This window comes from Thermoanaerobacterium sp. PSU-2 (assembly GCF_002102475.1).
Classification (GTDB): Bacteria; Bacillota; Thermoanaerobacteria; order Thermoanaerobacterales; family Thermoanaerobacteraceae; genus Thermoanaerobacterium.
In genome coordinates, this window is the sequence record NZ_MSQD01000013.1 from 1 (window position 1) to 57,671 (window position 57,671).

Genomic DNA, 57,671 nt, shown 5'->3' on the forward strand with positions numbered 1-57,671 from the left:
AACTTAATTAATCTCAATTTTTCAGGATGTGATATCTTGCTGTTTAACAAGTATAATAGATCTTCTAATAATAACAATAGATGCCAGAATAAAAATCATTAACAAATATCTTATTGTTATATCTACCTCATCTCAATAAGTTAACTGAACATCCCTTATTTTTTTGTATGTATTATGTAAAATGAGTTGATGCAGTAATGCCAGAAAAGTAACTAGTATCCAAACCAATATTACTGATAATATTCTGCTTTTATGAATCCATATATGGCCCATTATTTTAGCTGAAGTAAACCCTAATATAAACAAAGATATTATTACGACTACTCCCAATAAATATTGCCGTAAAAAACTCAACCGCCACCTGCTAAAGCAGGTGGGTTGGATATGCCGCTTAAGCAGCTTAAAACTCGCCTAAAGTAAAATTATCATTCTTTTGGTTTTCTTCTATGTCTTGATTTTGTATATACTCTATTATCACTTCATCTGTTACATTACCACTACTTGCTGCAAAATATCCTCGTGCCCATAAATGTTGTCCCCAGAATTGTTTGTTAAGCTCCTTATTTTCCATTAGTAACTTTCTTGAACTATATCCTTTTATATATTGCACTAACTTACTTACTGACATATGTGGTGGTGCTGACACTAGTATATGTATATGGTCTTTTGATACATGCCCTGATAATATTTCTACTTCGTTATTTTTACATACCATTCTTATTAGTTCTCTTGTTCTTTCTGCTATTTTCCCAACCAATACCGGTTTTCTGTATTTCGTTATCCATACTATATGATATTTTAGGTCATATGTAGCATGCGACGACTTTCTATAATTTTGCATATTTATCACCTCTAGTTTTATTTTTTACTAGAAGTGATTATTTATTTTGTTGACCTAAAGGTTTCAGCTTAAGCTGAGGGATTTAACCCCATTATACAGACATTAAACTTATAAAGCACATATTCTCGTGACATTTTTTTATTATAATATATATTTTGTATTTTTTGTTTATTAATATAGAAATTGTTATATTCAGTAAAATTACAGCACATATTAACAGTATATATATAACCATTATGTAGCTCCTTATCATCTTTGTTTTATCTATCTCAATCATAAAAAATATAGCATATGGCGGAATAACGTAATTCCGCCATATTTCATTATTTTTTACCACTAGCCAAAAAGTGCATATGATGCAGCTCCACCAAGTCCTCCAAGAATTCCTCCTCCTACTGCACCAGGTACAGTTCCAACAACCGGGAGAGTTATACTCCCTCCAGCAGCACCTGCTATTGCACTTGAAACTGCACCTGTACCAATAGATTTAAGCTTTAAAATTATATGTTATATTCACTTGCTATTTTTCATAAAAAAAGGAATCCCTAAAATAACAAAAATTACCGAAGGAAATATAGCAATTGCTATATTATTATTAAAAAATTTAAAAGCCAATATAAGAGATACTATTTGAACAACTATCCAACCACTTATAAAAAAATCACTTTCTGCCTATTCTTGGGCATTTTCTTTCCTCCTAAAAGAATTTTGTACAACTATTCTGTAGTATTACAGAATAGTTGTACTTATTAAAATTACCACCATCCAAATACACAATATGCAATTCCACCAATTAGAGCACCACCAACAAACCCTGCAGCTCCTCCAATACCTACCCCTGCTAAAGTTCCAGCATATGGAACCACAGAACCTGCTGCGCACCTAAAGTAGCTCTATGTTTTTAAAATGCCATGGTAAATTTTTACAAAATAGTAACTAAAAATTATTAACAACACTTGATGACTTAGAAATTATGCTTATTTTTTGTATAATTTATTCAACTTATAATCCTCTTCTATGTATACGATTATCTCTGTTAATAATCCTTGTTCAACCTCTTCTTTATAATAATACAAAGCAACTGATTTTTTCAATATCCGAAAGTATACTCTTTTCAGCTATTTTGAATAAAATTATCTATAAAAAGTATACTTTCGTATACAAAATTTATAGCAGAAAAAGGATTTTTTATCTTTTTGTAGAATTATATCATAATATTATGATTTTAGTGTGAGGGATTGTAATGAATAAAATTATTCGCTTTACAACAGATAGCTGTGTTTTTCTTGAATCATATAAAAGATGCAATAATTTAAACGTTAATAAAAATTTAAATTCCTTGTCATATTACAACATTGTATACGAAGAAGATTTAAAGAAAAAAATTAATTTATTGATTAATGCCTTCAAACGTTCTTTAGAAAACTTATACGTTTTTCAAGAAAATAATCATTATATTTATATTTTGTGTGATGCTAATGGCATTGTTCTTGATATTTCATGTCCAAGAAATTTGCTTAAATATTGCCATGAAATAAATCTTAAGCCAGGTTGTAGTTTAAATGAGAAAGATTGCGGTACTAATGCAGTATCATTAGCTTTAACAGAAAAATGTGAAGTATACATAAACGGAAAAGAACACTATTGTTTTTTATTTCACAATCTTCATTGTATTGCATTGCCTATATATGACGAAAATAATAATATTATAGGAATATGCGATATTTCATCAATCACAGAAAAAGAATATACATATGCACCTTCATTTATTTATTTGCTTGTAAAATATATAAGAGACGAGTATTTAAAATTAATATATGAGGAATATCTAACTACGCTTAATCCCGTTGAAATTAATATATTATCAAGTGTATCAAGAGGTAAATCTGAATTTGAAATAGCTAATTCATTAAAAATTTCTGTCCCATATGTGAAGAAGATAAAAAATAGCATAAAAAATAAGCTTCATTGCAAAGATATAGAAGAATGCATATTTATTGCTGGTAAGCTTGATTTATTAGGATATTTTCATATGTATCATAAATTAATATAACAATAGATTTTATATAACTAAAAATACCAATTTTTCAAAAGGCTTCTACACGTTCTCTCGTGTAGAAGCCTTGGTAATTTCACTAAATCTTTATATTGCTTTTTCTCCGCGCTCACCGGTTCTTATCCTTATGGCGTCTTGTATGTCGTATATGAATATCTTTCCATCGCCTACATTGCCTGTTCTTGCTACTTTCGTAACAGCATCTACGATGCTTTCAACGCTTCCATCATCTGTCACTATTTCTACCTTAACTTTAGGAAGGAGGCTTATCTCAATTTCCGCTCCTCTGTAAATCTCTTTTTTACCTTTCTGATGTCCACATCCAAAAACCTGTGACACCGTCATCCCGTGTATTTTCAGCTTATTAAGCTCTGATTTTACATCTTCCAAAACATCCGGTCTTATTATGCATTCAACTTTCTTCATAACTTTACCCCCTTGCTTAGTACAACATCATCTAAAACTTGTGGACTTTTTATATTTTTTTCAATCACACCATCCGAGTACACAACAGGCGTCAATTGGAAATCAGGATATGCTAAAACGCCCATTTCCGGCAAATCAAGCCCTGCGATTTCATCTTCCGGTTTGACTCTTATACCCATTATAGCATCAAGAGCTTTATAGAACAAGTAGCTTAATCCAAATCCATATACGACTATAACCGCCATATCTATAAGCTGTGCCCAAAGTTGACCTGTACTGCCATAAAGTATTCCTGTTACAGCACCTTGTACTCCGTTGAGTCCTGCACCATATGTGCCATCTGCAAATATGCCGACGCTTAAAATACCCCACAAGCCATTCACACCGTGTACAGAAAATGCTCCTACCGGATCATCTATCTTAAGTTTATTTTCAACAAAAGCAACAGACACGCAGACCAAAATGCCAGCCACAGCACCGATTATAAAAGCTGATATTCCATTTACAAATGCACATGGAGCTGTTATCGCCACAAGTCCGGCAAGAGCACCATTACACATCATCGACGGATCAGGTTTTCCATATTTAACCCACATATAAAGCATTGCAACAAGTCCTCCTACAGCCCCGGCGATCATGGTATTTGTTGCAACAACCGCCAACCTTAGATCCGTTCCATTAAGTGTTGAACCTGCATTGAATGCAAACCATCCAAAGAAAAGTATGATCGTACCGAGAATGGCCATTGGTATATCATGGCCTGGTATTGCTACAGGTGTACCATCCTTCTTGAATTTCCCTATCCTCGGTCCTATGACCATCGCTCCTGCAAGTGCCATCATGCCCCCCATTGCATGAACGACACCAGATCCTGCAAAATCAATTACACCATTCCCCAGGCCGAGTTTGGCTCCAAGCTGTGAAAGCCATCCTCCTCCCCAGACCCATCCACCATAGATGGGATAATAAACCATTGAGACAAAAAACGATCCAATGACAACCGCTAAAAATTTAACTCTTTCTGCCATCGCACCAGTAGGTATTGTAACCGTCGTATCCATAAATACCATCTCAAAGAAGAACAACGCATACACACCTACATCATACGTTCCACCGCTTGATAGGAAAAATCCATTAAGCCCCAGTAAATTCCATCCTCCTATGCTTAGTGCGTGGTTTAAAGGTGCTGTACCACCAAGGCTTGAAAATGAACCAGAGCCGCCCATCATAAATGCAAAACCTGTCAAGAAAAATCCAACAGTACCTACTAAAAATACCATAAGATTCATGGCCATAGTGTGCATTGCATTTTTAGCCTGTGTAAAGCCAGTTTCAACAAGTGCAAACCCAGCCTGAAAGAAGAATATCAAAAATGCAGTTAGCATTACCCATACAAAATTAATGCCAAGCTTATTCTTTGCAACCTGTGTAGCTACCTCTTCTAATGTAGGCTTGCCTGCAACTGCGCTTGCAATGTCCTTCGCAGTGCCAAGATTTGCTCCCGTTGGATCGCCACCAGCAGCATATACCACCCCCACTGTCATTGCCAAAAGTAATGCCAATACAATACCTATTACAATTTTCTTTTTCATGAAAAGCACCTCCATATTATTTAACTTTTATATTCTCTTAAAATTTCTAATTGAAAACTTTTTGTCTTTTATGTTTTTTGAAAGATTGTAAATCCTTACAAAATAGATTATTACAAGGTAGACAATTGGCAAAGCCATTATAAATGCTGGCACGCTATTGGAAAAGATTATTATTGTATTATGCATAGATATGCTGTATAATATAAACGCTAAAGCTAAAATAAAAATTATTGTATTTATAGTGTATAGTGTGATGATAGGGATTTTTTTCATCTATGTCATCACCTCCTTTCAAAAAATGAAGGTGCTTAGATCTCTAAGATTTAAGCACCCTTGCTTTTTTATCGAATGACTATTGTTTTATTATTGATTAAAGTCAAAAGCTTTAAAGCCAATGTTGTACGCTTCTTCACCATGTTCAACTATATCAAGTCCTAATTCCTCTTCTTCTTTAGTAACTCTAAGCTCCATAAATAAGCTTATAAATTTCAATATTATAAATGACATAAGCCCTGCAAAGATGTAAGTTGTAACAACACCCGTAAGCTGAATAAGCAATTGATTCGGATTGCCGTAAAATAAACCATTAGCACCTGCAGGATTTATAGCTTTTGTTGCAAAAAGTCCTGTAGCCAGTGCACCCCATGTACCGCCAACACCGTGTATACCAAACGCATCAAGTGAATCGTCATATCCAAATTTATGCTTGATGTAATTGACAGATATGAAACATATTATACCTGATATGACTCCTATTGCAATCGCAGAAACTGCTGTCACATATCCTGCTGCTGGTGTAATAGCTACAAGCCCTGCTACAGCGCCACTTACAGCACCAAGTAATGTAGGCTTACCGCTTACTTTCCATTCTGTTAACACCCAACCCATGGAGGCGGCAGCGGCAGCAGTATTTGTCACGACAAATGCATTAACCGCCAGACCATTTACGGATAAAGCACTTCCTGCATTAAATCCAAACCAGCCAAACCATAAGAATGCTGCTCCCATCAAAACCATAGGCATGTGATGTGGTACCATCTTTGTATTTTTTCTCTTGCCCAGTATTAAAGCTGCTACAAGTCCTGAAACTCCAGAGCTTATGTGAACGACTGTACCACCTGCAAAGTCCAATGCGCCTAAGTTTTTAAGCCATCCACCATTTCCCCATACCCAATGTGCAAGTGGATCATATACTAATGTAGTCCAAATAAGCGTAAATACGATGAATGCTGAAAATCTCATTCTTTCCGCAAATGCACCCGTTATTAAAGCAGGTGTTATTATGGCAAACATCAATTGATATACCATAAACGCCAAAAGGGGTATCGTCGATGAATAAGTACCATCAGGTCCAAGACCAATATTGCTAAGACCAGCCCAATGTAGATTTCCTATCAAGTGGTATGTATCACCACTGAAGGATAATGAAAATCCAAATAATACCCATTGTACAGAAATAAGTGCAATAATAGTGAAACTTTGCATCATTATGCTTATGACATTTTTCCCATTAACCATACCGCCGTAGAAAAATGCCAATCCCGGCGTCATGATCATGACTAATGCCGATGAAAATAGTATAAATGCTGTATCACCTGTGTCTATCTTGCCTGTCGATGCAAAAGCCATATTTGGTATTAAAACTGCCAATAAGAACATCAATGTAATGAATATCTTTTTCTTCACATTTATTCCTCCTTTAAAAATAATAAAAGAAGACGCCCTAATACATAGGTTACCTATGAATTAGAGCGCCTTTGCTCTGTCGATTTAAAGTAATAATATTTATCTTTAGTCAAGATTATACTACTATTTTATAATATGTCAATACCTATACTAAAATTATTCATATTATATATTTGATGACATTGTCAGCGAATGTTGATCTTATTTCATTTGTAAAAAATTCTTTCATTTCATATATCTCATCATTTTTATACATGAATTTTTTGTAGCCAAATTGGCCAAATCTACAAACCCTTTCTTCATCATTCATAGACAGTGTATTTTCGGGGAAAATCTCTGATATGGTACTTTTGGCTTTTGCTGTGTATCTGTGCGAGATGATTTCAAATGTTATTGGATATGCAGTTTTTTCAGGTATGCTTTCCTTTATCTTAAATAACAGCTCTTTATAATCTTTTTGCCAATTGTCATACAAAAAAACAGGCGCTATCAAAAAACCCATAGGATAGCCTGATTCAATTATTTTCCTGCTGGCTTCCAATCGTTTATCTAATGATGGAGTCCTCTTTTCATATTCGTTTATTACTTTCTCTGTATTTAAACTAAATCTCACTTCTGTATGGCCATTATGTTCAATATCAAGAAGTGTATCTATGTCTGTAAACTTAGTGACAAATCTAAATCTTCCACTTTCGCTTTTGCTAAAAAATTCTATCGCGGATTTTAGAATGTTTGTATACGGTTCTACTGGCACTGGGTCTGATGTTGCCGAACCTTCAAAAATTGTCTTTTCAGGTTTCCTTTCTTCAATATAATCGTTAGCCCACATAAATATATCATCTATGTTTACATTAACCTTTATGTATGGCCTTTCGCTTAAATTTGTATTAAGATAACAATACTGACATTGACCTGCACAACCCGATAGCAAAGGTAACTGATAATTGGCTGATGGCTTACACGATTGAAAGTCAAGTTTTTTCTTTATACCCACAACTAAAGTATTTTTCCCTTCTTTATAATAATCTCGCAAATTGTCTCCTGGTATATGTTCTTTTATCCTATTTCCTTTCATCTCTATAATCTCAACTTCTTTTTTGCCTTTGAAAAAATTGTATATATTGTATCCAATTTCATAGTCTATAGAATTCTTTTCAAAAATAATACGCCTAGGAATAAACATTTTTGTACTCCTTTTTCAGTTATTTATTCATTTTTATTCTTAGCGCATTTCAAATATTATATGCAAAAAGCACATCCTATCTAAAAGAATGTGCTTTTCATACTACTTTGATATAGCATCTCTTAAGCGCCTTGTGGCAAAACCTATATCATCTGATGCCATGATCTCTGATACAACAGAAATACCATCAACACCTGTCCTCATTACATCTGGTGCATTGCTGTATTTTATGCCCCCAATTGCCACAACAGGAATCTTTACTGCATCTTTTATTTCTTTTAAATTCAAAAGCCCTATTGCTTCACCGATGTCTTTCTTTGTGCCTGTATAGAATACTGCTCCTGCTCCTATGTAGTCAGCACCATCTCTTTCTGCCTCTACGGCTTCATCTACGCATCCAGCAGATATGCCGATTATCTTATTATCGCCCATGATCTTTCTCGCAATGCTGCATGGCAGATCTTCTTGACCTAGGTGAACTCCATCTGCATCAATGGACAGTGCTATATCGATTCTGTCATTTATTATAAATGGAATGCGGTATTTCGCCGCAATATCTTTCAATCTCTTAGCAATCTCATAAAACTCTCTTGATGAAATATCCTTTTCCCTAAGCTGTAGCATAGTAACGCCGTTTTGCAATGATTCTTCTACAGCATCGTAAAAATCTCTACCAGCCTTCAAAAGATTTCTGTCAGTGACCAAATAAAGAGATACATCAAAATCTTTCATGCTTACGCCTCCAATACTTCAATATCAGCGTATTTCCTTATCATGTCAGAATCTATAAGATACAGATAATCTATGAATTTTGTCCTAAATGTCCCAGGCAAATTGCACTCTTTTTCCGCCAATTCCCCTGCTATATTCATGATAAGAAGGGCAGCCAATGACGATACCACTTTGTCATGGCTGCATGCAGACGTAGCCGCCATTATTGCGCCTAAAGTACATCCTGCACCTGTTATCTTTGTAAATAAATGTGTACCATTTTTAACTTTTACTACTCTTTTCCCATCGCTTATATAGTCTTCTTTTCCTGTCGACACGACAACCGTATTTGTTAACTTTGCAAGTTTTACACAAGAATCAACATTTCCACTGTCATCTAAAGAATCTACACCTTTCACATTTGCACTTTCACCTGATAAAGCATTTATCTCACCGCCGTTTCCCTTGATAATGCTTATATCACCTATCTTTAAAAGCATGTTTACAAAGTCAACCCTGCTTTTTATGGCAGCGCATCCTACAGGGTCTAAAACGACTGGTTTTTTGTGGTCTTTCGCCGACACTACAGAATTGATTATTGTCTCTTTAGTTTCATTATTGATAGTACCTATATTTACGTATAAAGCATTTGAAATTGCTGTAAAGTCGTACGCTTCGTCCGGTGACATTACCATCGCAGGAGATGCCCCTATACTTAGTAGTGCATTGGCATTATCGTTTATTACGACGTAGTTTGTTATAGCGTGGACAAGCGGCACTTCTTCTTTTAATCTTTCTAAAACTTTTATTGCTTCTTCAACCATAAATTTTCTCCTCTCTCTTATTTAAAGATTTCATAATTGGATAGATTACAGCAGTCAAAATAATCGTACCTATTGTGGGCGTTATAAACCATTTTGATAGATTTGTACCAAAATACGTAAGATAATTGTAGAATATCGTACCTACCGCAAAAGAAATCGTGGCAGGCACGTTTAAGAAGCTATGGCTTTTGCTTCTCATCAAAAAGAAATCTTCAAATACAACCGTATATGCTGGAATAAATACACTTCCTATGGCGTACAAAAAGTTTTGGTAATTATCCATTGGGAACAAATATGCGGCAATAAGCCCCACAATGGAATATATAATAAGCAGACTTTTTCTGCTTAATTTAGCTTTTACAATAGAAAGTGTTGAAATGGCAGCGGAATACACATCCATAAAAGTCGTTGTAACCGTCGACAAAAGTATAATAAGAAGCGGTACAATTCCCGTTTTTATTGATGCAAAATATGAGATTATGTCTTTCCCGCCTGTTTTCAAAGCCACATAAAGCCCTATAAAATACATGAAGCAGCTTGCTATGAAATATCCTGCGAATGTATATATAAAACTGGACTTTCCATCCTTAGCATTTATAGTGTAATCTCCTACCAGTGGAAGCCATGATACAGGCATAGCAACGGCAAGTTCCACTGCACCGCTGAAGCTCATGTCTCCGGCTACATATCCAACCTTTCCCGCCTTCAAATACAATACAACAAATATAGTCAAGATAAATAAAAGCACAACAGCAATATCGTTTATCCAGTAAGCTTCATTGTCAAAGAATAATGTCCACAATAAAACAGATATGCCAACGACAAAAATTCCAATAGCAGTAGACATGCCTATAGCACCGTTGAAAGCCTTTGCAGACTGTATTATCATTACAGCCGTCCAGCCAACCAATTGAAGCACATTTAAAAGCCCTATAAATACCATGCCTTTCTCGCCCAGGACACCTTTTGTGGACTCTATCGCAGGTTTCTTAACTCTAAAGGACATAAGCCCTCCTAAAGCAAAAAACAGAGTGCCAATGATGTGACCTAACAATATGCTTAAAATCCCTTTAGTTAAGCCTAATGGTGCAAAGTACGAACCAGTAAAAACCTCTGCAATTGATACGGCCGCACCTGACCATATCAAAAAAAGCGTTGAGTTTTTAATCTTCATAGTCAATACCTGCTTTCTTATAAAGATCTACTAAATGTCCTACAGGTCCTACACCTTTACCTATCTCAAGAGAATTTTTAATAGCCTCTGTTATGTAACTTTTTGCGTTTATTACTGCATCTTTCAAGCTTAATCCTCTACCAAGGTACGAAGCTATTGCAGATGAGTAAGTGCATCCTGTTCCATGTGTATTTTTGGTGTCGATCCTCTCCTGTGGCAAAAGTAAAAATTCACTTCCATCGTAGAATACATCAGTAGCATTTTCTAAAGAATGACCACCTTTTACAACGACAGCTTTTACACCCATATCGATGATTTTTTTAGCAGCCTCCTTCATGTCATCAATTCCCTCAATATTCATTCCAGTAAGCTCACACGCCTCCGGTATATTTGGAGTAATGATATCTGCCATAGGCAAAAGCTTTGTCTTCAATGCGTCTATGGCGTCTTCTTTTAGAAGGTAATATCCGCTTTTTGATATCATGACAGGGTCTAACACGACGTTTTTTGGATTCCATCTTTTAAGTGATGATGCAATAGCGTCAATGATATCTTGGCTTGATACCATACCTATCTTTACAGCATCTACCGCCGTATCCTCAAATACGCAATCTATCTGCTTTTTGATGATATCAGCATCCATCTCTCTTACATCAAAGACACCTACCGTATTCTGCGCCGTCACTGCCGTAATGACGCACATGCCGTATACTCCAAGAGCGCAAAACGTCTTTAAATCTGCCTCTATGCCAGCACCGCCAATGCTGTCAGAGCCTGCAATCGTAAGCAACTTCTTCACATCGATTCCTCCTTTTTTTGTATGCCTTGAGGAAATACAAAACGAAAAAAGTGTGCCGGATAAGCACACTTAAAGTCCACTGTACTCCCTACGCCGGCATTATCCAGATCAGGTTATGGGTCATAGCAGAAATAGCTGCTAACTCTCAGCCGGGCTATCACCCCAGCTCCCCAGACAAAAATATTTACTTTTACTTTATTTTAACACAAATTATCTGACTTGTACAGGATATTTCACCATATCGTCAAATTTTCCTGTTGATAGCTGTACAGATTATAGTACACGCCCTTCCTATTCATAAGCTCCTCATGTGTACCTTCCTCTTCTATTCCATTTTCAGTAAGCACTATTATACGCTTAGCATTTCTAATGGTGCCCAATCTGTGGGCGATTATGAGAGTAGTCCTGTTTTTCGATAGATTTTCAATAGACTGCTGAATAATCGATTCACTTTTATTGTCAAGCGATGATGTCGCTTCATCAAGTATAAGTATTGGAGGATTTTTTAAGAACATCCTTGCAATAGATATTCTCTGCTTTTGTCCGCCAGACAATTTAACGCCTCTTTCGCCAATATACGTATCATAACCATCTTTTAGCTCCATTATGAAGTCATGGGCATTTGCAGCTTTGGCTGCATTGATTATTTCTTCGTCAGTAGCATCTAATTTACCGTACGCGATGTTTTCTTTTATCGTGCCCGAAAACAAAAATACATCTTGCTGGACAATGCCTATATTTTCTCTAAGCGATGATAGCTTCACATCCCTTATATCTATACCGTCAATTTTTATGGAGCCTGCATCTATCTCATAAAACCTCGGTATAAGGCTTAGAAGTGTGGTTTTACCTGCACCTGAGGGCCCTACTATTGCCACTGTCTCTCCATGTTTTATCTTAAGATTGATTCCTGACAGTACTTCTCTTTTATTGTCGTAGCTGAATGTGACATTGTCAAACTCAATATCGCCTTTCACGTCTTTTAACTCTATCGCATCTTTTTTATCTGCTATCTCTGGCTCTGTATCCATAAGCTCCACAAACCGCCTAAAGCCAGCCATACCCTGCTGGTACTGCTCTATAAACCGCAAAAGAACAGTCAAAGGTTGCAAAAACTGGCTAATGTATATTATGTATGCCACCAAGTCACCTGTATTTATGAGGCCTTTTGATATAAAGTAGCCGCCTGCTGCAAGAGTAATCACAACTGATATATTAGAAAGAAAATTTACACTAGAATCAAATATGCCAATATGCTTAACCGCTTTTGACCTGGCACTTTTATACATGGAGCTTTTATTATCGAATTTTAGTTTCTCAAATTTTTCCCTTACAAATGATTTGACGACCCTTATGCCTGTAATGCTTTCTTCTAATGTGGCATTCATCTGTGCCTGCGTTTCGCGGACATTTTTCCATATAATTTCAAACTTATTGTTGTAAATATACATGTATATAAACATAAAAGGTATTATGGTAAATACAACCAGTGTCAGCCTCACATCAATTGTAAGCAAAAGTATGAATGTGCCTATTATCCTTATGATAGACAAAAAAAGGTCCTCTGGACCATGATGTGCTACTTCTGCTATCTCATTTAAGTCATTGACAACCCTTGACATTATATAACCTGTCTTTGTGTTGTCATAATAGTTCATAGAAAGTTTCTGAAGATGTGAAAAAGCATCTTTTCTCATATCGTACTCTATGCTTACACCTAAAACATGGCCATAGTATCCTACTATGTATTCAAGTATCATCCTTCCGAAGTACATTATAGCTAATAAAATTGCGAACCTGTATATAAGGTTAAAATCCTTGTTAGGTATGACGTTATTTATCACATTTCTCGTAACCATAGGAAAAACCAAATCTGAAGCAGATATAAAAAATGCACACACCATGTCAAGGATAAAAAGCCATATATGTGGCTTGTAATACGACGCAAATCTTTTTATAAGCCTCAAAAAAATCCCCCCCAAATATAAATCAAAACAATTACTGCTAATGATTGATGTATCTCTAACATTAGTTTAATATGCCAACTAATAATTGTCAAATTTGTACAATAGACGATTTTTTAGTTTTCTTTTTTAATACACTTAAAACTTTCGTTGTATAAGATAATGTTTTTGTAGGACATGCATCAACACAATGGCCGCACCCTACGCACCTTATATCAGAGACATCTTTACCGTAATATGCTGCACTTTTTATGTCTATACTCATTGGACATGATTCGTTGCATTGTCCGCATTGGATACATTTTGAATTATTTGTAGTAATTTTTTGCCCGGCGACTTTACTTATCAATCCTAAAACTGTTCCCAATGGACAATAATAGCAATATCCTCTGCCTGTTAATGCAATCCAAAAAAACATAGCCATAAGAAGTTCGCCAGCAAGATACTTATACGATTCCATCTTACTTATCGCATCATAATTACCACCTAAAAATGCTCCAGATAAAAATAATATCCACCAAATAGTGAAAAATAGCGATATAGCAAAGAATAACAATCTCAATAATGAAAATATTTTTATTCCCTTTTGATTTAGATGTTTTCTCTTACCCAAAAGAGGAAAAACAGGATCAAAAACTTCTGAAGCGAATCCATTGAAAAGACAAATTGTAGAGCATTGCCATCTTCTACCGTATAATAAAGTTCCTATAAAGACGATTATGCTAACCAATACGTAGAATATTAATACACTTGAAATGCCTGCAACACCCCATATGGGAAAATAACTTTTATAAAACGAGGAATTATGGTATAAAAGCTGCAACGGCACTGTCGTCCATGGAAGTGGCATTGAAAAGAAATATACATCGCCATTGTGGAAAAATAGTGGCATTATAATATGTACAATAAGTGCTGCAATGATTAAACCAATAAGGTTTGCTTTTCTCATCTTTGTCCTTTTCGACTTGCCTATTATGTTTATAGTGAGAAAGCTGCCTGCAATAATAAATATCGTCTTAATCCAGTTTTCGTAAAATTGCCAAATCGAATTTATTGCATCGGCTACATTCTTAGGCGCTTTACTTGCATACCCATAATTTAATCCGGCTATGATTATGCACATGACAATATAAGTCCATAAAATAGCTTTTAGTAAAAAAACATATCTATCCTTTTTGTTTGCCATGTATTTTCCCTCCATTCCTATATATTTCCACCACAATGCTTACAAACATTATATCATATTAATTATATTTTTAAATAGCTTGGCACATTCTCTGAATTAAGGAAATTGTACAATTGAATTCCAATTTCTGGAGCTAAAAAATAATAACAAAACTAAGCATATCAATGCCTGCGAATAACTGCTATAAATGCAATAACAGCTCGTAGAGCTGTTATTGCATTTAATTAATTAAGAAAGAGGAGGATCTTATATTTTGATCCCAATTACATTATATATTTTTTATAAAAAAAGTTAAGCGAAAAATTTTTAAACCTCAACAATGTTTTCAATTATGTTTGTTTCGTGATGCTTTCTCACTTTTACCTTTAAACTTTGGTAGACTCATTTTAGGAATTATAAAAACATTTTAATCATTAAAATATATTTTTATTGAATAACATCTTATTTAGGGCTATAATGAACTTAAACATAATTTACATAAAAAGGAGATGCTGGAATATGCATGAATTGACAAACGAGAAGTGCATCTTTAGCTTTTCAAGACACAACGATCCTGTACTTTATGTAAACGATGGAGAGGAGGTGAAGATAGAAACTTTAGATTGTTTTTCATGCCAAATCAAAACAAATGATGACAAGTTAGAAACAATGGATTGGGATAAAGTAAATCCCGCAACAGGTCCAATCTATGTAAACGGTGCAGAAGAAGGCGACACGCTTGAAGTGACAATCAAGAAAATCGACATTGATGACAAAGGCGTCGTTGCAACAGGGAAAGATTTGGGAGTTTTAGGTCATATGATGAATGATCTATATTCAAAAGTAGTTGAAATAAATGATGGCAAAGTCATTTTCAATGAAAAGCTCTCATTTCCTGTAAAGCCAATGATAGGTGTAATAGGCGTCGCACCAAAAGAAGGCGAAATAAACTGCGGCACACCTGGTCCCCATGGAGGGAACATGGATACAACACTTATAAGAGAAGGCTCTAAGCTTTATTTGCCTGTATTTGTGGATGGTGCACTTTTCGCATTAGGAGATTTGCACGCTGTAATGGGAGATGGAGAAATAGGCGTATCAGGTGTAGAAGTAAGCGGCACCGTTACTGTAAAGCTTAGAGTTTTAAAAAACTTAAAGCTAAATAATCCAATTGTCAAGACAAATGAAGTAACAGCCACAATCGCATCAAATGAATCAATAGAAAAAGCCATAGAAACAGCAGTAAAAGATATGGCAGAACTTTTCCAAAAAAATACTGACCTATCAATAGAAGAAATATCAACACTTTTTAGCATCTCCGGCAATGTCCAGATATCTCAAGTTGTTGATCCACTGAAGACAGCACGCTTCTCAATGCCAAACTGGGTTTTGGAGGCGTATGGAATAGAATTTTAATTCGTTATCTCTTCATCTGCATTTTTATTGCTAAATAAAACTATATTATCTTTCTGCACAATCAATATACCTATAAGTATTACGATTGTGCCGATTACAAGCTGGATTGTGATCTTTTCCGATAAAAATATTGCCGCAATTATGCTAGCCAATATTGGCTTTGCAAAGAAAACCATAGATCCTATGCCAGTATTTACACTAGATAAACCTAAGAAATAAGTGTAATATGCAATGCCTGTAACAACTACCGTTAAATACAACATCTGAGGAATAGCCTTTAGTGGCAAGTTAAAAACAGGATATTTGTTGTACAAAAGCAAAGGGATAAGAAGCAAACTTCCTATTATGAAAGATAGCGAATTCATTACGACGCTGTCGTACTTAACAGTAAATTTCTTTCCCAACACTGTGTATACACCATACATGATTGACGATAAAACGAGAAATACAATTCCAGTAATATGGTTTCCGCCAGAAATCAACTGCTTATAAAACACTATGATTAAACCTATTACGCCCAGTATCAAACCATAAATCTTGGTGCGATTTAATTCTTCGTTTAACAGAATTGAAGCAGTGATCATTACAAAAAGAGGATTTGAGCTAAATATTACAGCAGAAAGGCTGGCGGATGTCATGTTTATCCCTATCTGCAAAAATGACATGCTAAACACCACATTAGTAAGCCCTATCAACACTAATAACCAAAAATCTTTAAATGCGATACGTAAATTTTTGCTTTTAATATTTTTTATGGCAATAGGCAGCAATATGAGTCCGCCTATAAAAAACCTGATGAAATTTATCTGAAGTGGATTTACAATGCCTGTCAGTGTTCTTCCTACCACCTCGTAAGTGCTGAAAAAAAGCACAGTTATGATAAGGTAAATATAACCTCTATTCAATCTTGACACCTTCTTATGTAAATTTTACAATACACTTTTATTATATACCCTGTGTCAAGATTGTCGTTAAGGTTTTACACACTTTTCTCATATTTTAAATCAAACTTAATACAAGCTCCCCCGCCATCTATATTATAAGCTTCTATTTTCCCGCCATGAGCCTCTACCAACTTCTTTGCAATGTAAAGTCCCAGACCGACGTGTCCATCTTCTGATGATCTTGACATATCTCCTCTGTAAAACCTTTCAAAAACATGTGTTAAGTCTTTCTTGCTGAATCCGCTGCCCGAATCACAAACTGTTATACTTATTTTATATTCATCGATATTACATTTTATCTTTATCATTCCTGATTTAGGCGTATATCTCACACTGTTAATAACGATGTTATCCATTATCCTCTCAAACTTTTGAGCATCAATATATATCATTGTTTTATCATGCCTTTGATCTAAAATATCTAAATCGAAATCTAAACTTTTGTCTTTTGAAATTTGTTTATATTCATCTATTTTACGTGTCAAGAAATCTTTTATATTTATTTGACTAAAATTAAGATTGGCTGGTAAATCATCTAATTCAGACATAAAAAGCATCATCTTCACGATCTTTATACATTTATCAGCATTCTCAACAATCACGTCTAAATACTTTTTAAATTTTAACTTGTCGTCTATACAATCATCAAGCAATGATTCAGCGTATCCTCTGATTATTGAAATAGGTGTTTTCAAATCATGGGCAAGGGATTCTACCATTTCACGCCTTTCCTGCTCTACTTTCCACTGGGCGATAAGAGAATTTTTTAATTCATCTTTCATATCATTAAATGCTGCACATAAACTACCAAGTTCATTATCCGCTTTATAATCAATGTCAAAATTGAGATCTCTTTCTTTTATTTTTCTTGACGCTTCAATAATCAAATTTAAAGGCTTTCTTATATTTTTAGTAAATTCTAGAGAAAAAAGTATTGTAAATAAAGCAATGTAAATAAACGGCGAAAATACTATTATTATAAATAATGGCTCGTATAAAATTCTGTCTATCTTATTAATAAAATAAGGCGTTAATGTATAAGACAGTGAAACAGCACCTTCTATCGTACCTTGCTTATTTATTATCGGTATGACTTTATAATAGCTACCTTTTATACCAGATGTCGTATTTATAATTTTAAACAGCTCATCTCTATTCCTAATCAGCTTCTGATTATCAGTGCCATATATTTTATCGCCATTTTGATTCATCACCTGATACTTAATACCTCTTTTTGGTATGATTTTGTCAATTTTACTTTTATTGTAAATATTTAATATATCCGGCCCATACCCTCGAATCTTGCTTTCGATTGAAGGAATCATCTTCTCATAGTAATTCGCCGGATAAACCTTTTTATACTGAATATTTATAAATGCCAGATATCCTATATAATACGTCACTATAGTTGCCAGTATGCTTAATATCAATATAGAAACAAAATATATAATAAACTGTGTCTTTAGCGGTTTATTTTTAAATATCATAAAACCTTCTCCCATTTATAACCTATTCCCCACACTGTCTTAATATATTCTGTATCAGGATCAAGGTTCTCAATTTTTGCTCTTATATTTTTAATATGCTCTGTAACTGTAGTAGTGTCACCTTCTGCATCAAAACCCCATACTTTTTCATATATCTGTTCTTTTGAAAATACTTGACCGGGATGAAGCGACAAAAGCTCTAAAACATCAAATTCTTTTTTTGTAAGCCCAATAGGATTCCCATTCACCATCACTTCCCGCGACTTTAAATCTATTGTAATGTTTTTAAAATTTAATAAAGCCCTTTTTCCTTCTTCATTTAATAAAATTGCTCGCTTTTCCCTTCGCAAATGTGCATCTATCCTTGCTAACAATTCCTTTAAGCTAAATGGTTTTACAACATAATCATCACCACCTAAGGCAAATCCCTTTATCCTGTCCATTTCGCTTTGTTTTGCACTTAAAAATACGATGGGACAAATTACAGTATCCCTTATCTTACGGCAAACTTCATACCCATCAATATCAGGCATCATAATATCAAGCACTATAAGATCCGGCATTTCTTTAGCTTTTTCAATTCCTTCCTTGCCATTATAAGCAGTCAGAACAGTATTGCCCTTTCTTTCAAGCGAATCTTTTAACAAATCAGCTATCTCTTTCTCATCATCAATAATTAATATTTTACTCATACATTTTCCTGCCTTCCCATCTCTTAAACCATATTATACCACCAACAATCATAAATATAAAAAACAATGAAGCAAAGATGAACCCACTGGCGATTTGATTAATCAATTCTCCGGACGATATTATTTTAGGCGGATATGTCATGCTTGATGTAAAAAGAAGATATGCACCAGGAAGTTCTGATAACCTCACAGGCCATGCCCATGGGATATAAGTCCATATACTATTGCCTAAGTTCGTAGACATAAGCGCAGCAACTAACATGCCAAAGCCCCCAAATCCAATTGATGCTCCTAATCCCCATGCAAAACTAATCCACATATACATAGACAATAATGATAATGCGCCGATTGATTCTAAAATAAAAGACGCTATATAGATGACCCACGGAAAATTCCCACGTAATATTTCAAACCCAATTCCAAAAATAAATATTGAAATTATCAAACTTATCTGTATTGATAATGCTATAATTATGAATTTGCCAATGTATAAACTGCTCCTTTCAAAATTATTGCCAAACAAGTTTATGAAACCTCCAGCATTCTCCTCCTGATTTGCAGCCAAACCAAATAATAAGCCAGCCACAATCGGAACAACCACTGCCGTCCAGATTTCAAAAAAGGCTTGATGTATATAAAATTCAGATAAAGATCTTACTGATGAGTACCATAGAAGTGCAGATGAAAACAATACTGGAAGCAAAAATGTAATATATCTTAAAGGCGTACGTTTAGTCTTTATTATTTCAGAATACAATATCTTCATCAATTTAGATCTCTCCTTTGAAACCAAATCATAGTAAGAATTGAGAATATCAAAAACGCTAAAACCGATACGATAACGCCTATCGGGATTACCGATGGATCTCTTAAAGAGTCATTAATCTGTAATAATGTACCGTTAGGGTGAACACCTATTATTGGACACATAAGCCTTATTGGCCAGCTCCATGGAATATAGATCCAATATGATTTCGAAGCTCCAATCACACCGATAATAAGTCCTACAAACCCTAAGGCAATGCTATAAAATGTTCCTTTCATAGTTGCCAGCCATAATTCCAAAGGAATAAGAGCAAGTGATGTAACCCATGTAAAAAATCCTCCTGCAATTATTTTACTCCAAGGAATATTTCCACCTGCCGTTATTGTTCCTGTTATAATAATAGCAATAATCAAAACCAATGTTGACAAAAATGTATAAAAGGCCATTATCAATATTTTACCTATCCATATTTTGTGTATAGGAACATTGCGACTTTTTATACTTCGATATCCGCCAGATTTTTTCTCATGCAAAGCTACCAGCGATGCATAAAGTGCCAAGCCAATCGGTATAAAAATTACCGGCCACCAATTGTAAACCAAATCAATAAGAAGTTGCCATGGCATAAGATAATTTGCAGGCATAAATATCTTCTGTGGCAGTGCATACAGCACAAAAAACAGCGGCGCAAACATAATAAGTTTTCTCATAAATGTCCTTCTGTACTTTAAATTTTCTGATTTCAAGATATTAATCATTTTTTTCACCTCTCACTACATTAAAAAATAACTGTTCAATGTCTTGCTTTTCGTCTATTGTTCCTTGATATTTAAGCTTGCCATTACTTATAATACCTATTGTATCAACAAGCTTTGAAACTTCTGTTAATATATGACTTGACAATATTACTGTAATCCCCATTTTCTGAAAAGACTTTATTAATTCTCGAAGATTCTGTATACCTATAGGATCTAAACCATTGGATGGCTCATCAAGTATTAACAAATCAGGATTTCCTAATAAAGCAATGGCAATACCTAATCTCTGTTTCATGCCTGTAGAAAATTGTGATACGAGTTTTTTGCCTGCATCATTTAAGCCTACAATTTCTAGAACTTCTTTAATCCTCTCATCAGCAATTCCAATTAATCTTGCGTGAACTAAAAGATTCTCATACGCCGTCAAATTCCCATATAGAGCAGGCGACTCAATAAGTGCACCAATTTTATCAAGATGCTCTCTTCGCCACCTCTCTCCAAATACAAATATTTCACCTGATGTTGGATGAAGTAAACCAGTTAACATCTTTAATGTAGTAGATTTACCAGCACCATTAGGTCCAAGAAGTCCGTATATAGATCCTTTAGGAACTTTTAATGAAATGTCATTTACAACTAAGTGTTTCCCATAAGACTTTTTTAAATTTCTCGTTTCAAGTATATATTCCATAATATGCCACCTTTCTTTCATCATTTTGTTCGATGTTTGTATTATAAAATCAAATTATAAAGAATTTATAAAGAAATATTTTCATTTTCCTCTTTGATTAATTAGCAAATAATGTTATAATATTATTAGAAGAAAATTATTATTTATTGATAATGGAGATGATTATATGAATCCTTTAGAGTATGCAATCAAAATGGAACTGGATGGTGCACAGTACTACAATAATCAAGCTGAATTGAATAAAGACAATGAACTTTACAATGTATTTAAAGAGATGGCAAAAGATGAAATGACACATGCAGAAATACTAAAAAACAAAATGAACGAAATTACATTTGAATTAAAAGATGATAGGAATTTAGAAAGGGCTAAAAATATATTTTTCAGCGCAAAAGATTTTAAAAATAACATTAAAGATATACCGGGACAGATTGAAGGATACCGGCTAATTTTAGATAAAGAAAAAGAAAGCATAGATCTCTATAAAAAGTTTTTAAACGACACCAATGATGTAAAAGAAAGTGAAATCTTCAAATACCTTATAAAGCAGGAAGAAGAGCATTATAGTATAATCGAAGACATAATAACATTGTTAAATCATTCTTATGAATGGGTCGAATCCGCCGAATTTGGTATAAGAAAAGAAGAATATTAATACATAAGGACAGGCTTTCACCTGTCCTTTTTATCGCTTTTAATTAGATGTTTCTAAATTTGCAGCCACATCTTGAGAATGCATTTCCCTGTATATCTTAATCCACTTTACCACACAATCGATGCTTATAGCTACAGCTAATAGCAAAATTATTATCGAAAAAACTATTAAAACTGTATTGCCTGATGGCAGGTAGTTTGTCACAATATTTAGATATGCTGCCGTAACTGTCGTAACTATCATGAATGCAAATGGCACTGCTGTTATGGCAACATACTTTGCCTTCCCTCTCTTTAAAAGCATCGTCGTCCCGATTGCTAATGCAATTGATGCCAAAAGCTGATTCGATGTACCAAATAAAGGCCATATGGTAGATATACTGCCATTGTACACCAAATAACCCCACGCAGATGTAAATACAACGCTTGTGATTATGATACCTGGCCACCAATTCTTATTTTTTAATGGCTTGTAGATATATCCACCAGCTTCTTGCAAAACGTACCTTCCGATTCTTGTACCTGCATCGACTGTCGTCAGTATAAACAATGCTTCAAATAGTATTGAGAAATGATACAAATACGACATTAATTCTTTAAAACCTGGTATCGATGAGAAAATGTAAGACATGCCTACGCCTAAAGTAACTGCACCACCAGTCCTTCCTGCCAAAGTTTCTCCCACAGCTTTTGAAAGTGCAGGAAGATCAACAGTATTCATTCCGAGATGGGCAAAGATTTGTGGCGGTACATTTATTGCAAAATAATCACCAGGATGCAAGCTGGTAGCAGCAATAAGCGCCATTATAGATACAAACCCTTCTACAAGCATCGCCCCATATCCTATAGGCAAAATGTCTTTTTCACTTTTAATCATCTTAGGCGTTGTACCTGTAGCTATGAGAGAATGGAATCCTGACAGTGCACCACATGCAATAGTTATAAACACATAAGGCCATACTTTACCGGGTATTATAGGTCCACCACCATGAATGAATTTCGTGGTTAAAGGCATTCTTATCAATGGGTTTACAAATATAACTCCCACAGCTAACAATGTTATAACGCCGATCTTCATATAAGTGCTAAGATAATCCCTCGGTGTCAAAAGCAGCCATACTGGCAAAACTGCAGCCACAAGTCCGTATATAGCTATGATAATCGTCATCTGGTGTTGATTGAATGTAAGATATGGTGCCAATGCTGAATGCTGGATTGCAGGACCGGATACAACTGACAGTATCATTAGCGCCACACCGATTATGGTAGCTTCAGACACTTTATTAGGTCTTATCCATCTCATGTAGATAGCCATAAATAATGCGATAGGTATTGTAGCACCTACGGTAAAAGTTCCCCATGAGCTATTAAAAAGAGAATTCACGACAACGATTGCAAGTCCTGCGACGGTAATAAGCAAGATAAATATCACAGCCATCGTTGCAGCAAACCCTGAAAATTTGCCAACTTCCGCTCTTGCAATTTCTGCCAGTGATTTACCTTCATGACGTACAGATGCAAACAAAATGACCATGTCATGCACTGCGCCTGCCAAAACTGCGCCTATCAATATCCAAAGTGCTCCAGGCAAGTAACCAAATTGTGCAGCAAGAACCGGGCCTACCAATGGACCTGCCCCTGCTATAGCTGCAAAATGATGTCCAAAAAGCACCCATTTATTTGTAGGTACATAGTCGTAACCATTTTCCAACTCATAAGCAGGGGTCTTTTTCGTCTCGTCCAAAACTAAAACTTTTGATGCTATAAATGCGCCGTAAAAACGGTATGCTAATGCAAATATACATGCAGCAGCAATGACTAATACAATAGCACTCATAAATTAAGACCTCCTTATATTTTTGATTCTATAAGGAGTATAAAATAAAGGTAAATAAAATTCATCGATTATTCCATGAAAGTAAACGATAAAGGGATAAAAAGAAATATACGTTATCAAAAAGAAATGTTTACATTTCTAATTTCTGCTAAGGCCTAATATCGCTTTAAGTTCCTTTATCTTATTTTTGCCGACAGAAATTTTAGTTTTTTTATCGTCATTCATTGTAAGCCAATAAGTCCCTTTAAACCACGGCAGTATCTCTGCAACGTTATTCAAATTAACTATGAAGCTTTTTTGCACCCTTAAGAATAATGGCTCTTTAAGTCGGCTCTCTAAATTCTTCATGGTATCGTTGTATTCAAATATGTCGTTTTTGGTTTTTATTAAGACTTTACCTTCCATCGCTTCTGCATACACGATTTCATCAAAATCTATAAGCCTTATCCTGCCAAACTTCTCAACAGGCAACTTATTAAATTGCTTTTCAAAGAATTTCGCCTCGTTGTCTATATAGTTTTTCCATTGATCCGGTTTATCTATCATCCCGGCTATTTTATTGATGGTTTTACTTAATCTGCATGGATTTATGGGTTTTAAAAGATAGTCAACAGCACCAATCTCAAATGCATCTACCGCATAGCTATCGTACGCTGTGACAAATATGACTAATGGCACCTTCTCAAGTGATGATATATTGCTTGCAACATTGATGCCATTTATCTTTGGTATGTCTATATCTAAAAAGACCACATCAGGTTTTAAACTTATAATCTTTTCAAACGCCTCTGTACCGTTTGTAGCTGTCCCTACGACTTCTAAAGTATTCTTATAATCCTCTAAAAGATGTTTTAATCCTTCTATTGCAGGAATTTCATCGTCCACTATTAGAGACCTTAAAACCACCAGAAAATTCCTCCTTTTTCCCATCGTAAAACTTTGGAAAGTCAAATGAAACTTTTGTACCGTATCCTTTTTTGCTATCTATCTTAAAGAAAGCACCTTTATATATGCTTTTAACTCTTTCATACACATTGTGAAGGCCTATACCTGCATTGTTTCCCGACTCACCGTTTAAAATCTTTAAACGCATCTGATTATCCATTCCCTCTCCGTCGTCTTCCACAGAAAACCTGATAAAATCCTTGTTGTTTTTGGCCCTTATTATTACTGTGCCACCATTGTCTTTTGGAAGAATGCCGTGTTTCACAGCATTTTCCACAATAGGCTGTATCAACAAAGCAGGGATGTACATGTTTAGAATATCGCCATCAATATCCTTGACCACATTTATCTTTTCGCCAAAGCGAGCTTTTTCTATAAACAAATAGTCATCGATATTTTCGATTTCCTTGCCTACAGTTATCCATTTCCCCGCATGTCTTAGATTGTTTCTTAAATATTCGCTCAATGTGATAAGAAGCCTACTGGCGCCATCGGGATTATACTGTATAAATGAAATGACAGTATTAAGCGCATTAAACAGGAAATGAGGATTTATCTGTGATTGCAGTGCATTAAACTTCATTTCGTCGGCAATTCTTTTTTGGTTTTCTGCATCAGCGATTTCAAGCTGATTCGAAATCAAATTGCTTAGTCCTTTTGCGACTTCTATATCTGTGCTGTTTACAAACTTATTCTTTCGAAAAATTTTAAGCGCACCTACTAATTCATCGTAACAGTACAATGGTGCTGTCACAGACGATAAAAGGCACAAACCTTTTTTGCTGTTTTCCACATAGACCTTTTTAAACCTAAATGCATTCACTTCAGACTTTTTAAATAGATGACAATTTTCATCCGCTTCATCTAATCCTACAGATGCCAAAATCGTCTTCATATCAGTTATGGCGACAGCATCTACATCAATCGCCTCATATATGATCTCGGAAACAATTTTTGCCGTATCACTATTTAACCCATTTCTAATATACGGTATTGTTTTAGACGTAATATCAAGGATTATCTTGGCTTGCCTTGACTGTATCGTGTCAATCTCGTCAAATACTGATTTGATGATCAGCATAAACACGGCAATCCCAGTTGAATTGACCAATATCATAGGTATGCCAATCACCTTTACCAGCGATAGTGCACTGGCAAAAGGTCTCGATATGGCAAGGATCAATACCATCTGCAATGTTTCACCAATTATGCCTGCTAAAAATGCTATTTTCCAGTCAACCGTATTTTTATAGTATTTCTTTATGATGCCGCCTATAAGTCCTTCCGCCGTTGTCGATATTCCACACGCTAAAGCCGTAAATCCGCCTATTAAAAATCTGTGAAACCCAGCTATAAATCCAACAATAAGCCCGATAAAAGGTCCACCTAAAAGTCCTGCTATCATAGGTCCTACTACCCTCGAATTGGCAATAGCACCATTTATAGGAATGCCTACATACGTTCCTATGATGCCTATTAAGCTGAATATAGTTATCAGTATAGATAGGTCTTTATAACTTACATTATTGCTTATAACCTTCTTAAAGAAGTTTGCTTTTGACAAGATAAAAGCCAAAAGTCCTATCATGCTGAATCTTTCGGCCAACAAAATAAGCAGGTTTAACATGATTTCATCTCCAATTGCGTCTAATTAATTTTTACATCAATATGTTTTTAAAATCTATCTTTAAATCTTCAAATATGCCGACTTTAATAATATCGTCAAAGCTGTATTGCTCTACATCACTGTATTCATCATTCTGATTCATTCTAAAAACTATAATGCTTTTTTTATGTGGATTCACAATCCAGTATTCCTTTACACCTGAGCTTTGATATAAATTCACTTTTACAACGTAATCTCTTGACAAAGAAGATGGTGAGGCTATCTCTATTATCATATCCGGAGCGCCATCACATCCTTTATCATTTAACTTTTTCTCATCGCATACAATAGATATATCAGGTTGTACTCTGCTTACCTTATTATTTTTATCTTTTAGCCGGACGTCAAAGGGCGCAGAATAAACTTTGCATTTTACCCCATTTGAAGCAATATAATTATATATTAAAACTGACAATTGCATTGAAACTTCTTGATGTACCCTTGATGGTGGAGCCATCACATATATCTGTCCATCAATCAATTCAACTCTTTCATCTTCCGGCCAGTTTTCATAATCTTCTTCTGTATAATTATTTTTTATTATTTTACTCATATCTACATCACCTATTTTGATTATATCATAATCATAAATGACGTAATACAAATTTATAATGCCATTACTGCTATATGCTTCCTTGCCACATGCTATATTTTACTCTACTTAAGTCTTCTCCATCTTCAGGCTTCCTAAATACAAATAAATGCTCATGCATTATTAAATAAAAATTATATTTTTCCACCTGACTTTCCCAATATGGTGTTGATTTACAATTATGTTGTACTTTTATAATATCTTCCTTCAATATAAAGCCATTTTTTAGAAAAAGTTGCATCACATAAAAAGCCAGCGGAACATAATGGCCGCTTTTTCTTGTATCGCCTATCAATATCGCACAATACCCATTATTTTTTAAAACCCTGAAAAGCTCTAAAACACCTTTTTCCAACTCATTTAAAAACTTCTTTACTCCTGAAATGTTTGATAAATCACCATCTATATCACCGTTTGAATATTTTATAATATTTAGATATGGAGGATGCGTTACAACTAAATCAATACTGCCGTCATCGATTTTTTTAAGGTCTCTAATATCTCCTACTTCTACAGCAGGTTCAAACTTGTATTTATTTCCTTTAATATCACCAAAATCAATGTTTCGCTTTGCTATTTTCACCGCATCAGGATTGATATCAAAGCCGATACCCTTCCTATTTAGTAGTTTTGCCTCTACCAAAGTAGTACCACTTCCAACCATGGGATCTAAAACAACATCGTTTTCTTTTGAATAGCGAAGTATTACATTTCTTGGAACTTGCGGTGCAAAATTCCCTCTGTATTTTCCATTATGTGTTGCCCAATCTCCTCTTTCTGGGAATGACCAAACAGTTGTTATTTCTTTTTTGAAATTTATATTTTCCATAAAATTTCCTCCAACAATCCTTTCCGAACAAAATATAGATTTAATAGGTAATTAACTCGTTCAAAACCTTTATGCAATTGATTTTTTTGACCTCTCCAGCCAACCCCATCAGTTATCCAGATGAATTCAAAGCCATTTTCTTTCAGCTCATTTTGCCTTTCTATATATGAATCAACTATTTCTTGAGGTTTTGAGCCTGTCCCTGAATAAAAATTGACTTCTACATTTATAACTTTATTTCCATCTTTTATTATGATAAAATCAGCTTTTCTGTTCTTAATTGAAGAATTTACACGTATATTATAATTATTTTCTAAGTACTGAAACTTTTTTTGAAACAATATATCAAAAGAACTTTTTCCCTTAGATGCTATTTTTTCAATCATCGGCTTTAACATCAATTCCATAGCATCTCCACTTCTATTCTTACGTGCATTGGTATCCATGCCAACTTCGACACCTAAGACGTAATCTTGTACACTTCTTGAAGATAATTCAAGGAAAAATCTCTTTAAACCAGTTTTTTCAAAGAACTCAACAATATTTTCAATATCTGTATTTGTCAACGTCTTTTTATTAAATTCATAATGAACTATGTTAAAACGTTCATCATTAAAATCATCAATAACTGTCAGCTTTTGTTCTCGTATTGCTAATAAAATCGGGATAGTAGAAAGAACTTGAGGATAACTTAACAAAATTCTCCTTAAATCGTCATCAAATTGTTTATTTCCTATCAATGTGTTTAGAATATTAAATTCAATCTTATACTTATCAACGTGTCTTTTTACTTTCTCCCAATCCACAAAAAATTTGTAGTTCCTATTTGTATCAACTAATGTATTGTGAAATTCTTCTATGACTTCTTCTAAATTTTCCATTCTTAAAAAATCAAAATAGATTGAATCCATGCTAAGCCCCCTCATTTAATTCCAATTTATTTATAATTTCTAATTATAAGTTCATTAATTGGCCCCCGCCCATTACCTTTGCTATTAATGTATCTTTTGGCACTGACTCTCTCTATAATAAATTCTTCATACAATTTATCAAAAAAATCATCATCTTTATCAATGTTTTTAGGATCTGAATTGCTTAATATTAAATAAGCTCCTTTTTTATCCATCTCTTTAAAGTACTCAGACAACCTAACTTGATCGCCATCATCAAATCCCAATTCATTGTATGATGTAAAATTAGAAGTCGAACTTAGTGGGCGATATGGCGGATCGAGGTATACAAGGCTGCCTTTCTTTATAAACTTTTTCGATTCTTCAAAATCTGCACATATAATCTCCGTATTTATTAATGCTTTATTAACCTCATATAAATTTTCTTTATCACAGATTTTAGGTTTACTATATTTGCCAAATGGTACATTAAAATCTCCATTTTTGTTTAATCTATATAAACCATTAAAACATGTCTTGTTTAAAAAAATCAAGTAAGAAGCTCTTTTTATCCAGTCAGAATTATACATAAAATAATTAAATGTATCTTTTTGAGTGTTATACTCTTCTCTAACATTGTAATAAAATTCTTTTCTTTCCTCATCTGATAATTTTAAATATCTACTTTCGATATCTTCTAATTCGAATATTAAATCTTCTACATTATTTTGTATGGCTTTATATCCTACAATTAACTCTTTATTCGAATCTATCAAAAAAGTTTCTTTTACGTTATAATTATTTTTTAAAAAAAAGAAAAAGGCTCCTCCACCTACAAAGGGTTCAATATAACTTTCTATCTCGTGTTTCTGCATTATTTGTAATGGCAATCTGCTATTTAGCTCATTTAAAAGTTGAGTTTTGCCTCCAGCCCATTTTAAAAAAGGTTTTGCGCTAATTTTTGAGTATTTTTTATCTTCAAAACCATTTATCAAAACTTGCTCATTCATTGTAAAATCCCATCCAATCGTTCATTCTTCATGTCTTCTATATTATATCATAAATCATTTTGTATAAACAATTTTGGTATCCAGTAGCATCTTTCCTCCTACGTAAAAGACGGAAATACGTGGTCCTCGCTGGCTCTACCAGTCAAAAGATACCTCTCAAGTTCTTCGACATTGTACTTTCTCTGTGGATATGAGTTGAAGTAGTTTCGCGGTACTTCATAATCACGTTTCGGCTGTTGTGCGCTTTCTATTTGTGAAAACAGTTCTTTTTCTTTAACGTAGTTTTCCGCCACTTTCTCTAAAAATTTTGCTGGATACTTTATTTCTTTTCCTTTCATCCTAGAAAGGCAGACCTTCACATCGTCGTCACTAAGATCGTATTTGCTTTTAATGGTATTTATCAAGGCGTTCGGTACTGACGTATCGCTTTTAGTCTTATCATTTTTTGATGTGCTTTGCTTCTCTGTTTCAAATTTTTTTGCCGTAGAAAAATCCTCATGATTGATAGATCGATCTATCATATCATTTTTATCAATCCATCTATCTGATTGATATGATTTATATATATTATTACTCATTGTATATATGTCATCACTTTTTGAAACTGGTGATTTTTCAATGATTTCAGAAAATGATGATCCACTCGCACGTTTACTAAACTGTGATGTGGTTTCACTTTCTGAAAGCCCATTTAAATTAAGTGATTTAAGCCAATCCTCGTATGTAAAATATTGGCATGTTTCTTTGTCATAAGCATACGTCACATTTTTGTCACTTTCATTTTTTGAAATCATGTAGTACTTTTTTATCCTGCCTAAGTCTGTGTTGTCAATAAAGCATATTAGAAGCTTTTTGTCGATCAACTTCTTTATTGATTCAGAAATCGCGCCGGCTGACAGTCCTGTACCACTGTCTAACCTCTTTTTAGCGCCGTCAAGTTTGCCATTCTGGAATTCATCTGTTGTAATGTGGGCCGGAGCTTTATCAGCATGTTTTAATAAAAACAGCAAAAGTTTTATCTCGCTTCCAGAAAGGCTATCTAAATTTTCGTATATATAATCTATCCCTAACATCCATATCCTCTCCCTATATTTTATTTTCGGTTTCATTTATAATATAGGGAAAGTTTAAAAATCTTATATGCGTTTTAAAAATTTTTTTGGCTTACGATTTTTTTGATATAGACTGATTCATATTCGTCTTCCAAAATGTCCATGATTATCTCATCATACCTTTCACCTGCAATTTTTTTCGCTCCTCTTATCCTTCCTGCCTCCTTGAAGCCAACTTTTTTGTAGCAAGATATGGCCAGTTTATTGTAAGAGTAAACTCTTAAATAAATATTGTGCATATTGAGGATATTGAATCCAAAATCAAGTGCCAGTTTAAGCGCATCTTGACCATAACCTTTGCTCCAATATTCTTTATTGCCAATAAATAATCCTACTTCAGCAACTCCATTTATATAATCTATTTTAGGAAATCCGATATTGCCTATAAGCTCATCTCGCTTAGTATCTACTATGGCAAAATTGTAATCTTTAGAAAGGCCTTCCACGAGTTCTTTTTCTCTTTCTTTAGTAACGATCTGTGATGCGAAAATCATTCCCGCTGCAACTTCCATGTCATTAATCCACTCTACATATTTCTCGTAGTCATCCACATTCATCGGCGATAGATAACATTTTTCTCCTATTAATTTCTTATAATACAATTTCATCTCACCTCACATTAAATGTTAAAACAATTTTATTCCTGTAGGTTAAACGTGTCAAGAAATTTACTTTCATCAAACCCGCATAAATTATATTTAAGATTTAAAACTAATAGTGACACTTGTATGAATGTGGGGATGTTATGTATGAAAAGCGTAACGATTAAGGAACTTTTTTCAACCATGTTTTTATTTGAAATAGGAAATACTATTTTATTTGCACATGGAATATCAGCAAAGCAAGATTCATGGATAGCGGTTTTGCTGGCAATGATCTCAGCCATACCGCTTTTGTATTTGTATATCTTTTTATACAACACATACAAGGTCAATCTAACTGAAATATTGAAAATAAGCTTTGGAAAGATCATTGGAAAAATGATATCAATAATCTACATGTTTTACTTTTTTTACATGGCGGCTCGCGTTACGAGGGATTATTTAGAGCTAAGCACAGGCAGTATTTTTCCTTTATCACCTATTAAATTTATAGCTATATTCTTGATAATTGTAACAATATATTTTTTGTTGTTTGACATAAGCGTAACATTAAAAGTAGCCAGCATGTTGCTGCCTTTTTTTCTATCCTTAGTATCAGTGGTTTTTATCTTTGCTTTTACCATACCAGGTTATAGCTTCAGTAAGATCTTTCCGGTATTTGCAGGTGGAATAATGCCTATATTAAAAGCAGCATACCCACGTATACTTACTTTTCCTTTTGGCGAGATGTTCGTCTTTATGATGGTATTTCCAGAATTAAAATGCGAGAAAGATTTATTCAAGTACTCTTCTCTTGTTTATTTGATTACTGGAATTTTACTTGCATTCAATGATATAAACATGATATCTGCGATAGGCGTCAAAGAAGCATCCAGAGTAAATTTCCCATTTTACACTGTAACGCGACTTATTACATTAGGCTTTTTTAGAAATTTGGATTCTTTATACATAGCCCTTATGATAATAGGCAATTTAATCAAGATAATCATTTTTGCCTTTGCCGGTTTAAAAGCATGTCAATCCGTTTTTGAGATTAAAGAATATAAATTTTTGCTTATACCCATTGGTGCAATCATATATGCCTTGTCAATTGTCACAGCAGAATCGTATTTTGTTCAAGTACCCATAGAGCTACCTATAATGGCCCTTTACGTTCATATTCCATTGCAAATAATAATACCTATTCTTTTATTGATAATTTATTTTCTAAAAAGGCATAAACTTCATTCTTAACTTGATTTTGCCACCTTTATGTTATATCATAGCCTTAAGGGGTGGTGTAAATGATTAAACGAGTTTTAGGAAATACCGGCGAAGAACTTTCAATAATAGGATTTGGCGGTATACTGGTCATGAATATGGAGCAAAGCAAATCTAATGACTTGGTATCTTACGCTATAGATCAAGGAATAAACTACTTTGATGTGTCACCAAGCTATGGCGATGCAGAGATTAAACTTGGAAATGCTTTGGTCGGCAAAAGAGAAAAAATATTTTTGGCATGTAAAACCGACGGACGCACAGAAGAAAGTACTTTAAAGGAAATGACAGAATCTTTTAAAAGGCTAAAAACTGACTATTTTGATTTATATCAATTGCATGAAATGAAGACAGAAGATGATTACAATAAAGCTATAAGTCCTGGAGGAGTATTAGAGCTTTTAGACAAAGCTAAAAAAGATGGAAAGATAAGATATACAGGATTTTCTGCACATTCTGTCGATATTGCTTTAAAGCTTATGGATGCCTTTGACTTCGATGCAATATTGTTTCCTGTGAATTTCGTGAATTATTTTAATGGCAACTTTGGACCTCAAGTTATTGAAAAAGCAATTTCAAAAAATATAGGCAGGCTTGCCATAAAAGCAATGGCATTTACGACAAAATCTCAATACGATACATCACATCCAAAAACATGGTATATGCCAATTGAGGATAAAGAAATCGCAAAATTAGCATTGAGATTTACATTGTCACAGCCAATAACCGCTGCTATACCTCCTGGCGATGAATCGTATTTCCCATTGGCACTGGAAGTGGCAGAAAGCTTTAGAGAAATCACAGATGATGAAATCAATCATCTAAAAGAAATCGCTAAAGGCGTTACACCTATATTTCATGCATAAAGACAATACCTCCAACCACACATTGCTGCCAAGGGTGGTTGGAGGTTTATTCTACAAATTAGATTAATCTTTTTTTAATAAGTTTAACGTCTCTTTTGCAAGATCTGAAATCTTAACCAAATTATACTTGTATACTCCTGTCATAGCAGTATCGCATATAGGTTGTATAAATTTAGCAGGCAATTTTTTTGCACCAATCATGAGCCCAACAATTGAACCTACTGTAGCAGCATTGCAGTCTGTATCTAATCCACTCATTACAGCTAAGCATATTGATTTTCCAAAATCTTTATTACCATAAATTAACGATAAAGCAACTATACAAGCATTATTTATTGTATGGACAACATTATAATGACCATATTTCTCATATATTTTATTAAGACATTTTTCCCAATCAGGCTCAATTTTGCTCCAATTTATCACATCCTGTATTGCTGCTTTAAGTCTACTCTCTTTTGGAATTACAGAAAGTCCCATATTAATAACATCTATAGGATTGTCAAATAGATATGCGGAAGCTAACATTGCAGATATAAACATTTCACCATAAATTCCATTTTTTATATGAGATATAGAAGCATCGCGATATGCATATTCTGCCGCTCTCCACGGATCTCCTGGATTAATATACCCCCAGAGATCCCCCCTAATCATGGCACCAATCCATTCTCTATATGGATTCCTATATATTGCAGATTTTGGTGGCATAATAAGTTGACATAAATTTGAATATGCAACTCGTTCGGCGGTACAAGTATGTAAAATAGGAAGATTATTTAACCACGCTTCAGCAACATCTTCAGAAGTAAAACTTTCCCCATATTTTTTGGCGATTTCAAGGCATAACACTGTATAATTAATATCATCATCTTCTGGACTATGTCCTTCATTATAACTATACTTTTTTAAATTATTATCAAGGCTAAATTTTTTATAAATTTTATCATCCAAATTAAAATCTATGTATTCATTTAACGGCCACTTTCCAATCTCTATCAAAAAAGCCTTAATGCTATTTTTGCCCATAGTCATACTGTATGACTCTAATGGCTGTCCTAACCAATTCCCTGCTATTCTTCCTAACCATGCACCATAAATTTTATCATACATAATCTCATCATCAATAAAAATGTCCATTTTGGGAAATTCTGAAATATTGTTTTTTATCTCTTCTAATGTATTTGGTTCACCAAATGGGAAATCATCTTTTACTGGTAAATTATTTAATTCATCAAGGAGCGCACCTGAATATTTTTCTCTATTTTCATATGATTCATTCTCAATAGATTTTACTTTTTCATCATAATCTTTTATATCCTTTCCTTCTTCCTTAGCTTGAATTAATTCCAATTGCACTCTCTCCCAGTTTGTCAAATACCATGTCTGCATACTACACACCTCTATATTCTTTTATAAATTTGTTAACTTCATCTCTATCAGGAATTGACACTTGCGCGCCTTCCCTTGTCACCGTTATTGCAGATGCATATGTTGCATAAATAATCGATTCATCAATGCTTTTATTCTCACTAAGCAATGTTGCTAATGCACCTATAAAAGTGTCTCCTGCAGCGGTTGTATCAACTGCATGAACTTTAACTGAAGGATAATATTTTGTAATCTCATTATTCATTAAGAAAGAGCCTTTTTCGCCAAGAGTTGTAATAACATTTTTTACACCTTTATTTAATAAGAATCTTGATGCTTCTATTAAAGATTCTTTATCAGTAATTGTTTTTCTTGTTAAAAGAGATAGTTCCGTTTCATTAGGTACAATTAAATAAATATAATGATATATGTTTTCAGATAAAGTAATGGCTGGCGCTGGATTTAATATTACTTTTATACCTCTTTTATAACAATATTTTGCAACATATTCAACCGTGGCAATGGGTATTTCAAGCTGCAGAATACAATAATTTGCATCATCAAACAAATACTCATATTTTTTAATTTGTGAAATTGACAAACGATTATTGGCACCTTGCAATATAATAATATTGTTTTCTCCTTTATCACTTACATTTATATATGCTGAACCAGTTTGTGCACAATCATCTAAAACAATACCTTCAACATTGACTCCATATTTTTTTAAGTCATTATATAATATTTTGCCATTCTCATCATTACCAGCACGTCCAATCATACAAACATTTCCGCCTAGTTTAGCCGATGCTACTGCTTGGTTTGCTCCCTTCCCCCCTCCGCTTTTTTTATATGCTTTTGCAATTATTGTTTCTCCGATAGATGGAATATGATCAACTCTTAAGATTATATCCATATTTATACTTCCTACAACTATAACTTTACTCATACTTCCTCCGTCCTAATTCATCAATTACGTTAACATAAAAATCATATATATCCTTATCCAAATATTTATTTTCAATTTTTCTACTTTCATCTAGCAATTCTTCCAAAACATCAATATTTTCTTTACCTTTTAATACGTTTATAGCTATTCTTCCTATTTTACCATCTATTTTTATCCTGTTATACCACGGTCTAATATCTTGCAAGAATCTCTTATTGTCAACGAATTTTTCTAAATTATCCGGCAATTCATAAATTGATTCAAATATCTTATCAAGTTCTTCCAAAATGATATTATCTTTTGTTAGTTGATATTCTTCTATCAACTTACTTACGCGAGTCTTAAGAGGCCACATTGGAGGATTTTCAGCATTTTCACATAAAAATTTGACATATTCCCAGCCATCTTTGCCTATCTCTTTATAAGCTTTTTCTAAAGCTATATATGGGTTATATGCTTCTGGATTCCACATATAATATGAATAAGTAATAAGTGATATCTTAGACGCTTCGGCTTGGTTCATTGGATTTGATAATATATACCTACAATTATGTTTATATAATTTACGGCTTCTATTTATTACTGCACCTAAATATAAATTATCTTTGGAATAATCATTTACAGGATAATTATCCCATAATACAAGCTCATGCTTATATATGTTAGATATATTATCAGCATCAGAATTAGTAATTGTTGGCGCAGTTACACCTATTCCTGTCCAAAAAACTAATATATTTTTATCAAGTTTTTCCCTAAGGCTTCTTCTGTAATCGGAATCTTCTTCCTGATGATACTCTGTCGGGCACATTATAAATTCAATATCATTGTATTTGCCTTTTAGATAGGAAAAAACTTTATTGCACAAAAATGCATGTGCGTTTCCTGGTACCAAAAATTCTTTAATGTCATCTTCATATTTTAACTCATAGTCTATATCATCCAATAACAAAGCAAATTTCCTCACGCCTTTATTTGCAATAATATCGTATTTTTCACATAAAAGATTAAAATCATAGTCATCTGTATACTTTATAGAGTTTCCAGGACTAATAGAAAACACAAAATCAACGTTTTTTTCATTGCACTTATTTATTAGAACATCCAACTTATTAAGTAAATCTAGTGGATATGGCTCTCTCCATTTTTCTCTGTGATATGGATCATCTTTTGGCGCATAAAAATATGTATTCATTTTATGTCTTCTCAAAAATGATATCATATCAAGCCTATCCTCAAAGCTCCATGGTTCGCCATAAAATCCTTCTATTATTCCTCTCATTTTGAATGAAGGCCAATCGATTATTTCCACCTCAGGTACAATGACATAATCGCCTTTCTTCTTGAAGAAATTAAAGATAGTATCAATTGCATACTGGTAACCCCTATCATCGCTAAATTCAACTAATATATCATCTTTTATATTTATTCTATATCCTTCACTTGGTATTTTCTCATTTTTATATGTCTTTAGTTCTAAATCGCCATCCATTCTAACTATTTTTATGAATTCAGGTAAATCAAAATTATCAATTTTTTCTTTAATTGTAATATTTACTGCCTTTTTATATATCTTCTTATCACCTGCAAAAAATATTTCTTTAGGATCTGGTACAACATCAATCATTCTTATCCTCCAATCTTTATCCCTACTTCAAACATCCTATTCCAAGGCATATAAACATCAAAATTGTAATGAAAATCATTTAAATTTTTTTCACTAAATTCATAAAGGTTCTTTTTAACAATATCAGCTATTAATTTCCCTTTATCCTTTAGAGTAAAATAATTAAGTCCATAAGTGCCTAATAAGTCTGTTACAGAAGATCTTACAAAATGTTGATATCCCCAATCTTCAAGATATCTAAGATATAAAAATTTTTCTGAAGCAATCAATTGGTCATGTGAAAATATATTTTTGCTAAAATAATAAGACGAAATCATACTATGCGATATAACTGTGCCTAAGGTGTTTGAAGATGTATTCCATCCGCCATAAGAAAGAAGTTTTTTCAGTAAATTATACTTCTTAATTAATTGCATTAACTGATTATCAGAACCATTTGGCATCGCAACATCCGCCACAGAGCATAGATTACCTTTACTGATATAATAATTGATGGCTTCTACAAATTCATTTAAATTTCTTTCTGGATCAATAATATCAATTTTGCTTAATATGGAATCCCAGCTTTCAGATAGTTTTAGTGTAAGTTTCGATGGCGGATTAACCATCAAAATGAAATCAGCATCAGAGCTATTATCTATTATTATCCCTCCAGCCGAAATAATATGGTATTTAACTGTCTCATTAAGACTTCTATCTTCATATCTCGGTATTAATGTAGAACCTATTTCAGATGAATATCTTATAAAAACTGTTGGTTGTCTATCCTTCAGTTCATTAAAAACTCTCGCCATCAGTGTGCACCCTACTTCATCTGCACCCGGATATGAATATATCCTATCTGTCAAATCTAAGTCACTTATATATTTCATAATCTTTCTGCGCTCTCTTGCAGAAAACCCATACTTCGAACAATCATCCATTGGAATAATCAAAAAATCAATAATCCCCTCTTTTACAAAATCAACCACTTTCAAATTTACTAGATGATTTACACGCCTTCTGTTTAAAAAATCATTTAATACATCCATAGGAATTTGATTTTTAATTTTATTATATTCACTTATATCTTTATCCTCTGCAATATTAAGTTCTAATTTGTCAGATAAGACCCCATATTGAAATACTTTTTCACCATAATCCTCATAATAATCTGGTTCTTCGTCAGAACTATTATATGATGGTGATCTCATAATAAGATTAAATCCATAAACTCTTAAGTTTCTATTCATAGTTTTTAACTCTTTGATTAATTCAAGCCTCTTAATGCATTCATCAAAAGTCATTTTATGAAGTCTGGATGGAACAATTCCTCCATATAATAACATATCAACTGAAACCACAAGATGACTTACATTGTTTATGTTATCTATCATCCAGTCTTTAAGTTTATCTACATCTGCTGCACTTTTTTTATTACCAAGTATATCTAATGGAGGTTCAATCATTTCTATATCGCTTATATCCATTATCATTTTAGGATAAATATAATTGCAAGGCCTTTCATCAAGCGGAATATACATTACTTTTTTATTCATTTATTATCCTCCAGTTCTTTAAATCCACTTTTATAAAATTTATATGGCCTAAATCCAAATTGTCCATAAAACTCTTTAAGAATTGTCCAATCTATAACAACATTTCTCGTCCCCCTCTTTTTTAATAGATTAAGCGATTCCAGTAATAATTTATTTCCTAGTTTTTTACCTCTATAATCTATATCAATGCCTATCGGTCCAAGCGATCCATTTCCAATTGCATCCAAATTAATCTTACAAAATCCTATTACACTTTTGTCACACCACATTAATATTATATTTCGGAAATCACCATTATTTTCGATATAATTATTGATTTCATGCTTCCATCTGCCAGGAAAATTCTTGTCAAAAAATTTATTAAGAAGATCAATATCACTTAATCGAAATTCTTTTACTATATAACTGCTATCCATATTTATTTTAACATTAAGTTTACCAAAATCTAATTTCGAAACATCCGCCATTAAATCATAGTGCGGTTCATTTAACTGAAAGCCCAAATCTATAAAAAATTCCTCTACTTCATGAGACGGTTCGGGAATACCAGAAAAGAAATTATTTATATCGCCGCCAAGTAAGATTCTTCTAACTCCCAAATTTATAAGCTTTTTTTCTGAAAGTTTATAAAGTGATGTTCCATAACCATGACATCTAAATTTTTTGTCAACCAGCAATATATTCAACCATGCACAATTTTTATACTCTTCAATATTTCTGTTATTTAATTTTACTATTACGAGCCCAACAACTTTATTGTCAATTTTTAAAATAAATGAACCATCATTATAAAAATCAACATCATCAAAGACATTTTTTATAAATCTGTTTCTATCTATATGATATTTTTCATCAAAATTATATTTCCATAATTTTATTATCCCATCAACATCTTGTTTAGTTATATTTTCAAACATATTATATTACCTCTCGAAATCGAAATTATATATCATAACCATAATCACGCATAATTTTTCTAATTTCACACCCTTCTATATTGCTGACCTTTATGCCTTTCTGAATACTATATGCAGCAGCAATACCTGCTGCTTCACCTGTTGCTCTACACGTTGGCTGTATTCTTATTGATGATTGCGCTATGAAAGTTGAAGATATACATCTTCCAGCAACTAATAATCCTTCTATATTTAGTGGAACCAAGCATCTAAATGGTATTTCAAAATATTCATTATTTCTTATAGGCAGAATCTTAAGTTCGGTTTTCATACCATGCACATCGACTGGATACGCCGTTTTCGCAATTGCATCATCGAATTTTGATCTATTATTATAGTCATCAATGTTTAAAATATACTTCCCTTTTATTCTTCTTGATTCTCTAATCCCAATCATAGGAGCAACAGATAATATATAACTTTCTTCAAAGCCTGGTATATATTTTTTTAAAAACTTATAAAGTCTTTGTATCATTTCTCTGCCTTTTTGATATGAATAAGATATTTCTTTTGCATTAAGAGCATCATTTATAGACGGTATCTCTGGACAATTAAATGACATTACACCTGGCATTCCTGGTATCGAAAACGCTTGAAAATAAACTCCATCTTCATAATTAATAACCTCGTCGTCAAGACCTTTTTTAAAGATACTTTCAAGTGGAAAAGCACTATTCCATACCATTGCAGTTTCAACAAGTGGGTAGTCCAAGCCCCAATTTTGGCCAAGATCTTTAAGAAATGATTGTAATTTTATAATGTCAATATTTCCAACCATAAATCTTAAAGAAATTGCCTGATTCTTGCCTGTTCTCTCATCGCCAATAAAGCATGGTACTCCCGCAGAAAACGCTACGTCAGCATCACCAGTACAGTCAATAACAACCTTTCCAAAAATCGCACTTATCCCTGATTTATTATGGACTAACACGCCTTTTATCGTATAGTCTTCTACTATATTATCTAAAAATAAAGTATCAAACAAAATTGAACCATTATACTCTAACAACATTTCCTCAAGAACAAATTTCATCATTTCCGGATTAAACCATCCGTCGTTTCCACTTGAATCTTTTGCACCATATCCATAATTTATAAGTCGCTTACGAATTTCTTTATCTATAGATGAAGCCGGGTTACCACTTATATTAATATGCATCATTGGTGTAACCTGAGCGGCAGTTGATGATCCACCAAGGAATCCATATTTTTCTATTATTAATGTCTTGGCTCCTTCTCTAGCAGATGCAATTGCAGCAATAGATCCTGCTGTACCCCCTCCAACAATTATGACATCATATTTATCATCTGAAATCGGTATTTTATTATTTTTATATATATAATAATCCATAATAACACACCCTTAATCGATTAGTAGTCTCCACCAATTATAATCTTCAATATAGCTTAGATCAAACAACATACAGCCTTGTGATTTCTTAAAACACATATTAACTGCTTTTTTAAAATTCTCTGGATTACCTTCATACTGTTTCACAAAAAGACTTCCAATGATAGGTACAACATTCATCGTTACTTTATTTGCCATTATGCCAGAACCTTCCACGCTATACCAATATGCAGGTTTCCCATTTTTAATCGCCTCATCTATTGTTACATCAGGATAATAAAAACCTGACATCAATTTATCAAGATATTCAGCATAACCAGTTTTGGAATACTCTTTCCCTACCCAAGGATATTCTTCTAGTATATACTTTTCACTAGCCCAATTTGCTCCAACCTGATAATAAATTGGATACCACGATCCTGCATAATCTATAAATTCAATTTTTTTGTTTGATTTGTTTATTGCCTCTCTGACTTTTATAATAAATTTTTTGATGATTGATGCCTTAAAAGTTATCCAATCTCCAAAAAGATCACCATAGATAACTTGTTTATCATCATTATCATTTATTTTAAGTTCATAAATATCTGTAGGCCAATTGTACACTTTCTTTCCTATAAACTCCTCAAATTTATCTTTAGTATATTCACTAAAATCTGCCGCAAGTCCTATGAATCTGACTCTGTCGAGCACAATACCATCAATATCATAATTATTAATCAATTCATTTATCACGCTTACTTCATACTGTTGTACATCTTCTCTTACGGGATTGACAAAAACGTCAGAAAAGTCGTCAATAGAATCAAACGTTTTTAATTCATCTATATCCGTAATTGGTTTTATAGACGATTTACCTTCATTATTGATTCCATATAGATATGTTTGCCAATATGGGTGTTCATAGCCTTTTGACAAATTGTTTTTATTTTTCCTATTTCCTTCCGAGAAGACATCAACAGCGGCATATATCCTTAAATTTCTATCATGTGCTTGTTTTATATATAGTTCAAGATAATCTTTATCCTTTTCAAATTCCGAATCATAACAACTATAATGTGGTACTATTTCACTTTTGTATATACAAAAACTTGTTGGATCTTTAACGCTTAGTACAATAGAACCAATTCCATATTTAACACATTTATCAAGTATTTTTTCGAAGTATTTATTATCGAGAATTATATTCTTGTTAGCATGAATTTCTATCCATAGATAATAATCTTTATCCAAACTTACTCCTCCTAACCTTTTATAGCACCTGCAACAGCATTAATGAAATATTTTTGGAAAGCTAGAAATACTATTATAACTGGAATTATGGATAATACTGTTCCTGCAGCTACATAGCCAAATTTATAATTAAACTGGCCAGATAAATATTTTAGAGCCGTTGCTAAAGGATATTTATTCGGATCTTGTAACACAACTATAGGCCACAAAAATGAATTCCATAGACCTATAAAGTCAAATATTACAATCGTAGAAATTGCTGGCATAACTTCCGGAAGCATAATTTTATACCATATCTTAAATTCCGATGCACCATCTATTTTAGCAGCATCAATTAATTCTCTAGGTACAGTTAGATAAGATTGCCTTAAAAGTATTATGCTAAAAACAGATACCGCACCTGGGATAATAACACCAGTTAAAGTATCAAGTAAGCCCATTTTTGATATAGTCAAGTAGTTAACAATTAGCCCTGCAGCAGCCGGCAAAATCATGGTACTAATTAATGCAGAGAATATTAAATTTTTGCCATAAAAATCCATACAAGCCAAAGGATATGCCGCAAGTGAAGCTAGTACAACATCAAGCACTATTCCTGAAACTGTTATTATTACTGTGTTCAAAATATATTTAGGTATTGATATAAAATTAATCACGCCTATATAATTAGCCAATGTAAATGGATGTGGAATTAAATCCATTGTATAAATATTTTGACCCGTTTTAAATGATGAAGATACAAGCCAAATAAACGGTCCTGCTAAAAATATTGCTATTATTATCAATATTAAGTAAGTTATTGTTAATGAAAATATCTTTTTTATAGCTTTTACTTTTTTGTAATTTACAGATTTATTGTTTAAAGTTTCCATATTAATAATAGCTCATTCCTCCTTTTCTACCGCCATATATGAATACTAATATACTCAACGCTGTCGTCAAAATAGCAACTAACAAGCCTATCGCCGACGCATAGCCAAAGTTAAAATCCGTAAATGCTTTCTGGAATTGATAAACACTTGTTACCATAGTTGCGTCTCCCGGGCCACCATTTGTTAAAACATATACAACATCAAATACTCTGACTGCAGATAAAATACTCATAAATGTGCATAGCCATATATATGGTTTTAATAGCGGAATAGTAATTTTGTATAACGCTTGAGTTCTTGTGGCTCCATCAACATAAGCTGATTCTTCCAATTCTTTAGGAATTGATTGAAGTCCTGCTAGGTATATCATCATATAATATCCAAGCCCTTGCCACATAGTAATAAACATCAACGATAATAGTGCAAATCTCGGATCATTTAAAAAAGATATTGGTTTACTGAAAATACCATGTTTAATCATAAATGTATTAAGTAACCCCTGTGGATCAAAAATCCATCCCCATGTTATTGAAACAGCAACCATAGAAGTAACAACAGGTATATAGTATAAAACTCTAAAAAATGATATACCTTTTATCTTTCTATTTACAAATATAGCTAACAAAATTGACAATAGTTGAAGTGGTGGAACAACTCCAACAAATAATATTGAATTTTCTACTGAAACCCAAAATTCATGGTCATGTAAAGCTCTTGAAAAATTGGCCAATCCAACAAATTTTGATTGTCCAATGACAGAATAGTCATAAAAGGCCAATGGTATACTTGCCACAATCGGATAAAAAACGAAAATTATAAGAAAAATCATAGCCGGCAGAATAAACAAATAAGCTATCAATGATTTTTTTAACTTATTCTCCATTTCTAAAACCCCTTAAGGAGCAAGGCTTTTTAGGCCTTGCTCAAAATTATTACTACTATTGCTGACCTGATAACATTTGATTTACATTTTTTTCAGCATCATCAAGTGCTTGTTTGGGCGTCTTTTGTCCATGGAATACTTCATCAGTTTCTTTGATTAATTCCGACGTTATGTCGCCACTATTAGGCACACCTAAGGTTTTGTCAGTTGATTTGTTTAGAAAATCTGCCGCAATAGATATCGCTTTGCCTTCTAGAGTTGATGTATCAGATTTGAAATAAGAATCTTGTGATGCTTTGATTGTCGACGGGAAAACTTTTGCTTCCTTTGCAAATTCAAGCTGATTTTCATCATTAGTTACGAAGTTTGCAAAATCAATCGCCTCTTTATGATGTTGGCTTTTTTGCATTACTACTAAATCCATTATTGGATTGTCTATAACACCACTTTTACCTACCAATGGCTGCGTTACATCTGTATTTTTGTAAATATCCGGTGCCTCATCTTTTATACGGGATAAAGATTGTGCTCCAGAGTTTATAAGACCAAGTTTCCCAGTTGAATAAAGTTGCAGCATTTTTGTCCAGTTACCTTCCGCATCTAACGGGAATATATCATTTTGATAGTATTCTTTAAATTTCTCTAACAATGCTAATGTATCAGGCGTATTAAATGCGGCTTTTGTCTTATCTTCATTGAGAATGCTTATATCATAACCCCAATATGCCTCATTGTGGAAATAATCTGGAACATATAGATAGGCTCCAGTCTTATCCTTAAATTCTTTCGCCATTTGAAAGACATCATCATACGTCTTTGGTGGATTCATTCCTGCCTTTTCAAACAGCGCTTTATTATAAATCATAACTGAAGGAGCACCATACCATGGAAAAGCATATATACCATCTTTTATTTTCGTTGACTCCCATAATGTTTTTATATATATACCCTTTTGTTCATCCGTTGCTTCTTTATTTAAATCAACCAAAGCTCCTTTTGCCGCTAACTGCAATGCCATATCTGTGTTTAAGTTAACAACATCTGGTACATCATTACCTGCAGTTGATGCAACTAACTTATTTTGAATTGCGTCATATGGTAAATCTGTCCATTTAATCTCTACATTAGGATGAAGTTTTTTATACTTAGCGAATAAATCATTAAAGTAATTATCAAACTTTGGTCTTAATGAAATTGTCCAAAATTGCAATGTTATTTTTTCAGCAGTATTATTAGAAGTCTTAGCGTTATTGGAATTGGACTTTGAAGAATTGTTTCCACATGCAGTAAATGCTGTTATAATCATCACTAACACCAGCAACATACTTACTGTTTTCAACGTCTTGCTCTTAATCATTTAAACAACCCCCTCATTTAAAATTAATTTTGCAGCACCATATACTGTCGAAAATTTATTAAGTCCTGCAATAGAAATATTTAAATCACATTTTATTTGTGATTTTAAATATTCCCACCACAGATCTTTTGAATTTGTCACACCACCTCCAAGAATTATTATTTCGGGATCAATAAAATTTCTTATGTTAAAAATTAATAATGAGAGCGATTTTACAAATTCATCCACAACTAACTTTGATATTTTATCGTTTTTCATATACAAATCGAAAACATCTTTCGCACTATTCACCAAATTAGAACCCACTATTTCATTGTACCTTTTATATATTGCAGTACCCGATATATATTGTTCAACGCAACCATTTTGCCCACAGTTGCATTTTTTGCCATCAGGATACAAAATAGTATGGCCAATTTCCGCTGCGCTAAAATGACTTCCTCTTATCAATTTACCATCTAAAATTATTGCACCCCCAACACCTGTCCCTAAAGTTATCATTAAAACGTCTTTAAAATTTTTAGCAGAGCCCAGCCAATTTTCACCGACAATTGCTGCATTAACATCATTTTCAACTATTGTCTTTGTCCTATATTTTTGAGAAATAATTTCTTTTAAATTTATGCCAGTCCAACCTGGTAAATTATCTGTAGCATAAATAACTTCGCCTGTATAAAAATTAATTCTACCGGCCGAACCAATACCAATTCCTTCTATATCAGTATCAAATAAATCATCTAATACACCGAATAATTTTTTCAATATGTGATCTCTGCCTAAATTAGCATCTGTTGAAGTCTCTTTAAATTTAATCAAGTCTCCATTAAAACCAATAACTCCACCTAAAATTTTTGTACCACCAATATCTATACCAACAACTTTTTTCATTTCATAAACACCTTAATCAATACAATTTATCTAAAACCGCCTTAGCAGTTTTGTTTAGATTTTGAACTGCTTTATCCTTCATTTTCACTGCTATACAAGTATATAAAATATCAAGTATATGAAGCTGAGCTATTTTAGAAGTTAAAGCACCACTTCTTAATGGCGTTTCTTTTGCAGATGTCAACAATACTATATCCGCTACTGCAGTAATAGGCGATCTTGCATAATTTGTAATACAAATAACTTTTGCTCCAGCTTCTTTAGCTAACCTACATGCCTCTACAGTATCTTTTGTACTGCCTGAAAAAGATATTCCAATTGCCACATCACCTTCCTTAAGGTTAACCGCTGATATGGCCTGTATATGTGGATCTAAATTAGCATCAACGTTTAAACCAAGCCTCATAAATTTGTACTTTGCATCAAGTACAGTATAGCCAGATGCACCAACACCGTATATTTCTATCTTGTTTGCTTTTATGATTTCTTCGACGGCTTTCTCAAGTTCATTGATTGATAACATTTTTGTAGTATTTGAAATAGCCAATGTATTTTCAGTAGTTATTTTTTGCAAAAGTACATCAATTGTGTCACTAAAAGTTATATTCTCGTGTATACTTGTTTCCGGACTCGTTGTTTCTTTCGCAATATTTAATTTAAAATCTTGGAATCCAGTTAATCCAATATGTCTGCAAAACCTTATTATTGTTGTTTCTCCTACATTAATTTTTTCTGCAAGTTCTGTTATTGAAGAATAAAGTACTTCTTCTGAGTTCTCAAGAACATAGTCAGCTACTCTTTTTTCTGCATTTGTCAATGAATTATATACACTTCTAATTTTTAATACAACGCTATTTTGATCCTGCATATTTTACCGCCTTTCTTATTGATTCAGCAAAATGCTTTGTTATCTCTTGAGGTCTTGTTATAGCTGTTCCAACAACAACTGCATAAGCTCCAAGCTCTAATGCTTTAATAGCTTCTTCTGGAGTCCATATTCTTCCTTCAGCGATAAGTGGAATCTTCAATACTTTTGACAATCTTTCAATTAATTCAAAGTCTGGTCCATCGATCTTAGGACTATAATCCGTATAACCGGAAAGTGTTGTTGATACAATATCAAATCCGACTTTCTCAGCTTCAATTCCTTCGTTATAAGTAGATATATCAGCCATTACCAAAATATTCGGATATAATTTTTTTATCTCTCTCAATAGATCTTTTGTTGAAATATCTCCTGGCTTAATCAACTTAGTAGCATCAATCGCAACAATATCCGCACCAGCTTTAACAACAGCACTTACCTCTTCTATAGTAGGTGTTATATATGGCTTGTATCCTTCATAATTTTTTTTAATAAGACCTATAATAGGTAGTTTCACTTCTCTTCTTATAGCCTTTATATCTTCATAGCCATTGGCCCTTATAGCCACAGCTCCTCCCATTTCTGCAGCTTTAGCCATTTTTGCCATTACTAAAGGGCTGTGAAGTGGTTCATCACTAAGTGCTTGACATGAAACTATTAGTCCATTTTTTATATCATCTAATACCTTCATTGGCATCTCCTCTTTTCTTTTTGTTATATAAATATATTCGACATTAATTAAAAAATTCCTTCTTTATTTTAATAAAAAAAGAAAAATTTTTTTGTAAAATTTAGTTAATAATTTGAGTTTCTTTCCTATATGCAATGAACTTATTTTTTATCAAAATAAAAGTCCTATCGTAATGATAGGACCGTAATTTTTTATTCCTTCACGGATATATATACCAAATCCCAGATATAAAGCTCTGGTATTATAAATCTTATGGCCTTTCCTTGTTCATGTGTGACATATTCATACGAAATCTTCTGAGGATGACCATAATTTATGTCTGGTGATGCAACAAATACTTCTTTTACATCTTCAACTACAAGGGCCACTACTTCAATATCTCTCAATAAGTTCGGCCTCTTTTCTTTTCCTTCATTCCAATTCATATTTTTTATACCAGTAAAATTGATAAGGTTAATTATTTTATAGCCTGGTTTCTCTTTTATTATTGTCCAAACACTATCTTCTTTTGCAACAGGCGAAAATTTAGCTCCTTTAAAAACATATTCTTCATTAATCCCACCGGTATATGTCATTGTATCATCGATTATGTCAAATCCATATAAAAGTTCTTCGTATCTTACAATAAAGTCATAATAATTTCTCAATTCATTAATAAAAGGTTTATTAGAAACTTTGAAATAATTAGGATAATACCCTTCCGTCAAAATGCCATTCTTTTCTCCTAGCAAAAGGTGAAATCCGCCAGAAGCAAATATGGAAGCCATAGTTAATATTGTAGCATTTTCTGCATATTCTATATTTGTATTTTCAGATTTTGTAAATGGCTTCATATACGCAGCTAATATCACCTGCTTCGTGTTGTCGTGTTTTTTCACATTTGCAATCAGGTTGTACAAGTCTTGATAGGTATCATTGGGTGGCCATACTTCTATGTATACCGCCTCCTGTTTTGAATCTATCACTGAATCAATGGGCCAATTATTTACAGCATTAAATATTAACTTAACATCATATCCGTTATTTTCTATATAGCTTTTCGCATCATTAATTAGTTCAGGAAAATCATCTTTTAGACGTCTTAATCTTTTCAATCCATCTTTCATACTCACTGCTTCTTTAGGAAATCCATATTGATCCATGTGAATACCATCAAATCCAAATTTAATTGCATTCAAGAACTCTTTAATTATATGCTGATGCCATTCGCATTCTTTTGAAATATCCATTATATATATAAAATTCGCAAATTCATAATACTCATCATTATTATTTAGAAGAGCCCAATCTTTATGCTTTTCAAAAAATTCCGACTCAGATCCGTATACTGCCCCATATGCCATTGCCTTCATTCCATATTCATGGGCTTTTAAAATTTTTTGTTTGACAACATTTATAGATAAATCTCTTCCAAGTGGATCTTTAAATCTCTTTGTCGGCGGTATCAATTCATGATGCCTATACATCCAATCATAAAACTGAACAAGATTTATATGATACTTATTCATCTCTATCAAATCGCTGTAATCATCTTTATCACTTTCAAAAAAATCTGAAATAAATCCATATCTTGGTGCATACATTGAATTTTCGACTACATCAAATGAAGTCGTCGCATCTTCTATCAAATCATTACCGTTAAATAAAGACACATTGACACCGAAGCCTGTCATAGATTCATTATTACAATTGACATTAAATACGAATTCTTTAAACCCCTCACTTTTAAGATCACTTTCAAACTGCAATATTCTATCATTTAAATGAAAAATATCACATTTAATAATATATTTACTTTTATTTTTAAATCCTTTATTGCTAAGTTCTACAATTATTTTTATATTTTCTCCATTCAAATATTGTGCTTTAGAAGGATATACATCTTTTATCAACATTCTTTTCACCCGCCTCAATCATTTTTATTAAAACTATATACATTGCATGAGACCATAACAATGGTTTTGCTACTTCGCCCCATTTTTCTATCCAATACGGATAATATTTATTATCGTTGACATGGAAGCAAACCTGCTCTGGTAAATATCCACTGTCATCCATCTGATCTTCTATCCACTTTTTAATATTTTTAGCATCGTCTATTTTTCCTATTTTAGCGTAATACCATCCAAGCCATGCAGAAAGAAGTATCCATTCTCCCCCACCATAATAAGTATCATCTTTAAACCGGTGCAAACCTCCGTTGTGAAAAAGTTCTCTTTCTATTTTTTTTATTGTATTAATAAAAACTTCATCATTAATATCAATCACTTCAAAAGGCTCCGAAAGCCATGTCAAACTAGCATCTACATCTTTGCTTCCAAGATACTTAACAAAATGCCCATCGCTTACACAATTAGTAAGTATGAAAGACTTAATTTCATTACATAGTGCTAACAATTTTTTATCATGCAAAAATTCATTAATAGATTTTATGCCACCATATATACATGCAAGTGTAGATGTATGGATTTTATCGCCATTCTCTTCCCATACGTCGTAGTTTGGATAATTCCATAAATGGCTTAAATATTCTATTGTCAATTCGATGCTTTCTTTAAAGTTATATATAAGTTCTTCTTTACCTGTCAATTTTATATGTTCAGACAATCCCCAAAGCCAAGTCCCGTATCCATCAAGCTGAAAATTTCCCCAGCCTTGTTCAGTTTCCTCATATCCATCTAAAGTATACCTTGCATGCAGAAAATCTTCCGTCACAAGCCTCTTGCCATCTTTAATCTTTTCCTTAATATTCTCTACTTTATAACCATATCTTTTTATTACAGTATCTATCCAATGATAAAACTTTTCAGCCGATTCATATTCACCCATTAAATCCAGAGAATATGCAATAAAGCTTCCATCCCTAAACCAGCTATAATGATATGTTGGAAAGTACGGCGATGCTATAAACGAACCATATTCCGATTGGTTAGCATTGATTATTTCAACACTTTTGTTTAACAATTCTATCACTTCAACCCCTCCATGTATTTCATCTTTAATTGAATATTTATTGCTACAAATACTTAATTTTTAATACTTGATTAACCTTTTATTGCACCTTCTTGAATGCCACCTCTTATAAAATACTTTTGGAACACAACAAATATTAATATAACTGGAACAACTGCAATTAATGATGCAGCAAAGACAAGTCCCCATTTTGTTGCAAATTCTCCCTGAAATAGCATAATCGCAATCGGCAATGTTCGCTTTATTTCTGTTTTTATAAATGTCAGTGCAACAAAAAATTCATCCCATGTTCCTTCAAAAGCAAAAATCGCAAATGTCGCCAATGCCGGTTTTGAGAGAGGCAATATAACATGCCGATATATGGTCCATCTCGTTCCGCCATCGATTATTATAGATTCTTCTAACTCCTTAGGAATGCTTTCAAAGAAACCTCTAAGAAAGAAAGTATTTCCAGCAATTCCCGTACCTACGTACAACAGTAGTAGCCCAGAATATGTATCAACAAGATGCAATCCATTGATTACGGTATACTGTGCTACAATATTTAAAACTCCTGGAACCATCATTGTAAACAGATATACATTAAATAGAATTTCTTTTCCTGGAAAACTAAATCTCGCGAAGCCATAAGCTGACAGCGTAGCTATAAATAGCGACAATACTGTACTAATTACTGATATATATAAACTATTTAAAAAATATCTGAAGAAATTATTAGATAACCATGCTTCTTTAAAATTTCCCGTATAAAATGTCTTTGGAATTAATATAGGAGGATACGGCATAACATAAGTATCTTTTGTCAGCGCAGTTGAAATCATATATAAGAAAGGCACTATCATAGTAGCTACACACATTAATAAGAAAATATGCAAAAATAACTGTGGAAAATTAATCTTTTTCATAAATCTCACCTCTAATAAGGATTATCTTCACTATATCTCATAATCCTTTTTTGAAATAATGACAGTGTTAAAATCACTATGCCTATTATAACGCTCATTGCAGATGCATATCCAAAGTTGAAATCACTAAATGCAGTTGTATACATATAGTTTAGCAAAACATCGGTTGTTCCAAGCGGCCCCCCACCTGTAATAAGCATTACTTGTATAAATACGCCAAAAGCACCAATAATAAGATTAATTAAAATATAAAAAGTAGTGGGTTTAATTAATGGTACTGTAATGTTGAAAAACATCTGGAAAGGATTTGCACCATCAATTTTTGCTGCTTCATATATATCATTTGATATGCCTTGAAGTGCGGCATAGTATATAACCATAACCCAACCGATTCCTTTCCAAACACCTAAAAACCATATTACTAAGTTTGCGGTCCATGTATTTTCTAACCACATAATAGGGCTTCCAATTAAATGCAGTTTAAGCAATAAAAAATTTATCAGCCCCTCCTTGCCGTCCGTAAACAAATATTTAAATATTAATGAAACTACAACCCAAGACGTAATTACAGGAATATATACCATAACCCTATAAAACACTTTTCCTCTAGTCAAATTATTAATTAATACTGCAATTACAAGACCAATAATCATTTGACAAGGAACCGTAACAATACCGTAAAGAATGGTATTTCTAAATGCTAATAAAAAATTATCATCTTGAAATATTTTTATAAAATTCAATAATCCAACCCATGGGCTAACTTGACCTGGCATTATATTATAATTTGTAAATGCCATATATATATTTTTAATTTGTGGATAGATAACAAAAACAGCCAATAAAATAAATCCTATGCCTATGAACGGTAATACATCTAACCATTCCTTTATTCCACGACTAAGATTTTTATTTCTAAATGAAACATTTTGAGATAACAATCAATTTCACCTCCTAGTATAGGGATCATGTCACTAGCATAATCCCTATACTTTACCAATTAATTATTTTTTAAATAAACATCAATTTCTCTCGCAGCATCGTCCAAAGCTTTTTGTGGTGTTGCTACATGCCTAAATACTTTTTCAAAAGCCAAACTTAATGATTTATCTATTTTATCCCAATTTGGGCTTGGCGTACGAGGCCATGCACTCTCCATTTGCTGCACATACAATTTTAAAATAGGATCAGAACTTATTTCTTCGGAGTTTGCAACGACCTTGTTAGTAGGTATTAGATACGCCTGCTTAGCCAAAATCTTTTGTGGTGTTTCTGAAAACATATATTTCATAAAAGTCCAAGCTTCCTTTGGATGTTTGCTACCTTTAAACAAAACTAGATCCTCACCACCAACTACAGAAATACTACCAGCAGAACCTTGTGGAAACAAAGCCGGTACAGTCGTGTTTTTTACAGAATCGCCTTGTATACTATAATACCACGGACCATCATCAATCATTAAATAATTGTTGCCTTTCATGCCACCCCAAGAATCAGGTTTACCACCGATTATTGTTGGCGCGATCAATCCTTTATTATATAAATCAAGTAATTTCTGCAATGCCGCTACACTTTCTGGGCTATTTAAGTACCCAGTCGCCTTTGTATATTTATCATCTGTAACCTTGCCACCAAGTGACAGGAAATATGGTGCCATTCCCCATGTACTTGTACCTCCAATGCCAATACCCCATTTATCTTTTGATTTTAATTTTTCTGCTGCTGAAACCAAATCATCAAAAGTCTTTGGCGGCTCATTCAATCCTAATTGTTGAAGCAGTGTCTTGTTATACAAAGCAATTTTGGTATTAGTATCCTGCGGTATGCCATAATAATGACCTTTATAATAATTTGTCGCTAGAGGACCTGCAAATGAATTATTTTTAATTTCATTAAAGCCGTCTAAATTATCAACTTCCCGAAGTGCTCCAAGTTTAGCAAATCCTGATACCCACACAATATCCATTCTCATAACATCTGGAACAGCATTGCCTGAAACCGCTGTTATTACTTGTTGTCTTAGAGTATCAGTTGAAGGCATTCTTTTAGCATCAACTTTTATATTAGGATATTTCTTTTCAAAATCAGGTATAATCTGTTCTTTCAGCAATTTATCTTCTTCATCACTAAATGTATGCCAAAAAGTAATTGTAACAGTTTCTGAAGACTGAATTTCGTTTACATTCGAACTGTTACCAGAACTGTTATCTGCTGATTTAGAATTTTTAGCAATACCACATCCAGATAAAAGTACAGAAAATATCATTACTAATGCAACTAAAACTGACAACAACTTTTTACTTTTCATCTCAATACCCTCCTAAAATTTTAATTTGGCAGAAAAATTTAATTTAAAATTAAATCACCTCCTATACTTGCTTCATTGAATAAAGTATGTTAAAAAATTTATTTAAAACACCGCAAAAGCATCTTCTTGCTCTTCATATAGCGGCATTTCAAAAAGCTTACTAATTGCGAGTAATGATGCTCCTACCTCCCAAGCATCATCACCCAAGTTAGATACTCTAATCTGCACTTTTTTCTCATGCATTTTAAAAAAATTATTTTTTACAATATCAATTACAACAGGAAGAATAATATCTTTTGCAACCATTCCTTCGCCTGCAAGTATGATAGTCGATGGATTGAAAATATTTATCACACTTAAAAGACCATAGCCTAAATATTTTGCAGACAGCTTCAGTGCATTTATAGCTAACATATCGCCATTTTTAGCATATTCATAAACTTTTTCAATAGACAGTTCATCATCTATATTTATTTTACTTTCCTTAAAAAATTGAATATTTTCTTTTATATAATCTATAATAAAATTCTCAGAAGCATAAGCTTCAAGGCACCCTTTTTGCCCACATTCACATTTTCTGCCATCGGCTACCAAAACCATATGCCCAATTTCGCCAGCACCTCCAAAATCGCCACAGTAAAGACGCTTATTAATTACTATACCGGAACCTATACCAGAGCCATACGTCACTACGATGAAATTACTGAGTGTTTTTCCTTGTCCATACCACAATTCAGCAAGTGTATATGCATTTACATCATTATCTACATATACAGGTACATTAAATCTATCTTTTAAAATTCCACTAATATCAATATTTGACCAATTTAGCATTCCAGAGTATATTAACAGTCCTCTTTTTTGATCTACAAGCCCCGATATAGCTATGCCTATACCAAGTAAACTTCTATCCATTGGTATTGCCTTTATTAAATCCTCTATATTTTTGATAATCAATTCCAAAACATCATTACTATTCGATCCTCTTTTAAATGGAACTTTCTTCCTTTCTATAATGTCAGCGTTAAGATTAGTAAGGGCAAAAATCAAATTATTTTCTTCTATTTTTATGCCTATAGTATATCCATAGTTATAGTTAAATTCTAATAATATAGGTTTTCTTCCACCGGTTGAATCAGCTTCACCAATTTCAAATATGAGTTTCTGTGATTTTAACTCCTCTACAATATTTGTTATAGTTGATAAACCTAAATTTAAATTCTTCGATATATCAGTACGGCTAATTGGACCATTCAATCTTATTTCATTTATTACAAGTGAACGATTTATATCTTTTATTAAATCTTTATTGCCAATTCTAAGTCTCATCTTATATCACCTAAAATCATTATAACATACTTTTTTCAATGAAGCAAGTTTTATTTGAAGAAAATAATAAAAAATCGGTTATAAGAGTTTTTGTTCAATTGTGTTATTTCCTAAAAACTGCCAATTCATATACTTCTTTCAAAAGCGTAAAATCGCAAATTTAGATTTAAGCCTCTACTTGTAGTTGTGTATCCAAAAATGCTAATGTATAATTAAAATAGTAAATTGTATTGGTGGTGAACAGTATGGATATGGATGAATTCAACAGATGGTTTAATCAAGCAATTCACACGTTGAAATCAGCTTATAAAGATTATAAAGATGGAGATTATTCATGGTCATGTTTTAAAGCACAACAAGCTGCGGAATATGCTGTTAAAGCACTTTTAAGAGCGTTTGGCATTTCTATAGTAGGCCATTCACTTGTTAAATTAGCAAATGATCTTGATAATGCTGGAATTAATAAACCTGATGATTATAATAAGTGGGCTAGAAAACTTGACAGAGATTACATTCAACCACGATACCCGGATGCTTACCCATCAGGAAGTCCTTACGAATATTATGACGAAGATGATGCAAAAATATCATTGGGATACGCCCAAAATATTCTAAATTATGTGGAGGAGTATATTAATGAATGCAGCATTGATAATAAGGGAAAAGAAAAGAAATAATCTTATAGATATTGGCAAGAAATACTCGGAAATTATTAGCGATGTATTACATCCTATGTGTGCTATTATAATCGGTTCAGTTGCCAGAGGAGATTTTAACGATAGTAGTGATATTGATGTAATATTAATATCTGATAAAATACCTGGTAATTATAAGGAAAGGATGAAACTATTATACGATCATGTTTTTGATGCAATTGAACCAAAGGGCTATAACACCAATGAATTTAAATTGCTGTATTTTAAAAAAAATCCCATTTCTGTGGAAGCAATTGAAAAGGGTATTGTAATTTATGATGATGGAATATGGGATAAATTAAAAAAAGATATTTTTTCGGAAAAGGTTGGAGAAGTCCAATAAAAAACGGCTATCATAGCCGCAATCAGCACACATTTCAATTCTTTTTATTTATAAAATCACTTGGTGATTTTAGGATTTTGATTGGTATTGAAAATAAAAATTTATTTAATTCGCTTATCAATTCTTCTGTTATTTTAAATGATTTCTCTAATAACCCAATGTTTTTATTTCTTGATATAAAGTCATCTTTCAGCTCTATCTCAGTCTTGCAATCTTGACATCTTATTCTAATTATTTTTTCATCGCCATTGTAGTAAATTACGTGATTAGTATTTCTATTGCAGTGCAAGCAAAACAGGTCGGCTTCCATATACTTTATCATATAAACACCTCTTGTAAACTATTCTTGATTTTAAAATGTACAGCCTAAAACTCCACCTATATTTACTTAATAAAGTGGAGTTTTGCATATACAATTACAATAATTTTTGACATTCTAAGCCGTTTTATCTAATAATAACTTCAATCTAAAAATTATTCTCCTAAAACAATTATTTTGCATTTTCGAATGCGTGATCTTGTACGATCAAAATCCACAAAGTAAATATAGCCTGTTGGCCCTACCCCTAATTTCCCATTATCAACTTCAAATATCTGGCTGGAACCAATCAATGTAGCTTTTAAATGTGCATCACAGTTTAGAAGTGCTGAACGATCACCATTTGGAAGGTAGTCTTCTACATCAGGCCATGATAATACTGCTTCATAATGTTTTTCACCGGGATAGTTATATTGTCCTTCTTCAACTTGATCTGGAATTATCTTTTTAAGGACATTGTTTAAATCAGCTTGAAGATATTCATCGCCATCTTCAGTATAATCGTGAACAAATTCTTCAAAAAACACAGAACAAGTAGTATGAGGAGAAATCACAGCACAGATGCCATTTTGTATCTCGCTTTTTTTGATTATTTCCTTAACAGAAGGAGTTATATTAAAAAAGCTAGGTGTTCCTCCATGAGATGTTAAATAAATTTGTTCTTTATATATTTTCATTCTAATGCCTCCTTCCTTATCTTAATTCATTTTTAGCCTTTACAATAGCCTGTATCATTTCTTCTAACATTTTTATTCTATCCGGCGCATTGATTATGCCGCT

At 33.1% G+C, this 57,671-nt stretch carries 56 protein-coding genes and 1 riboswitch (1 of these 57 running past the window's edge); of the genes, 7 read left to right on the forward strand and 49 right to left on the reverse strand.

Going from position 1 to position 57,671, the window contains the following annotated elements; translation table 11 throughout:
• Positions 1 to 400: 400 nt before the first annotated feature.
• Positions 401 to 841 (reverse strand): IS200/IS605 family transposase, encoded by a 441-nt coding sequence (gene tnpA / locus BVF91_RS10170; protein ID WP_085112217.1) that lies wholly within the window; start codon positions 839 to 841, stop codon positions 401 to 403.
• A 1,243-nt stretch (positions 842 to 2,084) separates the two neighbouring features.
• Between tnpA and BVF91_RS10180 the strand changes: the two genes are divergently transcribed.
• Positions 2,085 to 2,894 carry a hypothetical protein gene (locus BVF91_RS10180; protein WP_085113286.1) on the forward strand — a complete coding sequence of 270 codons (810 nt, stop codon included), beginning with the start codon at positions 2,085 to 2,087 and terminating at the stop codon, positions 2,892 to 2,894.
• A 90-nt stretch (positions 2,895 to 2,984) separates the two neighbouring features.
• Here the strand turns inward: BVF91_RS10180 and BVF91_RS10185 are convergent, their stop codons facing one another.
• From BVF91_RS10185 to BVF91_RS10235, 11 genes are all read right to left on the reverse strand, one after another.
• Positions 2,985 to 3,323, reverse strand: a complete 339-nt coding sequence (locus BVF91_RS10185; RefSeq protein WP_085113287.1) for a P-II family nitrogen regulator — start codon at positions 3,321 to 3,323, stop codon at positions 2,985 to 2,987.
• Positions 3,320 to 4,915: an ammonium transporter gene (locus BVF91_RS10190; protein ID WP_085113288.1), complete on the reverse strand. Its 1,596-nt coding sequence runs from the start codon at positions 4,913 to 4,915 to the stop codon at positions 3,320 to 3,322. Before BVF91_RS10190 ends, BVF91_RS10185 begins: the two co-directional genes overlap by 4 nt.
• A 27-nt stretch (positions 4,916 to 4,942) precedes the next feature.
• Complete coding sequence (locus BVF91_RS10195; RefSeq protein ID WP_085113289.1) at positions 4,943 to 5,188, reverse strand: hypothetical protein; 246 nt, start codon at positions 5,186 to 5,188, stop codon at positions 4,943 to 4,945.
• A 90-nt stretch (positions 5,189 to 5,278) separates the two neighbouring features.
• Entirely contained in the window at positions 5,279 to 6,601 is a 1,323-nt protein-coding gene (locus BVF91_RS10200; protein ID WP_085113290.1) for an ammonium transporter, read from the reverse strand.
• Positions 6,602 to 6,761: 160 nt separating this feature from the next.
• Entirely contained in the window at positions 6,762 to 7,784 is a 1,023-nt protein-coding gene (gene splB / locus BVF91_RS10205; RefSeq protein ID WP_085113291.1) for a spore photoproduct lyase, read from the reverse strand.
• 102 nt (positions 7,785 to 7,886) lie between these two features.
• The gene (gene thiE / locus BVF91_RS10210) at positions 7,887 to 8,516 is read right to left on the reverse strand and encodes a thiamine phosphate synthase (protein ID WP_085113292.1); all 630 of its coding nucleotides are present in this window, start codon (positions 8,514 to 8,516) and stop codon (positions 7,887 to 7,889) included.
• A gap of 2 nt (positions 8,517 to 8,518) precedes the next feature.
• Positions 8,519 to 9,319, reverse strand: coding sequence for a hydroxyethylthiazole kinase (gene thiM, locus BVF91_RS10215; protein ID WP_085113293.1), 801 nt, complete (start codon positions 9,317 to 9,319; stop codon positions 8,519 to 8,521).
• Positions 9,312 to 10,493, reverse strand: a complete 1,182-nt coding sequence (cytX, locus tag BVF91_RS10220) for a putative hydroxymethylpyrimidine transporter CytX (protein WP_085113294.1) — start codon at positions 10,491 to 10,493, stop codon at positions 9,312 to 9,314. The genes thiM and cytX overlap by 8 nt, the downstream gene beginning before the upstream one ends.
• The gene (thiD, locus tag BVF91_RS10225) at positions 10,483 to 11,292 is read right to left on the reverse strand and encodes a bifunctional hydroxymethylpyrimidine kinase/phosphomethylpyrimidine kinase (RefSeq protein WP_085113295.1); all 810 of its coding nucleotides are present in this window, start codon (positions 11,290 to 11,292) and stop codon (positions 10,483 to 10,485) included. The genes cytX and thiD overlap by 11 nt, the downstream gene beginning before the upstream one ends.
• 67 nt (positions 11,293 to 11,359) lie before the next feature.
• A riboswitch (TPP riboswitch) is annotated at positions 11,360 to 11,475 on the reverse strand.
• Between the two features lie 50 nt (positions 11,476 to 11,525).
• Positions 11,526 to 13,259: an ABC transporter ATP-binding protein gene (locus tag BVF91_RS10230; protein ID WP_206199048.1), complete on the reverse strand. Its 1,734-nt coding sequence runs from the start codon at positions 13,257 to 13,259 to the stop codon at positions 11,526 to 11,528.
• Positions 13,260 to 13,347: 88 nt separating this feature from the next.
• Positions 13,348 to 14,442: a 4Fe-4S binding protein gene (locus tag BVF91_RS10235; protein ID WP_085113296.1), complete on the reverse strand. Its 1,095-nt coding sequence runs from the start codon at positions 14,440 to 14,442 to the stop codon at positions 13,348 to 13,350.
• A 498-nt stretch (positions 14,443 to 14,940) separates the two neighbouring features.
• Here BVF91_RS10235 and BVF91_RS10240 point away from each other — a divergent pair, with 498 nt between their 5' ends.
• Positions 14,941 to 15,837, forward strand: coding sequence for an acetamidase/formamidase family protein (locus BVF91_RS10240; protein ID WP_085113297.1), 897 nt, complete (start codon positions 14,941 to 14,943; stop codon positions 15,835 to 15,837).
• On the opposite strand, the gene BVF91_RS10245 is transcribed toward BVF91_RS10240, so the two are convergent.
• From BVF91_RS10245 to BVF91_RS10270, 6 genes are all read right to left on the reverse strand, one after another.
• Positions 15,834 to 16,742: a DMT family transporter gene (locus tag BVF91_RS10245; protein WP_085113298.1), complete on the reverse strand. Its 909-nt coding sequence runs from the start codon at positions 16,740 to 16,742 to the stop codon at positions 15,834 to 15,836. The two genes, BVF91_RS10240 and BVF91_RS10245, sit on opposite strands and share 4 nt — an antisense overlap.
• Positions 16,743 to 16,816: 74 nt before the next feature.
• Positions 16,817 to 18,268, reverse strand: a complete 1,452-nt coding sequence (locus BVF91_RS10250) for a sensor histidine kinase (protein WP_085113299.1) — start codon at positions 18,266 to 18,268, stop codon at positions 16,817 to 16,819.
• A complete protein-coding gene (locus BVF91_RS10255; RefSeq protein ID WP_085113300.1) occupies positions 18,265 to 18,960 on the reverse strand; it encodes a response regulator transcription factor in 696 nt (231 codons plus the stop codon). The genes BVF91_RS10250 and BVF91_RS10255 overlap by 4 nt, the downstream gene beginning before the upstream one ends.
• Positions 18,953 to 19,726, reverse strand: coding sequence for a lantibiotic immunity ABC transporter MutG family permease subunit (locus BVF91_RS10260; RefSeq protein WP_085113366.1), 774 nt, complete (start codon positions 19,724 to 19,726; stop codon positions 18,953 to 18,955). The genes BVF91_RS10255 and BVF91_RS10260 overlap by 8 nt, the downstream gene beginning before the upstream one ends.
• On the reverse strand, positions 19,726 to 20,484 hold the full coding sequence (locus BVF91_RS10265; protein ID WP_085113301.1) for a lantibiotic immunity ABC transporter MutE/EpiE family permease subunit: 759 nt from the start codon (positions 20,482 to 20,484) through the stop codon (positions 19,726 to 19,728). Before BVF91_RS10265 ends, BVF91_RS10260 begins: the two co-directional genes overlap by 1 nt.
• On the reverse strand, positions 20,477 to 21,175 hold the full coding sequence (locus BVF91_RS10270; protein WP_085113302.1) for a lantibiotic protection ABC transporter ATP-binding protein: 699 nt from the start codon (positions 21,173 to 21,175) through the stop codon (positions 20,477 to 20,479). Before BVF91_RS10270 ends, BVF91_RS10265 begins: the two co-directional genes overlap by 8 nt.
• A gap of 166 nt (positions 21,176 to 21,341) precedes the next feature.
• On the opposite strand from BVF91_RS10270, the gene BVF91_RS10275 reads away from it, so the two are divergent.
• Positions 21,342 to 21,830: a ferritin-like domain-containing protein gene (locus tag BVF91_RS10275; protein ID WP_085113303.1), complete on the forward strand. Its 489-nt coding sequence runs from the start codon at positions 21,342 to 21,344 to the stop codon at positions 21,828 to 21,830.
• A 39-nt stretch (positions 21,831 to 21,869) separates the two neighbouring features.
• Here BVF91_RS10275 and BVF91_RS10280 read toward each other — a convergent pair whose 3' ends face one another.
• The 9 genes from BVF91_RS10280 to BVF91_RS10320 all read right to left on the reverse strand — a co-directional run bounded on the left by BVF91_RS10280 (position 21,870) and on the right by BVF91_RS10320 (position 31,312).
• A complete protein-coding gene (locus tag BVF91_RS10280) occupies positions 21,870 to 23,666 on the reverse strand; it encodes a carbon starvation CstA family protein (RefSeq protein ID WP_085113304.1) in 1,797 nt (598 codons plus the stop codon).
• A gap of 138 nt (positions 23,667 to 23,804) precedes the next feature.
• Positions 23,805 to 24,572: a LytR/AlgR family response regulator transcription factor gene (locus BVF91_RS10285; protein ID WP_085113305.1), complete on the reverse strand. Its 768-nt coding sequence runs from the start codon at positions 24,570 to 24,572 to the stop codon at positions 23,805 to 23,807.
• A complete protein-coding gene (locus tag BVF91_RS10290) occupies positions 24,541 to 26,238 on the reverse strand; it encodes a LytS/YhcK type 5TM receptor domain-containing protein (protein ID WP_085113306.1) in 1,698 nt (565 codons plus the stop codon). The genes BVF91_RS10285 and BVF91_RS10290 overlap by 32 nt, the downstream gene beginning before the upstream one ends.
• 31 nt (positions 26,239 to 26,269) lie before the next feature.
• Complete coding sequence (locus BVF91_RS10295; protein WP_085113307.1) at positions 26,270 to 26,830, reverse strand: Uma2 family endonuclease; 561 nt, start codon at positions 26,828 to 26,830, stop codon at positions 26,270 to 26,272.
• Between the two features lie 70 nt (positions 26,831 to 26,900).
• The gene (locus BVF91_RS10300; protein ID WP_085113308.1) at positions 26,901 to 27,698 is read right to left on the reverse strand and encodes a TRM11 family SAM-dependent methyltransferase; all 798 of its coding nucleotides are present in this window, start codon (positions 27,696 to 27,698) and stop codon (positions 26,901 to 26,903) included.
• On the reverse strand, positions 27,686 to 28,609 hold the full coding sequence (locus BVF91_RS10305) for a type II restriction endonuclease (RefSeq protein WP_085113309.1): 924 nt from the start codon (positions 28,607 to 28,609) through the stop codon (positions 27,686 to 27,688). Before BVF91_RS10305 ends, BVF91_RS10300 begins: the two co-directional genes overlap by 13 nt.
• Before the next feature lie 26 nt (positions 28,610 to 28,635).
• Positions 28,636 to 29,598: a DNA adenine methylase gene (locus tag BVF91_RS10310; protein ID WP_085113310.1), complete on the reverse strand. Its 963-nt coding sequence runs from the start codon at positions 29,596 to 29,598 to the stop codon at positions 28,636 to 28,638.
• Between the two features lie 98 nt (positions 29,599 to 29,696).
• Positions 29,697 to 30,671 carry a hypothetical protein gene (locus BVF91_RS10315; protein ID WP_085113311.1) on the reverse strand — a complete coding sequence of 325 codons (975 nt, stop codon included), beginning with the start codon at positions 30,669 to 30,671 and terminating at the stop codon, positions 29,697 to 29,699.
• Positions 30,672 to 30,745: 74 nt separating this feature from the next.
• Positions 30,746 to 31,312, reverse strand: a complete 567-nt coding sequence (locus tag BVF91_RS10320; RefSeq protein ID WP_085113312.1) for a GNAT family N-acetyltransferase — start codon at positions 31,310 to 31,312, stop codon at positions 30,746 to 30,748.
• 147 nt (positions 31,313 to 31,459) lie between these two features.
• Between BVF91_RS10320 and BVF91_RS10325 the strand changes: the two genes are divergently transcribed.
• The gene (locus BVF91_RS10325; RefSeq protein ID WP_085113313.1) at positions 31,460 to 32,545 is read left to right on the forward strand and encodes a GerAB/ArcD/ProY family transporter; all 1,086 of its coding nucleotides are present in this window, start codon (positions 31,460 to 31,462) and stop codon (positions 32,543 to 32,545) included.
• 50 nt (positions 32,546 to 32,595) lie between these two features.
• Positions 32,596 to 33,438, forward strand: a complete 843-nt coding sequence (locus tag BVF91_RS10330) for an aldo/keto reductase (protein ID WP_085113314.1) — start codon at positions 32,596 to 32,598, stop codon at positions 33,436 to 33,438.
• Between the two features lie 63 nt (positions 33,439 to 33,501).
• Here BVF91_RS10330 and BVF91_RS10335 read toward each other — a convergent pair whose 3' ends face one another.
• The 19 genes from BVF91_RS10335 to BVF91_RS10425 all read right to left on the reverse strand — a co-directional run bounded on the left by BVF91_RS10335 (position 33,502) and on the right by BVF91_RS10425 (position 55,534).
• Positions 33,502 to 34,830 carry an ADP-ribosylglycohydrolase family protein gene (locus BVF91_RS10335; protein WP_085113315.1) on the reverse strand — a complete coding sequence of 443 codons (1,329 nt, stop codon included), beginning with the start codon at positions 34,828 to 34,830 and terminating at the stop codon, positions 33,502 to 33,504.
• A gap of 1 nt (position 34,831) precedes the next feature.
• Complete coding sequence (gene rbsK, locus BVF91_RS10340) at positions 34,832 to 35,758, reverse strand: ribokinase (protein WP_085113316.1); 927 nt, start codon at positions 35,756 to 35,758, stop codon at positions 34,832 to 34,834.
• Positions 35,751 to 37,385, reverse strand: a complete 1,635-nt coding sequence (locus BVF91_RS10345; protein WP_085113317.1) for a glycoside hydrolase family 84 protein — start codon at positions 37,383 to 37,385, stop codon at positions 35,751 to 35,753. The genes rbsK and BVF91_RS10345 overlap by 8 nt, the downstream gene beginning before the upstream one ends.
• 2 nt (positions 37,386 to 37,387) lie before the next feature.
• The gene (locus BVF91_RS10350) at positions 37,388 to 38,923 is read right to left on the reverse strand and encodes a DUF4127 family protein (RefSeq protein ID WP_085113318.1); all 1,536 of its coding nucleotides are present in this window, start codon (positions 38,921 to 38,923) and stop codon (positions 37,388 to 37,390) included.
• Positions 38,920 to 39,840, reverse strand: coding sequence for a GNAT family N-acetyltransferase (locus BVF91_RS10355; RefSeq protein WP_085113319.1), 921 nt, complete (start codon positions 39,838 to 39,840; stop codon positions 38,920 to 38,922). The genes BVF91_RS10350 and BVF91_RS10355 overlap by 4 nt, the downstream gene beginning before the upstream one ends.
• Before the next feature lie 25 nt (positions 39,841 to 39,865).
• The gene (locus BVF91_RS10360) at positions 39,866 to 41,230 is read right to left on the reverse strand and encodes an FAD-dependent oxidoreductase (protein WP_085113320.1); all 1,365 of its coding nucleotides are present in this window, start codon (positions 41,228 to 41,230) and stop codon (positions 39,866 to 39,868) included.
• 12 nt (positions 41,231 to 41,242) lie between these two features.
• Positions 41,243 to 42,463, reverse strand: a complete 1,221-nt coding sequence (locus tag BVF91_RS10365) for an alpha amylase family protein (RefSeq protein ID WP_085113321.1) — start codon at positions 42,461 to 42,463, stop codon at positions 41,243 to 41,245.
• A gap of 11 nt (positions 42,464 to 42,474) precedes the next feature.
• Positions 42,475 to 43,335, reverse strand: a complete 861-nt coding sequence (locus BVF91_RS10370) for a carbohydrate ABC transporter permease (RefSeq protein WP_085113322.1) — start codon at positions 43,333 to 43,335, stop codon at positions 42,475 to 42,477.
• Position 43,336: 1 nt separating this feature from the next.
• Positions 43,337 to 44,218: a carbohydrate ABC transporter permease gene (locus BVF91_RS10375; protein ID WP_085113323.1), complete on the reverse strand. Its 882-nt coding sequence runs from the start codon at positions 44,216 to 44,218 to the stop codon at positions 43,337 to 43,339.
• A 55-nt stretch (positions 44,219 to 44,273) separates the two neighbouring features.
• Positions 44,274 to 45,575: an ABC transporter substrate-binding protein gene (locus tag BVF91_RS10380; RefSeq protein ID WP_085113324.1), complete on the reverse strand. Its 1,302-nt coding sequence runs from the start codon at positions 45,573 to 45,575 to the stop codon at positions 44,274 to 44,276.
• Positions 45,576 to 46,463, reverse strand: a complete 888-nt coding sequence (locus BVF91_RS10385; protein WP_085113325.1) for an ROK family protein — start codon at positions 46,461 to 46,463, stop codon at positions 45,576 to 45,578.
• A gap of 16 nt (positions 46,464 to 46,479) precedes the next feature.
• Positions 46,480 to 47,331: a MurR/RpiR family transcriptional regulator gene (locus tag BVF91_RS10390; RefSeq protein ID WP_085113326.1), complete on the reverse strand. Its 852-nt coding sequence runs from the start codon at positions 47,329 to 47,331 to the stop codon at positions 46,480 to 46,482.
• A complete protein-coding gene (locus BVF91_RS10395) occupies positions 47,315 to 48,019 on the reverse strand; it encodes an N-acetylmannosamine-6-phosphate 2-epimerase (RefSeq protein WP_085113327.1) in 705 nt (234 codons plus the stop codon). Before BVF91_RS10395 ends, BVF91_RS10390 begins: the two co-directional genes overlap by 17 nt.
• Positions 48,020 to 48,210: 191 nt before the next feature.
• Positions 48,211 to 49,914 carry a glycoside hydrolase family 66 protein gene (locus BVF91_RS10400; RefSeq protein ID WP_085113328.1) on the reverse strand — a complete coding sequence of 568 codons (1,704 nt, stop codon included), beginning with the start codon at positions 49,912 to 49,914 and terminating at the stop codon, positions 48,211 to 48,213.
• Positions 49,886 to 50,992 carry a glycoside hydrolase family 15 protein gene (locus tag BVF91_RS10405; RefSeq protein ID WP_085113329.1) on the reverse strand — a complete coding sequence of 369 codons (1,107 nt, stop codon included), beginning with the start codon at positions 50,990 to 50,992 and terminating at the stop codon, positions 49,886 to 49,888. The genes BVF91_RS10400 and BVF91_RS10405 overlap by 29 nt, the downstream gene beginning before the upstream one ends.
• Positions 50,993 to 51,063: 71 nt before the next feature.
• Positions 51,064 to 51,897 (reverse strand): carbohydrate ABC transporter permease, encoded by an 834-nt coding sequence (locus tag BVF91_RS10410; RefSeq protein ID WP_085113330.1) that lies wholly within the window; start codon positions 51,895 to 51,897, stop codon positions 51,064 to 51,066.
• A gap of 11 nt (positions 51,898 to 51,908) precedes the next feature.
• A complete protein-coding gene (locus BVF91_RS10415) occupies positions 51,909 to 52,838 on the reverse strand; it encodes a carbohydrate ABC transporter permease (protein ID WP_085113331.1) in 930 nt (309 codons plus the stop codon).
• 59 nt (positions 52,839 to 52,897) lie between these two features.
• Positions 52,898 to 54,205 (reverse strand): extracellular solute-binding protein, encoded by a 1,308-nt coding sequence (locus BVF91_RS10420; protein ID WP_085113332.1) that lies wholly within the window; start codon positions 54,203 to 54,205, stop codon positions 52,898 to 52,900.
• Between the two features lie 102 nt (positions 54,206 to 54,307).
• On the reverse strand, positions 54,308 to 55,534 hold the full coding sequence (locus BVF91_RS10425) for an ROK family protein (RefSeq protein ID WP_085113333.1): 1,227 nt from the start codon (positions 55,532 to 55,534) through the stop codon (positions 54,308 to 54,310).
• A 245-nt stretch (positions 55,535 to 55,779) separates the two neighbouring features.
• Between BVF91_RS10425 and BVF91_RS10430 the strand changes: the two genes are divergently transcribed.
• Positions 55,780 to 56,211, forward strand: coding sequence for a HEPN domain-containing protein (locus BVF91_RS10430; RefSeq protein ID WP_085113334.1), 432 nt, complete (start codon positions 55,780 to 55,782; stop codon positions 56,209 to 56,211).
• Entirely contained in the window at positions 56,171 to 56,572 is a 402-nt protein-coding gene (locus tag BVF91_RS10435; protein ID WP_085113335.1) for a nucleotidyltransferase domain-containing protein, read from the forward strand. Before BVF91_RS10430 ends, BVF91_RS10435 begins: the two co-directional genes overlap by 41 nt.
• Positions 56,573 to 56,606: 34 nt before the next feature.
• Here BVF91_RS10435 and BVF91_RS10440 read toward each other — a convergent pair whose 3' ends face one another.
• The 3 genes from BVF91_RS10440 to BVF91_RS10450 all read right to left on the reverse strand — a co-directional run.
• Positions 56,607 to 56,894, reverse strand: a complete 288-nt coding sequence (locus BVF91_RS10440; protein ID WP_085113336.1) for a hypothetical protein — start codon at positions 56,892 to 56,894, stop codon at positions 56,607 to 56,609.
• A gap of 152 nt (positions 56,895 to 57,046) precedes the next feature.
• Positions 57,047 to 57,568: a YjbQ family protein gene (locus BVF91_RS10445; protein WP_085113337.1), complete on the reverse strand. Its 522-nt coding sequence runs from the start codon at positions 57,566 to 57,568 to the stop codon at positions 57,047 to 57,049.
• A 16-nt stretch (positions 57,569 to 57,584) separates the two neighbouring features.
• Positions 57,585 to 57,671, reverse strand: partial view of a triose-phosphate isomerase gene (locus BVF91_RS10450; protein WP_085113338.1) — the final stretch only. 603 nt of this gene lie beyond the right edge of the window; 87 of the gene's 690 nt are visible here — the last part of the coding sequence; the start codon falls outside the window, past its right edge; its stop codon occupies positions 57,585 to 57,587.

Excerpts from the sequence above, each read along its gene's own strand:
- tnpA (WP_085112217.1), bottom strand. The coding sequence starts at position 841 with ATGCAAAATTATAGAAAGTCGTCGCATGCTACATATGACCTAAAATAT.
- BVF91_RS10180 (WP_085113286.1), top strand. The coding sequence starts at position 2,085 with ATGAATAAAATTATTCGCTTTACAACAGATAGCTGTGTTTTTCTTGAA.
- BVF91_RS10185 (WP_085113287.1), bottom strand. The coding sequence starts at position 3,323 with ATGAAGAAAGTTGAATGCATAATAAGACCGGATGTTTTGGAAGATGTA.
- BVF91_RS10190 (WP_085113288.1), bottom strand. The coding sequence starts at position 4,915 with ATGAAAAAGAAAATTGTAATAGGTATTGTATTGGCATTACTTTTGGCA.
- BVF91_RS10195 (WP_085113289.1), bottom strand. The coding sequence starts at position 5,188 with ATGAAAAAAATCCCTATCATCACACTATACACTATAAATACAATAATT.
- splB (WP_085113291.1), bottom strand. The coding sequence starts at position 7,784 with ATGTTTATTCCTAGGCGTATTATTTTTGAAAAGAATTCTATAGACTAT.
- thiE (WP_085113292.1), bottom strand. The coding sequence starts at position 8,516 with ATGAAAGATTTTGATGTATCTCTTTATTTGGTCACTGACAGAAATCTT.
- thiM (WP_085113293.1), bottom strand. The coding sequence starts at position 9,319 with ATGGTTGAAGAAGCAATAAAAGTTTTAGAAAGATTAAAAGAAGAAGTG.
- cytX (WP_085113294.1), bottom strand. The coding sequence starts at position 10,493 with ATGAAGATTAAAAACTCAACGCTTTTTTTGATATGGTCAGGTGCGGCC.
- BVF91_RS10235 (WP_085113296.1), bottom strand. The coding sequence starts at position 14,442 with ATGGCAAACAAAAAGGATAGATATGTTTTTTTACTAAAAGCTATTTTA.
- BVF91_RS10240 (WP_085113297.1), top strand. The coding sequence starts at position 14,941 with ATGCATGAATTGACAAACGAGAAGTGCATCTTTAGCTTTTCAAGACAC.
- BVF91_RS10250 (WP_085113299.1), bottom strand. The coding sequence starts at position 18,268 with ATGATATTTAAAAATAAACCGCTAAAGACACAGTTTATTATATATTTT.
- BVF91_RS10255 (WP_085113300.1), bottom strand. The coding sequence starts at position 18,960 with ATGAGTAAAATATTAATTATTGATGATGAGAAAGAGATAGCTGATTTG.
- BVF91_RS10260 (WP_085113366.1), bottom strand. The coding sequence starts at position 19,726 with ATGAAGATATTGTATTCTGAAATAATAAAGACTAAACGTACGCCTTTA.
- BVF91_RS10265 (WP_085113301.1), bottom strand. The coding sequence starts at position 20,484 with ATGATTAATATCTTGAAATCAGAAAATTTAAAGTACAGAAGGACATTT.
- BVF91_RS10270 (WP_085113302.1), bottom strand. The coding sequence starts at position 21,175 with ATGGAATATATACTTGAAACGAGAAATTTAAAAAAGTCTTATGGGAAA.
- BVF91_RS10275 (WP_085113303.1), top strand. The coding sequence starts at position 21,342 with ATGAATCCTTTAGAGTATGCAATCAAAATGGAACTGGATGGTGCACAG.
- BVF91_RS10280 (WP_085113304.1), bottom strand. The coding sequence starts at position 23,666 with ATGAGTGCTATTGTATTAGTCATTGCTGCTGCATGTATATTTGCATTA.
- BVF91_RS10290 (WP_085113306.1), bottom strand. The coding sequence starts at position 26,238 with ATGTTAAACCTGCTTATTTTGTTGGCCGAAAGATTCAGCATGATAGGA.
- BVF91_RS10295 (WP_085113307.1), bottom strand. The coding sequence starts at position 26,830 with ATGAGTAAAATAATAAAAAATAATTATACAGAAGAAGATTATGAAAAC.
- BVF91_RS10300 (WP_085113308.1), bottom strand. The coding sequence starts at position 27,698 with ATGGAAAATATAAATTTCAAAAAAGAAATAACAACTGTTTGGTCATTC.
- BVF91_RS10305 (WP_085113309.1), bottom strand. The coding sequence starts at position 28,609 with ATGGATTCAATCTATTTTGATTTTTTAAGAATGGAAAATTTAGAAGAA.
- BVF91_RS10310 (WP_085113310.1), bottom strand. The coding sequence starts at position 29,598 with ATGAATGAGCAAGTTTTGATAAATGGTTTTGAAGATAAAAAATACTCA.
- BVF91_RS10315 (WP_085113311.1), bottom strand. The coding sequence starts at position 30,671 with ATGTTAGGGATAGATTATATATACGAAAATTTAGATAGCCTTTCTGGA.
- BVF91_RS10325 (WP_085113313.1), top strand. The coding sequence starts at position 31,460 with ATGAAAAGCGTAACGATTAAGGAACTTTTTTCAACCATGTTTTTATTT.
- BVF91_RS10330 (WP_085113314.1), top strand. The coding sequence starts at position 32,596 with ATGATTAAACGAGTTTTAGGAAATACCGGCGAAGAACTTTCAATAATA.
- BVF91_RS10335 (WP_085113315.1), bottom strand. The coding sequence starts at position 34,830 with ATGCAGACATGGTATTTGACAAACTGGGAGAGAGTGCAATTGGAATTA.
- rbsK (WP_085113316.1), bottom strand. The coding sequence starts at position 35,758 with ATGAGTAAAGTTATAGTTGTAGGAAGTATAAATATGGATATAATCTTA.
- BVF91_RS10345 (WP_085113317.1), bottom strand. The coding sequence starts at position 37,385 with ATGATTGATGTTGTACCAGATCCTAAAGAAATATTTTTTGCAGGTGAT.
- BVF91_RS10350 (WP_085113318.1), bottom strand. The coding sequence starts at position 38,923 with ATGAATAAAAAAGTAATGTATATTCCGCTTGATGAAAGGCCTTGCAAT.
- BVF91_RS10355 (WP_085113319.1), bottom strand. The coding sequence starts at position 39,840 with ATGTTTGAAAATATAACTAAACAAGATGTTGATGGGATAATAAAATTA.
- BVF91_RS10360 (WP_085113320.1), bottom strand. The coding sequence starts at position 41,230 with ATGGATTATTATATATATAAAAATAATAAAATACCGATTTCAGATGAT.
- BVF91_RS10370 (WP_085113322.1), bottom strand. The coding sequence starts at position 43,335 with ATGGAAACTTTAAACAATAAATCTGTAAATTACAAAAAAGTAAAAGCT.
- BVF91_RS10375 (WP_085113323.1), bottom strand. The coding sequence starts at position 44,218 with ATGGAGAATAAGTTAAAAAAATCATTGATAGCTTATTTGTTTATTCTG.
- BVF91_RS10380 (WP_085113324.1), bottom strand. The coding sequence starts at position 45,575 with ATGATTAAGAGCAAGACGTTGAAAACAGTAAGTATGTTGCTGGTGTTA.
- BVF91_RS10385 (WP_085113325.1), bottom strand. The coding sequence starts at position 46,463 with ATGAAAAAAGTTGTTGGTATAGATATTGGTGGTACAAAAATTTTAGGT.
- BVF91_RS10390 (WP_085113326.1), bottom strand. The coding sequence starts at position 47,331 with ATGCAGGATCAAAATAGCGTTGTATTAAAAATTAGAAGTGTATATAAT.
- BVF91_RS10395 (WP_085113327.1), bottom strand. The coding sequence starts at position 48,019 with ATGAAGGTATTAGATGATATAAAAAATGGACTAATAGTTTCATGTCAA.
- BVF91_RS10400 (WP_085113328.1), bottom strand. The coding sequence starts at position 49,914 with ATGTTGATAAAAGATGTATATCCTTCTAAAGCACAATATTTGAATGGA.
- BVF91_RS10410 (WP_085113330.1), bottom strand. The coding sequence starts at position 51,897 with ATGAAAAAGATTAATTTTCCACAGTTATTTTTGCATATTTTCTTATTA.
- BVF91_RS10420 (WP_085113332.1), bottom strand. The coding sequence starts at position 54,205 with ATGAAAAGTAAAAAGTTGTTGTCAGTTTTAGTTGCATTAGTAATGATA.
- BVF91_RS10425 (WP_085113333.1), bottom strand. The coding sequence starts at position 55,534 with ATGAGACTTAGAATTGGCAATAAAGATTTAATAAAAGATATAAATCGT.
- BVF91_RS10430 (WP_085113334.1), top strand. The coding sequence starts at position 55,780 with ATGGATATGGATGAATTCAACAGATGGTTTAATCAAGCAATTCACACG.
- BVF91_RS10435 (WP_085113335.1), top strand. The coding sequence starts at position 56,171 with ATGAATGCAGCATTGATAATAAGGGAAAAGAAAAGAAATAATCTTATA.
- BVF91_RS10440 (WP_085113336.1), bottom strand. The coding sequence starts at position 56,894 with ATGATAAAGTATATGGAAGCCGACCTGTTTTGCTTGCACTGCAATAGA.
- BVF91_RS10445 (WP_085113337.1), bottom strand. The coding sequence starts at position 57,568 with ATGAAAATATATAAAGAACAAATTTATTTAACATCTCATGGAGGAACA.